Source organism: Dermacoccus sp. CCH2-D9, from assembly GCF_001556795.1.
In the GTDB taxonomy this organism is placed as follows: Bacteria; Actinomycetota; Actinomycetes; order Actinomycetales; family Dermatophilaceae; genus Dermacoccus; species Dermacoccus nishinomiyaensis.
In genome coordinates, this window is the sequence record NZ_LSJT01000049.1 from 1 (window position 1) to 57,671 (window position 57,671).

General features: G+C 68.3%; 53 protein-coding genes and 2 tRNA genes (1 of these 55 running past the window's edge). 27 read left to right on the plus strand and 28 right to left on the minus strand.

All coding sequences use genetic code 11. The features are described 5' to 3' along the window. The 6 genes from AX669_RS13265 to pknB all read left to right on the plus strand — a co-directional run. A partial coding sequence (locus AX669_RS13265) for an FHA domain-containing protein (protein WP_156444925.1) occupies positions 1–532 on the plus strand: 532 nt, incomplete at its 5' end. After that, positions 529–999 carry an FHA domain-containing protein gene (locus AX669_RS04360; protein ID WP_006944783.1) on the plus strand — a complete coding sequence of 157 codons (471 nt, stop codon included), beginning with the start codon at positions 529–531 and terminating at the stop codon, positions 997–999. The genes AX669_RS13265 and AX669_RS04360, both read left to right, overlap by 4 nt. Positions 1,000–1,001: 2 nt before the next feature. Further along, complete coding sequence (locus AX669_RS04365) at positions 1,002–2,276, plus strand: PP2C family serine/threonine-protein phosphatase (protein WP_038566302.1); 1,275 nt, start codon at positions 1,002–1,004, stop codon at positions 2,274–2,276. Next, a complete protein-coding gene (locus AX669_RS04370; RefSeq protein WP_038566299.1) occupies positions 2,273–3,652 on the plus strand; it encodes an FtsW/RodA/SpoVE family cell cycle protein in 1,380 nt (459 codons plus the stop codon). Before AX669_RS04365 ends, AX669_RS04370 begins: the two co-directional genes overlap by 4 nt. After that, complete coding sequence (locus AX669_RS04375; protein WP_062256863.1) at positions 3,649–5,103, plus strand: penicillin-binding protein 2; 1,455 nt, start codon at positions 3,649–3,651, stop codon at positions 5,101–5,103. The genes AX669_RS04370 and AX669_RS04375 overlap by 4 nt, the downstream gene beginning before the upstream one ends. A gap of 100 nt (positions 5,104–5,203) precedes the next feature. Next, a complete protein-coding gene (pknB, locus tag AX669_RS04380; protein WP_006944625.1) occupies positions 5,204–7,102 on the plus strand; it encodes a Stk1 family PASTA domain-containing Ser/Thr kinase in 1,899 nt (632 codons plus the stop codon). A 90-nt stretch (positions 7,103–7,192) separates the two neighbouring features. Here the strand turns inward: pknB and AX669_RS04385 are convergent, their stop codons facing one another. Next, positions 7,193–7,828 (minus strand): aminodeoxychorismate/anthranilate synthase component II, encoded by a 636-nt coding sequence (locus AX669_RS04385; protein ID WP_006944795.1) that lies wholly within the window; start codon positions 7,826–7,828, stop codon positions 7,193–7,195. 149 nt (positions 7,829–7,977) lie between these two features. Next, positions 7,978–8,829 (minus strand): DUF881 domain-containing protein, encoded by an 852-nt coding sequence (locus AX669_RS04390; protein WP_231729405.1) that lies wholly within the window; start codon positions 8,827–8,829, stop codon positions 7,978–7,980. Between the two features lie 92 nt (positions 8,830–8,921). Between AX669_RS04390 and AX669_RS04395 the strand changes: the two genes are divergently transcribed. After that, on the plus strand, positions 8,922–9,158 hold the full coding sequence (locus tag AX669_RS04395; protein ID WP_006944615.1) for a cell division protein CrgA: 237 nt from the start codon (positions 8,922–8,924) through the stop codon (positions 9,156–9,158). 596 nt (positions 9,159–9,754) lie between these two features. Here AX669_RS04395 and AX669_RS04400 read toward each other — a convergent pair. Then, positions 9,755–10,690, minus strand: coding sequence for a rhomboid family intramembrane serine protease (locus AX669_RS04400; protein ID WP_074040023.1), 936 nt, complete (start codon positions 10,688–10,690; stop codon positions 9,755–9,757). A 143-nt stretch (positions 10,691–10,833) separates the two neighbouring features. After that, positions 10,834–11,352, minus strand: coding sequence for a peptidylprolyl isomerase (locus AX669_RS04405; RefSeq protein WP_006944662.1), 519 nt, complete (start codon positions 11,350–11,352; stop codon positions 10,834–10,836). Between the two features lie 171 nt (positions 11,353–11,523). Here AX669_RS04405 and AX669_RS04410 point away from each other — a divergent pair, with 171 nt between their 5' ends. The 3 genes from AX669_RS04410 (at position 11,524) to AX669_RS04420 (ending at position 14,223) form a co-directional block, all read left to right on the plus strand. Beyond that, positions 11,524–12,627 (plus strand): hypothetical protein, encoded by a 1,104-nt coding sequence (locus AX669_RS04410; protein ID WP_062256866.1) that lies wholly within the window; start codon positions 11,524–11,526, stop codon positions 12,625–12,627. 304 nt (positions 12,628–12,931) lie between these two features. Continuing rightward, the gene (locus tag AX669_RS04415; RefSeq protein ID WP_062256868.1) at positions 12,932–13,579 is read left to right on the plus strand and encodes an SDR family oxidoreductase; all 648 of its coding nucleotides are present in this window, start codon (positions 12,932–12,934) and stop codon (positions 13,577–13,579) included. An 83-nt stretch (positions 13,580–13,662) separates the two neighbouring features. After that, a complete protein-coding gene (locus tag AX669_RS04420; protein ID WP_062256869.1) occupies positions 13,663–14,223 on the plus strand; it encodes an NYN domain-containing protein in 561 nt (186 codons plus the stop codon). Between the two features lie 75 nt (positions 14,224–14,298). Here the strand turns inward: AX669_RS04420 and AX669_RS04425 are convergent. The 12 genes from AX669_RS04425 to dnaA form a co-directional block, all read right to left on the minus strand. Next, positions 14,299–14,371 (minus strand) — tRNA-Ala (locus AX669_RS04425). A 9-nt stretch (positions 14,372–14,380) separates the two neighbouring features. Further along, the gene (locus tag AX669_RS13270; protein WP_006944753.1) at positions 14,381–14,527 is read right to left on the minus strand and encodes a hypothetical protein; all 147 of its coding nucleotides are present in this window, start codon (positions 14,525–14,527) and stop codon (positions 14,381–14,383) included. A 31-nt stretch (positions 14,528–14,558) separates the two neighbouring features. Then, a tRNA-Ile gene (locus AX669_RS04430) sits at positions 14,559–14,635 on the minus strand. A gap of 211 nt (positions 14,636–14,846) precedes the next feature. Further along, a complete protein-coding gene (locus AX669_RS04435; protein ID WP_231729406.1) occupies positions 14,847–15,272 on the minus strand; it encodes a DUF3566 domain-containing protein in 426 nt (141 codons plus the stop codon). A 110-nt stretch (positions 15,273–15,382) separates the two neighbouring features. Continuing rightward, positions 15,383–18,178: a DNA gyrase subunit A gene (gyrA, locus tag AX669_RS04440; protein ID WP_144708338.1), complete on the minus strand. Its 2,796-nt coding sequence runs from the start codon at positions 18,176–18,178 to the stop codon at positions 15,383–15,385. 92 nt (positions 18,179–18,270) lie between these two features. Then, entirely contained in the window at positions 18,271–20,412 is a 2,142-nt protein-coding gene (gene gyrB / locus AX669_RS04445; RefSeq protein ID WP_062256871.1) for a DNA topoisomerase (ATP-hydrolyzing) subunit B, read from the minus strand. A gap of 379 nt (positions 20,413–20,791) precedes the next feature. Continuing rightward, on the minus strand, positions 20,792–21,388 hold the full coding sequence (locus AX669_RS04450; RefSeq protein WP_062256953.1) for a DUF721 domain-containing protein: 597 nt from the start codon (positions 21,386–21,388) through the stop codon (positions 20,792–20,794). Then, positions 21,381–22,709: a DNA replication/repair protein RecF gene (gene recF, locus AX669_RS04455; protein ID WP_062256873.1), complete on the minus strand. Its 1,329-nt coding sequence runs from the start codon at positions 22,707–22,709 to the stop codon at positions 21,381–21,383. Before recF ends, AX669_RS04450 begins: the two co-directional genes overlap by 8 nt. A gap of 61 nt (positions 22,710–22,770) precedes the next feature. Then, entirely contained in the window at positions 22,771–23,763 is a 993-nt protein-coding gene (gnd, locus tag AX669_RS04460) for a phosphogluconate dehydrogenase (NAD(+)-dependent, decarboxylating) (RefSeq protein ID WP_062256875.1), read from the minus strand. Positions 23,764–23,884: 121 nt separating this feature from the next. Next, positions 23,885–25,015, minus strand: a complete 1,131-nt coding sequence (gene dnaN / locus AX669_RS04465) for a DNA polymerase III subunit beta (protein ID WP_062256955.1) — start codon at positions 25,013–25,015, stop codon at positions 23,885–23,887. 762 nt (positions 25,016–25,777) lie between these two features. Beyond that, the gene (locus tag AX669_RS04470; protein ID WP_062256877.1) at positions 25,778–27,016 is read right to left on the minus strand and encodes a multidrug effflux MFS transporter; all 1,239 of its coding nucleotides are present in this window, start codon (positions 27,014–27,016) and stop codon (positions 25,778–25,780) included. Positions 27,017–27,078: 62 nt separating this feature from the next. Further along, the gene (gene dnaA, locus AX669_RS04475; protein ID WP_062256879.1) at positions 27,079–28,584 is read right to left on the minus strand and encodes a chromosomal replication initiator protein DnaA; all 1,506 of its coding nucleotides are present in this window, start codon (positions 28,582–28,584) and stop codon (positions 27,079–27,081) included. Between the two features lie 559 nt (positions 28,585–29,143). Here dnaA and rpmH point away from each other — a divergent pair. Genes rpmH through rsmG form a run of 6 tightly spaced genes read left to right on the plus strand, consistent with a single transcriptional unit; the run spans position 29,144 to position 32,611 of the window. After that, a complete protein-coding gene (rpmH, locus tag AX669_RS04480; RefSeq protein WP_006944663.1) occupies positions 29,144–29,281 on the plus strand; it encodes a 50S ribosomal protein L34 in 138 nt (45 codons plus the stop codon). A gap of 19 nt (positions 29,282–29,300) precedes the next feature. Then, positions 29,301–29,750 (plus strand): ribonuclease P protein component, encoded by a 450-nt coding sequence (rnpA, locus tag AX669_RS04485; protein ID WP_062256882.1) that lies wholly within the window; start codon positions 29,301–29,303, stop codon positions 29,748–29,750. Continuing rightward, positions 29,747–30,076: a membrane protein insertion efficiency factor YidD gene (gene yidD, locus AX669_RS12950; RefSeq protein ID WP_081873519.1), complete on the plus strand. Its 330-nt coding sequence runs from the start codon at positions 29,747–29,749 to the stop codon at positions 30,074–30,076. Before rnpA ends, yidD begins: the two co-directional genes overlap by 4 nt. 58 nt (positions 30,077–30,134) lie before the next feature. Further along, positions 30,135–31,295, plus strand: coding sequence for a membrane protein insertase YidC (gene yidC, locus AX669_RS04495; RefSeq protein ID WP_062256884.1), 1,161 nt, complete (start codon positions 30,135–30,137; stop codon positions 31,293–31,295). Between the two features lie 13 nt (positions 31,296–31,308). Beyond that, the gene (locus AX669_RS04500) at positions 31,309–31,806 is read left to right on the plus strand and encodes a R3H domain-containing nucleic acid-binding protein (RefSeq protein WP_006944720.1); all 498 of its coding nucleotides are present in this window, start codon (positions 31,309–31,311) and stop codon (positions 31,804–31,806) included. 37 nt (positions 31,807–31,843) lie between these two features. Then, positions 31,844–32,611 carry a 16S rRNA (guanine(527)-N(7))-methyltransferase RsmG gene (gene rsmG / locus AX669_RS04505; protein ID WP_062256885.1) on the plus strand — a complete coding sequence of 256 codons (768 nt, stop codon included), beginning with the start codon at positions 31,844–31,846 and terminating at the stop codon, positions 32,609–32,611. Between the two features lie 479 nt (positions 32,612–33,090). Here rsmG and AX669_RS14170 read toward each other — a convergent pair whose 3' ends face one another. Further along, a complete protein-coding gene (locus AX669_RS14170) occupies positions 33,091–33,711 on the minus strand; it encodes a hypothetical protein (RefSeq protein ID WP_197418853.1) in 621 nt (206 codons plus the stop codon). On the opposite strand from AX669_RS14170, the gene AX669_RS13585 reads away from it, so the two are divergent. The 3 genes from AX669_RS13585 (at position 33,604) to AX669_RS04520 (ending at position 36,323) form a co-directional block, all read left to right on the plus strand. Then, positions 33,604–34,647: a ParA family protein gene (locus tag AX669_RS13585; RefSeq protein WP_369126493.1), complete on the plus strand. Its 1,044-nt coding sequence runs from the start codon at positions 33,604–33,606 to the stop codon at positions 34,645–34,647. The two genes, AX669_RS14170 and AX669_RS13585, sit on opposite strands and share 108 nt — an antisense overlap. Positions 34,648–34,750: 103 nt before the next feature. Further along, positions 34,751–35,992 carry a ParB/RepB/Spo0J family partition protein gene (locus AX669_RS04515; protein ID WP_062256887.1) on the plus strand — a complete coding sequence of 414 codons (1,242 nt, stop codon included), beginning with the start codon at positions 34,751–34,753 and terminating at the stop codon, positions 35,990–35,992. Beyond that, positions 35,985–36,323 carry a hypothetical protein gene (locus AX669_RS04520; protein WP_062256889.1) on the plus strand — a complete coding sequence of 113 codons (339 nt, stop codon included), beginning with the start codon at positions 35,985–35,987 and terminating at the stop codon, positions 36,321–36,323. The genes AX669_RS04515 and AX669_RS04520 overlap by 8 nt, the downstream gene beginning before the upstream one ends. 166 nt (positions 36,324–36,489) lie before the next feature. Here the strand turns inward: AX669_RS04520 and trxA are convergent, their stop codons facing one another. From trxA to AX669_RS04565, 9 genes are all read right to left on the minus strand, one after another. Further along, the gene (trxA, locus tag AX669_RS04525) at positions 36,490–36,816 is read right to left on the minus strand and encodes a thioredoxin (protein ID WP_006944697.1); all 327 of its coding nucleotides are present in this window, start codon (positions 36,814–36,816) and stop codon (positions 36,490–36,492) included. 71 nt (positions 36,817–36,887) lie between these two features. Further along, positions 36,888–37,892, minus strand: a complete 1,005-nt coding sequence (gene trxB / locus AX669_RS04530; RefSeq protein ID WP_062256891.1) for a thioredoxin-disulfide reductase — start codon at positions 37,890–37,892, stop codon at positions 36,888–36,890. Between the two features lie 184 nt (positions 37,893–38,076). Further along, positions 38,077–38,988, minus strand: coding sequence for a hypothetical protein (locus tag AX669_RS04535; RefSeq protein WP_062256893.1), 912 nt, complete (start codon positions 38,986–38,988; stop codon positions 38,077–38,079). Positions 38,989–39,096: 108 nt separating this feature from the next. Continuing rightward, positions 39,097–39,621, minus strand: coding sequence for an RNA polymerase sigma factor SigM (sigM, locus tag AX669_RS04540; protein ID WP_062256895.1), 525 nt, complete (start codon positions 39,619–39,621; stop codon positions 39,097–39,099). An 8-nt stretch (positions 39,622–39,629) separates the two neighbouring features. After that, a complete protein-coding gene (locus AX669_RS04545; protein ID WP_062256897.1) occupies positions 39,630–41,579 on the minus strand; it encodes a protein kinase family protein in 1,950 nt (649 codons plus the stop codon). Positions 41,580–41,757: 178 nt separating this feature from the next. Beyond that, positions 41,758–43,866: a murein biosynthesis integral membrane protein MurJ gene (gene murJ, locus AX669_RS04550; RefSeq protein ID WP_082740585.1), complete on the minus strand. Its 2,109-nt coding sequence runs from the start codon at positions 43,864–43,866 to the stop codon at positions 41,758–41,760. A gap of 3 nt (positions 43,867–43,869) precedes the next feature. After that, a complete protein-coding gene (locus tag AX669_RS04555) occupies positions 43,870–46,284 on the minus strand; it encodes a DUF6049 family protein (RefSeq protein WP_156444926.1) in 2,415 nt (804 codons plus the stop codon). A gap of 19 nt (positions 46,285–46,303) precedes the next feature. After that, the gene (locus AX669_RS04560) at positions 46,304–46,783 is read right to left on the minus strand and encodes an NUDIX hydrolase (RefSeq protein WP_006944822.1); all 480 of its coding nucleotides are present in this window, start codon (positions 46,781–46,783) and stop codon (positions 46,304–46,306) included. A gap of 134 nt (positions 46,784–46,917) precedes the next feature. Beyond that, entirely contained in the window at positions 46,918–47,406 is a 489-nt protein-coding gene (locus tag AX669_RS04565) for a hypothetical protein (protein WP_062256901.1), read from the minus strand. Between the two features lie 334 nt (positions 47,407–47,740). Here AX669_RS04565 and AX669_RS04570 point away from each other — a divergent pair, with 334 nt between their 5' ends. The 8 genes from AX669_RS04570 (at position 47,741) to AX669_RS04605 (ending at position 56,643) form a co-directional block, all read left to right on the plus strand. Then, positions 47,741–49,192, plus strand: coding sequence for a CCA tRNA nucleotidyltransferase (locus tag AX669_RS04570; protein ID WP_062256903.1), 1,452 nt, complete (start codon positions 47,741–47,743; stop codon positions 49,190–49,192). Between the two features lie 139 nt (positions 49,193–49,331). After that, positions 49,332–50,063, plus strand: coding sequence for a putative glycolipid-binding domain-containing protein (locus tag AX669_RS04575; protein ID WP_082740586.1), 732 nt, complete (start codon positions 49,332–49,334; stop codon positions 50,061–50,063). Beyond that, positions 50,060–51,448, plus strand: coding sequence for a glycosyltransferase 87 family protein (locus AX669_RS04580; RefSeq protein WP_082740587.1), 1,389 nt, complete (start codon positions 50,060–50,062; stop codon positions 51,446–51,448). Before AX669_RS04575 ends, AX669_RS04580 begins: the two co-directional genes overlap by 4 nt. 204 nt (positions 51,449–51,652) lie before the next feature. After that, positions 51,653–52,633: a sugar ABC transporter substrate-binding protein gene (locus tag AX669_RS04585; protein ID WP_197418854.1), complete on the plus strand. Its 981-nt coding sequence runs from the start codon at positions 51,653–51,655 to the stop codon at positions 52,631–52,633. Positions 52,634–52,834: 201 nt separating this feature from the next. Then, positions 52,835–54,142 (plus strand): esterase family protein, encoded by a 1,308-nt coding sequence (locus AX669_RS04590; RefSeq protein WP_197418855.1) that lies wholly within the window; start codon positions 52,835–52,837, stop codon positions 54,140–54,142. Positions 54,143–54,168: 26 nt separating this feature from the next. Beyond that, entirely contained in the window at positions 54,169–54,387 is a 219-nt protein-coding gene (locus AX669_RS04595) for a biotin/lipoyl-binding carrier protein (RefSeq protein WP_006944789.1), read from the plus strand. A gap of 115 nt (positions 54,388–54,502) precedes the next feature. Further along, complete coding sequence (locus tag AX669_RS04600; RefSeq protein WP_038566229.1) at positions 54,503–55,582, plus strand: ABC transporter permease; 1,080 nt, start codon at positions 54,503–54,505, stop codon at positions 55,580–55,582. Further along, the gene (locus AX669_RS04605; RefSeq protein ID WP_082740588.1) at positions 55,579–56,643 is read left to right on the plus strand and encodes an ATP-binding cassette domain-containing protein; all 1,065 of its coding nucleotides are present in this window, start codon (positions 55,579–55,581) and stop codon (positions 56,641–56,643) included. The genes AX669_RS04600 and AX669_RS04605 overlap by 4 nt, the downstream gene beginning before the upstream one ends. A gap of 149 nt (positions 56,644–56,792) precedes the next feature. Here AX669_RS04605 and AX669_RS04610 read toward each other — a convergent pair whose 3' ends face one another. After that, positions 56,793–57,524 (minus strand): hypothetical protein, encoded by a 732-nt coding sequence (locus tag AX669_RS04610; RefSeq protein ID WP_062256910.1) that lies wholly within the window; start codon positions 57,522–57,524, stop codon positions 56,793–56,795. 122 nt (positions 57,525–57,646) lie between these two features. After that, positions 57,647–57,671, minus strand: the final stretch of a protein-coding gene (locus AX669_RS04615; RefSeq protein WP_062256911.1) for a TerD family protein. It continues 518 nt past the right edge of the window; 25 of the gene's 543 nt are visible here — the last part of the coding sequence; the start codon falls outside the window, past its right edge — the gene reads right to left on this strand; it ends in the stop codon at positions 57,647–57,649.

A 57,671-nucleotide genomic window follows, 5' to 3' on the forward strand; every position in this document is an offset into this window, starting at 1 on the left:
CCACCTCGTCGAAGACGAAGCCGGATACGACGACTACGACCACCAGGGTTTCGACGATGCCCACGCCGACGGTCGCGTCTACTCGGGCGATGTCTACGCCGACGCCGAGAATCACGACAACCATGACGCGAACGCTCATCACGCCTGGGACGACGACAGCGACGCCGGCGACCCGACGGGCTACGAGCCTGCGCCGCGCCCGGAATCGGCGCGTCCGCGTCAGATGTCGCCGCGCGAACGCCCGTGGCTGAAGATCGACGGGCAGCGCTACCCCCTGCTCGGAGCCATCACCGTCCTCGGGCGTGACGACGACGCCGACATCGTCGTCGACGACCCGGGCGTCAGCCGTCGTCACAGCGAGATCCGCATCACGCACGACGGCCCCCACCTCGTCATGAGCGTGCGCGATCTCGGGTCGACGAACGGCACCTACGTCAACGGCGAGCACGTCGGTTCGACGCACGTGCACGACGGCGACCGGTTGACCCTCGGGCGCACCCCCATGACCATCCATCTGGGAGACCGCCCATGAACGAACTGACGATGACGGCCATCCGCTACGGCCTGCTCGCGCTGCTGTGGTTCTTCGTGTTCGCCGTCGTCGGCGTGCTCCGCTCCGACCTGTACGGCGCGAAGACGGGTGGTGGCCGTGCCTCGCGCGCTGTTTCACGTGAAACGAAGGCCAAGACACCCCGCGCCGTGCGCAAGGGCCCGACGCATCTCGCCATCATCGAAGGCGCGATGCGCGGCACCACGCTGCCGCTGTCGGAATCCGGCACCCTGCTCGGACGCAACCCCGAATGCTCGCTCGTGCTGAGCGACGACTTCGCCTCGGGTCGCCACGCCCGCATCTACCCCGAATCCGACGGCTGGTACCTCGACGACCTGGGATCGACGAACGGCACGTACATCGGTGCTGAACGCATCGGTGAGCACGTGCGCGTCGAACCGGGCACCCGCATCCGTATCGGCCGCACCGTCCTCGAACTGAGGAAGTGACCATGCCCATCGCACTCAGATACGCCGCACGATCCGACGTCGGTCTCGGCTCGAAGAAGCGCAACGAGGACTCGGCCTACGCGAGCAGCTCGATGCTCGTGCTCGCCGACGGCATGGGCGGCCACGCCGCAGGTGACGTCGCGAGCTCCACCGTCGTCGGCGAACTCGTGCAGCTCGACGGCGACGACATCGGCGCCGACGACGCTCTCGACCAGCTCGCCGACGGCATCGCCGAGGCCAACGAGAAGTTGCGCAGCGAGATGGACGCCGATCCCACCCGCGAGGGCATGGGCACCACCCTGATCGTGCTGCTCAAGACCGGCCGTCAGCTCGCAATGGCGAACATCGGCGACAGCCGCGCCTACCAGCTGCGTGACGGCAAGTTCACGCAGATCACGAAAGACCACTCCTTCGTCCAGAGCCTGCTCGACTCCGGCCGCATCACCCCCGACGAGGCCGTCCACCACCCGCAGCGCAGCCTCGTCACGCGCGTCCTGACGGGCCGCGAGGGCGACGTGCCCGACCTCAGCCTGCGCGAGGCACGCGTCGGCGACCGCTACCTGTTGTGCTCCGACGGCCTCTCCGACTACGTCGGCGCCCGCACGATCGAGGAGATCTTCACCGAGGGCGCGTCGAAGAGCGTCGGCGAGGTCGCCGACTCCCTCATCGAGATCGCCCTCAAGGCCTCGACGCTCGACAACGTCACCGTCGTCGTCGCGGAGGTTGCGAACATCGACGACGTCGACCTCGCCGCGCGCCCCGACGTGGTCGGCGCCGCCGTCGCGCACGGCCTGACTCAGAGCCTGCCGACGCGCGAGCAGACGCCGGCGGAGAAGGCCCGCGCCCTCTCCCGCGAACTCGACGGCGACGACGAACCCGACGAGACCGACAAGGGTGCCCACCTCGCCGAGACGCGCCCGCGTCGCCGCGGACGTCTCTACGCCGCCATCGCCGCGCTCGTCCTGCTGCTCGCCCTCGCCGTCGCCGCCGTGTGGGGCTGGACGTGGTCGCAGAGTCAGTACTTCATCAAGGATTCGGGCGGCCGAGTCACCGTCTATCAAGGAGTCGACTCGAAGCTCGGCCCGATCGACCTGCGCCATCAGCAGGAGAGCACGAACATCCCGACCGCCGACCTGCCTGAGTTCTGGCGCTCCAAGGTGACGAGCGGCATCGACGCCTCCAGTGAGAAGGAGGCCGCCGCCACCGTCGAGCGTCTGCGCGCGGAGATGGTCGCGTGCCTCGCCGCGTCCGCCTCCGGAAACGAGTGCACGAAGTGAGCCCAGACCTCGCGACCATCACGGGCCGAGGCACGAAACGCGGCACCGAGCTCATGCTGCTCGCGTTCGCCGTCGGCATCGTGCTGTTCGCCTACGCGAACGTCGGGCTCGCGGTGGAGGGGTCGCTGCCGACCGACATCCTGACGCTCGGCGTCGGGATGGGCGTCATCGCCCTCGTGTTCCACCTCGTCGTGCGCGTCGTCGCCGCCTACGCCGACCCCGTGCTGCTACCGGCCGCGACGCTGCTCAACGGCCTCGGACTCGTCATGATCCGTCGTATCGACATGGCCCGCGGCAAGGGCGTCATGGAGGGCGCAGCCGTCCGACAGCTCATGTGGTCGGCCATCGCCGTCGCCGCCGCGATCGGGCTGCTCTGCCTCATCCGCGACCACCGGCGGCTGCGGCGCTACACGTTCACGTTCGCCCTCGCCGGCCTCGCGCTGCTCATGATGCCGCTGCTGCCGTTCATCGGCATGAACATCAACGGCAACCGCATCTGGATCCACGTCGGGCCGCTCAGCTTCCAGCCGAGCGAGGTCGCCAAGATCCTGCTCACGATCTTCTTCGCGAGCTACCTCGTGCAGACGCGTGACGCGCTCAGTCTCGTCGGCAAGCGTGTGCTCGGCTTCCCGCTGCCGAGAGCGCGCGACATGGGCCCCATCCTGCTGGCCTGGCTGACGTCCCTCGCCGTCCTCGTCTTCGAGAAGGACCTCGGCACGTCGCTGCTGTTCTTCGGCCTGTTCGTCGCCATGCTCTACGTGGCGACGGAGAGGCGCAGCTGGATCGCCATCGGTCTCGGGCTCTTCTTCAGCGGCTGCTACCTCGCGTACCTGCTCTTCCCCAACTTCCAGAACCGCGTCACCCTCTGGCTCGACCCGTTCGCGCCAGGCCTCTCCGACCAGGTCGCCCGCTCCCTCATGGGCCTCGCGTTCGGCGGACTCACCGGCACCGGCCTCGGACGTGGCTACCCGACGTTCAACTACGCCGAGGCGAACTCGGACTTCATCATGTCGAGCTTCGGCGAAGAACTCGGCCTCGTCGGCCTCACGGCGATGATCGCGCTGTTCGCCATCATCGTCGAACGCGGCCTGCGCATCGCCATTGCCTGCCGCGACGGCTTCGGCAAGCTTCTCGCGACAGGCCTCGCGTTCTCCATCTGCCTGCAGTGCTTCGTCGTCCTCGGCGGCATCACCCGCGTCATCCCCCTCACTGGTCTGACGACGCCGTTCCTGTCAGCCGGCGGTAGCTCGCTGCTCGCGAACTGGGCGATCATCGCGCTGCTGCTGCGCATCAGCGACCAAGCGCGACGCCCCGCCGTCACGGAGGCGAAGCCGACGCTCGGCTCCGACGACACCCAGGTGGTGAAGATCCGATGAACACGCCGATCCGCAAGCTCGGCGTCGTGGCCTCGATGCTGTTCTGTGCCGTTCTCGTTGCCGCGAGCTACATCCAGGTCGTCCAGGCGCCCTCGCTCGACGCCCGCGCCGGCAACAGCCGCGTCATCAACGACGGGTACAAGAAGGAGCGCGGCAGCATCCTCGTGGACGGCAAGGCCATCGCAACGAGCGTGAAGTCGAACGACAAGTACGTCTACCAGCGTCAGTACTCGAACGGCTCGCTCTATGCGCCCGTCACGGGCTACAGCTCGATCGTCTACGGCAACGGCGGCGGCATCGAGGGTGCCTCCGACGGCGTCCTGAGCGGCACGAGCGACTCGTTGTTCTACCGCCGCCTCGCTGACGTCGTCACGGGCAAGAAGCCCGCCGGGGCCAACGTCGAGCTGACGATCAACCCCAAGATCCAGGCGGCCGCGGCGAAGGCGCTCGGCAACCGTCGCGGCGCGGCCGTCGCGCTCGACCCCAAGACGGGCGCCGTCCTCGCCATGGTGAGCTCACCGACGTACGACCCGTCGACCCTCGCCTCGCACGACACGACGTCGGTCGTCAACATGTGGAAGCAGCTCAACGCCGACTCGACGCAGCCGATGGTCAACCGGACCATCTCGGGCAATCTGTACCCCCCGGGTTCCACGTTCAAGCTCGTCACGACGGCCGCCGCGCTCGAATCGGGCAAGTACACGCCCGAGTCGACGCTCAACGGCCCTGCCACCATCAGGCTGCCGCAGACGACGCACTCACTGCCCAACGACAACCACCTGCCCTGCGGCGACAACGACAAGACGTCACTGACGCACGCGCTCGAGATCAGCTGCAACACGGCCTACGCCGAGCTCGGCATGGATCTCGGCCAGGACAAGCTCGCCGCACAGGCCAAGAAGTTCGGCTTCGGCCAGGTCGTGCGCCTGCCGATGCGCGTCACGCCGTCGAGCTTCCCCTCCGACATGAACACGCCGCAGACGGCGATGGCCGCCATCGGCCAGTACGACGTGCGGGTCACGCCGCTGCAGATCGCGATGATCTCCGCGACGATCGCGAACGGCGGCACGCAGATGGAACCGCACCTCGTGAAGAACGTCGTCGACTCCGACCTCGACGTCATCTCCTCGACCGACCCGAAGATCATGTCCAAGCCCATCTCATCGGACACGGCCGGCAGCCTCAAGACGATGATGGAAGCGGTCGTCAACAACGGCACCGGCAAGCTCGCCGCCGTCGACGGCTACCAGATCGCGGGCAAGACGGGCACGGCGCAGGGCGACACGAGCAAGGCCGCCGACCTGTGGTTCACCGGTTTCGCACCGGCGAACGACCCCAAGATCGCGCTCGCGCTCGTGCTCGAGAACGGCGGCGATCAGGGCGTCGAGACCCTCGCCGGCGAGGTCGCCGCACCCGCCGCGCAGCAGATCTTCGAGGCAGCCCTGCGATGACATCTGCGATTCCCGTCCGCATCTGCGATCTTCGTCCACCTCTGCGGCGCTCCACGGCCGCCGCGCACCGCCCCATCCCGACCCTCGCGAAGGACATCTCATGAGCGCGACACCACGCATCCTCGGTGGCCGCTACGAAGTCGGCGAACTCGTCGGCCGCGGTGGCATGGCCGACGTCCACGCCGGCCACGACACGCGCCTCGGACGCCCCGTCGCCATCAAGATCCTGCGATCGGACCTCGCGCGCGACCCCAGCTTCTTGCAACGCTTCCGCCGCGAGGCGCAGGCGTCCGCCGGGCTCAACCACGCCAACATCGTCGCCGTCTACGACTCGGGTGAGGACACCTTCGTCGAAGCGGCGGGCGGCACCGTCGACATCCCCTACATCGTCATGGAGTTCGTCGACGGGCAGACGCTGCGCGAGATCCTCAACGAGGAGAAGAAGGTCAGCGCCGACGAGGCCTGCCGCATCATGATGGGCGTCCTGTCAGCCCTCGAGTACAGCCACTCGAAGGGCATCGTGCACCGCGACATCAAGCCTGGCAACGTCATGGTGACGCGCGGCGGTTCCGTCAAGGTCATGGACTTCGGCATCGCCCGCGCCCTCGCCGACGTCGGCGCGACGATGACGAGCGCCCAGGCCGTCGTCGGCACCGCCCGGTACCTGTCGCCCGAGCAGGCGCAAGGCCAGAGCGTCGACGCTCGCACCGACCTGTACTCCGCCGGCTGCGTCCTGTTCGAGCTGCTGACGGGGCGCGCACCGTTCGTCGGCGAGCCCGTCAGCCTCGTCTATCAGCACATCGGCGAACAGCCGCAACCCCCGTCGCTCTACGAGTCGTCGGTGTCGCCGGCGCTCGACGCGGTCGTGCTGCACTCGCTCGCGAAGGGGCGCGACGATCGCTACCAGAGCGCCGCCGACTTCCGCGCCGACGTCCTCGCCGCCCGCTCCGGCCAGCCGATCTCCGCTGCCGCGCAGGCGAGCACGGTGACGTCCGCCGACCACACGGAGGTCGTCGACTACCCGACGCGCCGCGCCGCGGCGACGGCGGCTGCCGCTGACTCGACGGCCGAACTCGACTCGCGCGAACCCAGCCGATCCCATGCCGGATGGTGGGCCCTCGCGGCCGTCGCAGCCCTCGCGGCCATCCTCGGCATCGGCTACTTGTTCATGCACTCGCCCAGCTCGCCGGAGAAGGTCACCGTCGCGAGCGTGCGCGGCATGACGTACGAGCAGGCCGCGAAGACGCTGTCGCCCGACTTCACCGTCACGAAGCGAGAGGTCGCCGACAACGCCGCGGAGAACACCGTCATCGACCAAGATCCGGCGGGCGGGACGGAGGCATCCCGACGTTCCGACGTGACACTCACCGTCTCCACGGGCCCCGACTCGGTCAAGGTGCCGAACGTCGTCGGTGACGCCGTCAACGAGGCGAAGGCGGCCCTTCTCGCCGCCGGCATCGACGAGAACCACATCAAGATCTCGCCGACGAAGAAGGACGACACCGGCCTCGACGCCGGCATCATCGCCGAGAGCAACCCGAAGGCCGGCGCATCACTCGGCACGTCGAGCGACATCACGCTCTACGAGAGCAGCGGCAAGGCCACCGTGCCCGACCTGGCGGGCAAGACGGCGTCGGAGGCGGCGCAGGCGCTGTACAAGGCGCACCTGTCGATCGACTCCAAGGACCAGGTCACCGACAGGCCCGACGAGGTCGGCAAGGTCGTCTACGTGCCCGACGCCGGCAAGAAGGTCAACAACGGCTCGTCCGTCACCGTCTACATCGGCAAGTCACCCGAGAAGACCGCGACGGCCACCGTGACGCAGCCGCCCTCGTCGTCAGCGGCCCCGTCGTCCAGTTCCGCGCCCGCGACGTCGCAGTCCCCCTCGTCGTCGACACAGTCGCCGTCGCCGTCGACGAGTCCGTCGTCGACGAGTCCGTCGTCGACATCGGACGGTAGCGCGATGACGCCGTCGCCGTCGCAGTCGTCGAGCAAGTGAGCTGACGAAGGAAGCCCCCGGCCCTGTGGATCGGGGGCTTTCCTCGTTCGAGAGCCGCTGGTGGGGCGCGGCGTTCGGGCTATGTGCCGCTCAGGCGGTGCGCACGAGCGGTGCCATGCCGGCGCTGGCGGCGACGGCCGTCGTCGAACCGCACATCGCGAGCCAGTTGGCGAGCATGCGGTGGCCGCCGACCGTCATGACGGATTCGGGGTGGAACTGCACGCCGTGCAGCGGCAGGTCGCGGTGGTGGGCGGCCATGATGATGCCCGATTCGGTGCGGCCGTTGACGACGAGTTCGTCGGTGACGGTGGCCGGGTCGATCGTCAGCGAGTGGTAGCGCGTCGCGGTGAACGGGTCGTCGAGCCCCTCGAGGACGCCCGTGCCGTCGTGGTGCACCTGCGACGTCTTGCCGTGGAGCAGCTCCGGCGCCCGACCGACGGTGCAGCCCGTCACGACGCCGAGCGCCTGGTGGCCGAGGCACACCCCCAGCATCGGCTGGTTGCGCTCACCGCACGCCTCGATCATTGCCATGCTGACGCCGGCGTCCTCGGGCGTGCCGGGACCGGGCGAGACGAGGACGCCGTCGAAGTCGGCGCCGTCCTTAGCGCTGATCGCGTCGTTGCGCACGACGGTCGTCTCGGCGCCGAGCTGCTGGAGGTAGCCGACGATCGTGAAGACGAAGCTGTCGTAGTTGTCGACGACGAGGATGCGCGGCGAATCGGTCATGCGCGCCAGTCTAGGTGGGAGCCCCGACACCGCCGTCAGGATGCCTCAGGATGCCAGGTAACTCACGGGTCGGCGGACAGTTACGCGCCTACCCATGAGTCAGCCGCCATCCTGCCCGGGGTCAGGCTGCAGGCGCAGCAACACGGGCGTCACGGCTGGACGTGCGCGTGCTTCATCGTCACCGAGCCCGTGAAGGCGGGCAGCGTCGTGTTCTGGATGGCCTTGACGTTGTAGCCGAGCCCAACGAGGTCGACGTACTGCTTGTAGATCTTGACGGACTCGTCGGCCTCGAGCGCGGCCTTCAGCTTCACCGGGTCCCCGACGGCGGTGATCGTGAACGGCGGTGAGTACACGCGGCCCTGGAGGATGAGCGTGTTGCCGACGCAGCGCACGGCGCTTGTCGAGACGATGCGCTGATCCATGAGCTGGATGCCGCGAGCGCCGCCCTCCCACAGGGCGTTGACGACGGCCTGGACGTCCTGCTGGTGCACGACGAGCCAGTCCGGCGAACCGTCCTTCGGCAGCTCCTCGACCTTCTTCTTGCTGTCGTCGAGCGTCACGCTGATGGCCTGCCCGCTCAACGGTGCGAGACCCGCCGGATCCTGCGCCTTGTCGGCCTGCTTCGTCAGCGCCAACGCACGCGCCGCACCCGAATCCTTCTTCGCCGCAGCAAGCTGCGCCGCCTCGACGTCGGCGCGCAACGTCGCGACGTCCTCCTGCTTGGTCTTGACGCGCTGATCCGCGCGCCGCACGACATCAGCGAGATTGGTGGTGTCGGAGCGCAGATCCGTGCCGTTCGCCGCACGGGAACTGACCCCGAACATCGCCCCCGCGACGAGCAGCGCGATCGGGACGGCGGCCTTCCACGCCAACGAGCCGCGACGGCGCGCGGGCGGCATCTCGTCGATCGGCAACGCGTCGCGCGCAGCGTCGTCGGTGGCGCGTTCGACGTGTGCGGGCGGCGTCGCAGACGCGTCGCGCTCGGAGTCGCGTTCGCTCATGGGGTCGGCCTCCTTCACTCGACGCATCGCCCGGCCGGATCAACTAGGCTCTCACCCTAGTTGACGCACCGAACTCAGATGGGAGCCATGCCGTGGCCCGCAAGACCACCGACGCCACTCAGCGCGCCGCCGCCGGAGACGGCCTCAACCCCCGCTGGTGGCTGCCGGTCGCCCTCGGCCTCATGCTCGCCGGGCTCGCCTGGGTGATGGTCTACTACATCGCCAGCGGCACGACGAGCTACCCGATCCCCGGCATCGACGCCGGCAACATCGTCATCGGCTTCGCGGCCATCATGGTCGGCTTCGTCATGTTGACGCGCTGGAAGTGACGCCACCTTCTGTCCGCTGCTGACGCCCCGCCGAACCGAACGCCCGTTCCCTCGTGGGAACGGGCGTTCGTCTGTGTCTGCTCACTCGGGTTCGCTGCATCGTGGCCCCACGAGGTCACCGGGCGCCGCGCCGCAAGGCCTGACGGTGCGGGCGTCGCCCTGCGGCCTGCAACCCACGACGTTGTCCCCAGACTTGTCCACAGCCTGTGTGTAGTTACACGCGTGTGGTTTTCCACAACTGGGGACAAACCTGTGGAAAACAGTGGACGGCCGGTGGACGAGTCGCTGTTTCCGGTGGAAAACATGCCGCTGCCGGTGGACGAACCACCCCACGGCTGGGGATGACGCTGCCCATCGCCCCCACCCCTTGGCATAGATCAGCGCCGTTCCGCGGGGTTTTTCCCCAACCCAGCCTGTGGAAACTGTGGACAACCATGTGGGTGACGGCTCGTCCTCACCGTCCCCAGGTGGTGTACCGCGTCATCCACAGCTAACGGCACACCATCCACAGGCAACTCATCCACACGCATCGTGGGGTGCCACCCGACGGCAGCACCCCACGAACGACAAGGGCCTCGCTCAGCCCACGGCGACGATCATCCGACGATGTGCGGCCAGCTGACACCCACGACCGAGAAGTCGACATACGCGGCGGCGATGAGCGCGACCGCCAACGCGCCGAGCGCCGAGGCCTGCATCGCGACCGGGCGGCGCCGCAACGCGTAGAGGATGAGCGCGCCGACGGCGCCGGCCACCGCACCGCCGAGGTGCGCCTGCCACGCCACGTTGGACGCCGTGAAACCGATGACGACGTTGATCGCGATCATCGTCATCATCGGCCCGATCTCCCGGCCGAGTCGGCGGTTGAACACGACGACGGCGAGGAAGAGCCCGAACACACCGCCGGAGGCGCCGACCAGCGGCGTCACCCACCCTGACGTCAGCAGATCGAGCTGTGACGACGGCGCCGTCATGATCTGGTAGACGACGGAGCCACCGAGCACGGAGAGCAGGTACAGCGCCCCGAAGCGCACACGACCGATGAGTGGTTCGAGGTACTGCCCCATGAAGTACAGCGCCATCATGTTGAACAGCAGGTGCATCGGGGTGCCCGTATCGTGGGCGAACCCGCTCGTCAGGTAGCGCCACGGCTCGTCCTTCGCGAACACCGCGACGAACGACACGTCGCGGTACAGCGCGTCACTCGCCAGCTGCCCCAGCCACACGAGACAGCAGATCGCGATGATCCCGATCGTGACGACGGGTCGACCCTGCGCCGCAGCGCCCGTCGTCATGCCAAGGGACGAGCGGGCCGGCAACGTTGGGTTCGTCTTGCGTTCGGCCGCGACGCAGTCGACGCACTGGAACCCCACCGAAGCGGGGATCTGGCAGCGCGGGCACGCCGGGCGACCGCAGCGTTGACAGCGCGTGTAGGCAGCGGTGTTGGGGTGGCGCGGGCAGACGGGCACGGCGTCCGGCGCCTCGGAGGCGCCGAAGGCACCCGAGCCGGATCCGGCGGGCGGCTGCGTCATGTCGTCTCGTTTCGTCGGAGGCGTGCGGGAAGAAGGCGTGAGACCAAGGATGGCCCCGTCATGCTCGACGGGGCCATCTCGGCTGCGCTGGCTGACGAGGAGTCGTCAGCGGTACCTCCCGACTTGCGGCGGGAGGCGAGGTGTCACTCGGAGATCGTCACGCTCTCGATGACGACGGGCTCGAGCGGCTTGTCCTGAGCGCCGGTGGAGACGGCGGCGATCTCGTCGACGACCTTCTTCGACGCGTCGTCGGCGACCTCACCGAAGATCGTGTGCTTGCCCTGCAGCCAGGACGTGTCGGCGACGGTGATGAAGAACTGCGAGCCGTTCGTGCCCTTGCCCATGCGGGTACCCGCGTTGGCCATGGCCAGCATGTACGGCGAGTTGAAGTTGAGCTCCGGCGAGATCTCGTCGTCGAAGTTGTACCCCGGGCCGCCCATGCCGACGCCGAGCGGGCAGCCACCCTGGATCATGAAGCCGGGGATGATGCGGTGGAACGTCAGACCGTCGTAGTACGGCTGCGGGTTGGTGCGGCCCGCGTCGTCCTTGTACTCCTTGGTGCCCTTCGCCAGGCCGACGAAGTTGTCGACCGTCTTCGGCGCCTGGTTGGGGAACAGGTTGATGTTGATGTCACCGTGGTTGGTGTGCAGAGTCGCGATCATGCCTCCAGTGTTTCACGTGGAACACGACAGGTCATGATGAGGTCTCGGGCGTTCGCGCTCAGCGAAACGACCTCCCACAGCGTCCAATACCTCACAACCGGTTGGTAAGCCCCGCCCGAACAAGGCAGGATGAAGTGAAGAACTGCTGCCGACTGGAGAGGAAGACCAGCCATGCTGTGCAAGTCCGAACCCACCAAGTCCGAGAAGGCCAAGGGCGCCGCCCTCGCCGTCGCCGGTCTCGCTGCCGAGAAGGCCGTCGAGGCCAAGGTCAAGACGGAGAAGGACGTCGTGCCGACCCTTGTCGAGAAGGCCGAGGAAGCCCGCGACGTGATCGTCGAGAAGCTCGAAGAGGCCCGCGACGCTGCTGCGCCGCACGTCGAGGCAGCGACGGAGAAGGTCGCCGACAAGACCGCCGACCAGCGCGAAGCCGTCGCCGAGAAGGCCGGCGCTGCGAAGGCCGCCACCGTCGCCTCGCTCGCCGCCGTCGCCGACTCCGCCAAGGACGCTCGTGACGACGCACAGAAGAAGGGGAAGAAGGCTGCCAAGAAGGCAGACAAGAACTCCTCGCGCTTCATGAAGAAGGCTGACAAGAAGACGTCCAAGGCGTCGAAGAAGGCCGACAAGAAGGCCGTCAGCGCCTTCGGCCCGGGCGCCCGCGAGGACGTCGCGTACAAGGCCGCCGCCCTGCGGGGCCGCGCCGAGGCCGTCGCCGAGGACAAGGGCATCTCAGCCGACAACGCGCGCGACTTCTACAAGGACGAGCTGCTGCCGCACCTCAAGGAGATCCTCGCGACCGCTGCTGCCGCCGGCACCGCCGCGTCGCACAACGTCGTCGGCCAGCTGCCCGAGGGCGCGCAGAAGCAGGTCGCGCAGTACGCGCCGGCCCTCGCGCCCAAGAAGAAGAAGGGCGGCTTCCTCATCACGCTCGGTGTCGCCGCTCTCGCGGGAGCCGGCTACCTCGTGTACGCCGACCAGCAGAAGAAGCGTGCGGCGGACGCTCGCCTCTCGGAGGCCGCCATCGCCGACTCCAAGACGGCTCGCGGTGACGAGATGACGATCAACAACCCCGTGACGAACTTTGCGAAGGCCGACGACACGACGATGGTGCGCCCGGCCGGTGTCGACACGCCGACTGCCGAGCCCGCCGGCGCCCCCGGCACGGCTGCGTCGTGGACCGACGCCGAGGCTTCGGGCCACATGACGACGGAAGGTCTCGAGGACCCGAGCGCGGGCGAGACGCGCAGCTCGCGTCGCGCAGCTCGCGACGACCACTGAGTTCGACGCTCCACCCCGACGCCAGGCCCCGCCTCGCGACCGGGCACGACGAGGCGGCCATCCCGTGTGGATGGCCGCCTCGTTGTCTGCATGGCTGTCGCGCGTGTCGATCATTCCCCACACCGACAGGCTCCCGTCCGGGGCCTCTCGTGCCGGCCGGGGGCCGTACGCGTCTCTATCCGTGCCGACGTCACGAGCACCATGTCAGCGCTTGCTACCTCGCTGTACTCGATCTACTAGATACGCGTAGATGAAACAATCGAGCCGGATCGACGTTTGAGGCCCACAGGAGTAATGTCGAGGCATGCGTATTGCGATTGCAGGAGGACATGGCCAGATCGCCCGGTTGCTCGGGCAGCGGTTGAGCGGCGAGGGCCACGACGTCGTCGGCCTCATCCGTACACCGGAGCAGGCGGACGACCTGCGCGCCGCGGGCATGGAGCCCACCGTCATCTCACTCGAGGACGCCTCGGTGGACGACGTCGCCGAGGCCATCAACGGCTGCGACGCCGTCGTCTTCGCCGCGGGTGGCGGCCCGGAGTCGGGTCGGGCGCGCAAGTGGAGCGTCGACCTCATGGGAGCGGTGCTGCTCGCCGACGCCGCGGAGAAGGCGGGCGTGCGACGCTACGTCATGGTGTCGTCGATCGGCTCCGACGCGCCGGAGAGCGTCGACGCCGGCGCCTTCCAGGTCTACCTCTACGCCAAGGGTGGCGCGGATGCCGACCTGCGTACCCGCGACCTCGACTGGACCATCGTCCGCCCCGGAATGCTCACCGATGACGCGCCCACGGGCCAGGTGACGATCAACCCCGACCAGCAGCGTCAGCCCATCACGCGCGGCGACGTCGCCCACACGCTCGCGCAGGTGCTGACGAGCGGGCATGCCATCCGAGAGACGTTCGTCGTCGTCAACGGCGCGACGCCCGTCGACGAGGCGGTCGCGTCCCTCTGATTCTTCCCCGACGACGATGGGCCGGTGTTTCACGTGAAACACTGGCCCATCGTCGTCAGCCCGGCATGGACTAGGTTGGAGCCATGGCTCAGCGCACCACCTACCTCCTCATCGACGGCGAGAACATCGATGCCACGCTCGGCACCTCGATCCTCGGTCGCCGCCCCCACCCTGACGAGCGCCCGCGCTGGGACAGGCTACTCAAGTTCGCCCAGCGCCAGTGGCACCAGGACGCCAAGGGGCTGTTCTTCCTCGCGGCCAACGGCCCCGAGCTGCCGATGGCGTTCATCCAGGCCCTGACGGCGCTCGGCTACCAGCCGATCCCCCTCTCCGGCGCGGAGGGCGAGAAGGTGGTCGACATGGCCATCCAGAAGACGCTCGACGCCCTCCTGACGCTGCAGGCCGACGTCATGCTCGTCAGCCACGACGGCGACTTCCTCCCGCAGCTCGAACCGCTGCTCGGCGGCTCCCGCAAGGTCGGGCTGATCGGCTTCAAGGAGTTCCGCAACGCCGGCTTCTCGCCCCTGGGGGCACAGGGCCTCGAGTTCTTCGACCTCGAGCACGACGTCAAGGCGTTCAACGCGACGCTGCCGCGCCTGCGCGTCATCCCGATCGACGAGTTCGACCCGCTGGCCTTCCTCTGAGCACTGCCCGCGCCGTCGCGGGCACCGGGCGGCGAAGAGCCCCTCACGAATCCGTGAGGGGCTCTTCGTTCTCGGTGGAGGTAAGGGGACTCGAACCCCTAACCCCCTGCTTGCAAAGCAGGTGCGCTACCAATTGCGCCATACCCCCGAGGGTTTTTCAGCCAGGTTGTTCGGTGGCCGCCTGCGTGGCGGGCTCCTGCGTGGCCTTCGCCCACAGCTCCTTGCCCAGCTTCTGCTTCTGGTATTCGCTGTTCGCATACAGGGCGGCAGCGGCCGCAGCAGATGCGAGAAGTGCCTTAAACATGCGACTCCTTGGCGAAATCAAGGGGCAGTGGTGGTGGGCCTAACTGGACTTGAACCAGTGACCTCTGTCTTATCAGGACAGCGCTCTAACCGACTGAGCTATAGGCCCCTGCACCGCGTGCGTGCCGTTCACCTGCGTGATCAGCACGAGACGTAAGATTACCCACCACAGGCGTGGCCCGCAAATCGCGGGCGGGGCCTTATGCCACCGCGTCGCCACGGGCCAGCTGCGACCCGCACCCACCAGCCTGGGCAGACGAAGACGGGCCCGCCCCACCGTCGTGGAGGGCAGGCCCGTCGCGCGCTTGCTCAGGCTGCGATCACTCGTCGCTCAACGTCAGCTGCACGCCGCCGACGAGGGAGGCGCAGATGTTGTAGAGGAACGCGCTCAGGGTCGCGATCGCCGTCATGAGGATGATGTTGAGCACGCCGATGACGATGCTGAACGAGATCGAGCGGCCGAACCCGAGGTAGTCGAGGATGTCGAACTTCGAGCCCTGACGATCCAGCGTCCGCAGCAGGTCGTTGATCGCGCTGAAGGTGCCCATGCCCGCGAGCACCGTCCACAACGTCGCCACGAGGACGACGGACGCGATGGCGACGGCCACCGACAACAGGAAGGCGATCTTGAGCACCGACCACGTGTCGACGCGCGACAGCGTCAGGCGCACTCGGCGCGGCGTGGAGCGACGTGGGGCGCCGCCGCGGCCCGACGAGGCCGGCGCGCGGCCGGCCTGCGTGCTCACGCGCTGCTGCTGGGGTCGTGTGGCTGGCGCCGCTGCACTACTGCCCTTGACCGCTCGGGGGGCGCCCCCGGCAGATTTCGGCAGCTTCGCGCGCGCGTCTCGCGAGTCACTCACTCACTGTCTCCCGACTCGTTGTTCTCCGTGGAGGCCGACTCGTCGTCCGGAGCGTGCGTTGCGTCCTGAGCTGACTCCGCGGCCTCGTTCGTCTCCGAAACTACCGCGTCATCGTCGATTTCCTCAGAATCCTTCTCGGCGTTGCGCGCGACGGCGACGATCGAGTCGCCCTTGCCGGGCGTCGCGAACTGCACGCCCTGCGTGTTGCGGCCCGTCTCACGCACCTCGGCGACGGCCGAGCGGACGATCTTGCCCTTCTCCATGACGACCATCACTTCGTCACGGTTCTCGACGACGAGCGCGCCGACGAGGTCACCGCCTCGCTCTGAGATCGTCGCGACCTTGACGCCAAGCGTCGCGCGCCCCTTCGTCGGGTACTCCTCCACGGGCGTGCGCTTGGCGAGCCCGTTCTCGAAGACGACGAAGACGCACAGCTTCTCGTCGGCCCCGCGCTCGACCTCGTTCGCGCCCTTCGGCACGACGTTCATCGAGAGCAGTTCGTCGCCTTCGCGGAACTTCATGCCGGTGACACCCGACGTCGATCGGCCCATCGGACGCAGTGAGTCGTCCGTCGCAGCGAAACGCACGGCCTGGCCCTTGCGGCTGACGAGCAGGACGTCGTCGTCGTGCGTCGCGAGGCCGGCACCGACGAGCTCGTCGCCGTCACGCAGGTTGACGGCGATGAGGCCGCCCGAACGCGGCGAGTCATACTCCGACAGGCGCGTCTTCTTGACGAGGCCGTTGCGGGTCGCGAGCAGAAGGTACTCCGAGTCGGTATAGGTGCGAAGCGCCATGACCTGAGCGATCTGCTCGCCCGGCTGGAACGCGAGCAGGTTCGCGACGTGCTGGCCTTTGCTGTCGCGCGAGCCCTCCGGCAGCTCGTAGCCCTTCGTCCGGTAGACGCGGCCGGCGTTCGTGAAGAACAACAGCCAGTCGTGCGTCGAGGTCGTGAAGAAGTGCCCGACGACGTCGTCACCGCGCAGCGTCGCGCCGCGCACACCCTTGCCACCGCGACGCTGGCTGCGGTACTCGCTCACCTTCGTGCGCTTGACGTAGCCGCCGCGCGTGATGGTGACGACCACGTCCTCTTCGGGGATGAGGTCTTCCATGTTCATGTCACCGTCGAACGGCACGATCTGGCTGCGACGGTCGTCGCCGTACTTCTCGACGATCTCGGCGAGCTCGTCGCTGACGATCTGACGCTGACGCTCCGGCTTGGCCAGGATGTCCTTGTAGTCATCGATCTTCGCCTGCAGCTCGTCGTGCTGCTCGATGATGCGCTGACGCTCGAGCGCCGCGAGGCGACGCAGCTGCATCTCGAGGATGGCGTTGGCCTGGATCTCGTCGATGTCGAGCAGCTCGATGAGGCCCGTGCGGGCATCGTCGACCGTCGGGCTGCGACGGATGAGGGCGATGACCTCGTCGAGCATGTCGAGGGCCTTCAGCAGACCGCGCAGGATGTGGATGCGCTTCTCGGCCTCGTCGAGACGGAACTGCGTGCGGCGCACGATGACGTCGATCTGGTGCTCGACCCAGTAGCGGATGAACGCGCTGATCGGCAGCGTGCGCGGCACACCGTCGACGAGGGCGAGCATGTTCGCGCCGAAGTTCTGCTGCAGCTGCGTGTGCTTGTAGAGGTTGTTGAGCACGACCTTGGCGATCGCGTCACGCTTGAGCACGACGACGAGGCGCTGGCCGGTGCGGCCCGACGTCTCGTCGCGGATGTCGGCGATGCCGGCCATCTTGCCGTCCTTGACGAGCATCGCGATCTTCTCGGCGAGCGCGTCCGGGTTGACCTGGTACGGCAGCTCCGTGACGACGAGGCACTGACGGCCCTGGATCTCCTCGACGTTGACGACGGCGCGCATCGTGATGCTGCCGCGGCCGGTGCGGTAGGCGTCCTCGACGCCGCGCTTGCCCATGATGAGCGCGCCGGTCGGGAAGTCGGGGCCGGGGATGCGACGCAGGCACTCTTCGAGCAGTGCCTCACGCGAGGCCTCGGGGTTCGCGAGCAGCCACTGCGCGGCGTCGGCGACCTCGCGCAGGTTGTGCGGCGGGATCTGCGTCGCCATGCCGACAGCGATGCCGGCGCTGCCGTTGACGAGCAGGTTCGGGAAACGGCTCGGCAGGACGCTGGGCTGCAGCGTCTTGCCGTCGTAGTTGGGCTCGAAGTCGACGGTGTTCTCGTGGATGTCGCGCACGAGTTCCATCGCGAGGGGCGCCATGCGGCACTCGGTGTATCGCGGGGCGGCTGCGCCGTCGTTGCCGGGCGAACCGAAGTTGCCCTGGCCGTCGACGAGCGGGTAGCGCATCGACCACGGCTGCACGAGACGCACGAGGGCGTCGTAGATCGCCGAGTCACCGTGCGGGTGGTACTGACCCATGACGTCACCGACCACGCGGCTGCACTTGTTGTACCCGCGGTCGGGGCGGTAACCGCCGTCGTACATGGCGTAGACGATGCGACGGTGCACGGGCTTGAGGCCGTCACGCACGTCTGGCAGAGCACGCGAGACGATGACGCTCATCGCGTACTCGATGTAGCTGCGCTGCATCTCGGCGTTGAGGTCGATCGGGTCGACGCGGTGCGCAACCGGAGCGGCGACGGCGGCCTGCGCCTCCGGCGTGTTCGGCACCTTCATCGTCGGCGGCTCGGGGCGCGTGGGGTCGATGCCGGCCGCGGCTGCTGCGGCGTCGCTGGCGGGAGCGTCGGCGTCGCCCTGGGGGACCTCGGGGAGATCGTCCGGCAGGTCGGACGCTTCGTCGCCCGGCAGGTTCGTGTCGTCAGACATGTGTCATTCCTTCGATGAAGGGTTGTCGAGTTGTCGCGATGTTTCACGTGAAACGGAGCCGCTCGTGGCTCACGTTTCACGTGAAACGCAGATCAGATGTCGAGGAACCTGACGTCCTTCGCGTTGCGCTGGATGAAGCTGCGTCGCGATTCGACGTCCTCACCCATGAGCACGGCGAAGATCTCGTCGGCGGCCGCGGCGTCCTCGAGCGTGACCTGGAGCAACGTGCGCGACTCCGGGTCCATCGTGGTCTCCCACAGCTCCTGGTAGTTCATCTCGCCGAGACCCTTGTAGCGCTGGACGCCGTTCTCCTTCGGCAGGCGCCAGCCCTTCGACTGGCCTGCGACGATCATCGCGTCGCGCTCGCGGTCGGTGAAGGCGAACTCGTGCTCGTGGTTGCTCCACTTGATGCGGTACAGCGGCGGCTGGGCGAGGTAGACGTATCCGGCCTCGATGAGCGGGCGCATGAAGCGGAACAGCAGGGTGAGCAGCAGCGTGCGGATGTGCATGCCGTCGACGTCGGCGTCGGCCATGAGGACGATCTTGTGGTAGCGCGCCTTCTCGATCGTGAAGTCCTCGCCGATGCCCGTGCCGAAGCCCGAGATCAGGCCCTGCACCTCGTTGTTCGCGAGCACCTTGTCGAGGCGTGCCTTCTCGACGTTGAGGATCTTGCCACGGATCGGCAGGATCGCCTGGTTGAAGGGGTTGCGCCCCTGCACCGCCGAGCCGCCGGCCGAGTCACCCTCGACGATGAACACCTCGGAGATCGACGGATCCTTGCTCTGGCAGTCGCGCAGCTTGCCCGGCAGTCCACCCGATTCGAGCAGGCCCTTGCGTCGCGCGGTCTCGCGCGCCTTGCGGGCCGCCATCCGCGCCGACGCGGCGGAGATGGCCTTGCTGACGATCGCCTTGCCCTCGCGCGGGTGCATCTGCAGCCAGTGGTCGAACTCGTCGCGCACCGCGGTCTGGACGAAGCCCTTGACCTCGGAGTTGCCGAGCTTCGTCTTCGTCTGGCCCTCGAACTGTGGTTCGGCAAGCTTGACGCTGATGACGGCCGTCAGCCCCTCGCGGATGTCGTCACCGGTGAGGTTGTCGTCCTTCTCCTTGAGCAGCTTCTCGCGGCGCGCGAAGTCGTTGACGAGCTTCGTCATCGCCGCGCGGAAACCTTCTTCGTGCGTGCCACCCTCGTGCGTGTTGATCGTGTTGGCGTACGTGTGGACGGACTCGCTGTACGCCGTCGTCCACTGCATCGCGACCTCGACCGAGAGGTAGCGCTCGGCGTCCTCGTGCTCGAACGCGATGATGTCCTCGTTGACGACCTCGGCGCGCTTGGAGGAGTTGAGGTGCTTGACGTAGTCGAGCAGACCGTCCGCGTAGCAGTACGTGACGCTCTTGCCCTTCTTCGCCTGCGCGGCGGCCTCGTCGGCCTGTGCGGCGTCGGCACCCTCGGCTGCAGCGTCGGCCGCAGCTTCCTCTGCAGCACCCTCGTCGACGGCGTCGGGACGCTCGTCGGTGAGGGAGATCGTCAGGCCCTTGTTGAGGAAGGCCATCTGCTGGAAGCGCGCACGGATCGTCTCGAAGTCGTAGACGGTCGTCTCGAAGATCTCCGGGCTCGCCCAGAACGTGATCGTCGTGCCGGTCTCGTCGCTCTCCTCTTCCTCACGCAGCTCGCCGAGCGGCACGCCGCCCGCGAACTCCATGCGGTAGACGTGGCCCTTCTGCCGCACCTCGGCCTCGAGGCGCGTCGACAGGGCGTTGACGACCGAGCTGCCGACGCCGTGCAGACCACCGGAGACCTTGTAGCCGCCGCCACCGAACTTGCCTCCGGCGTGCAGCTGGGTGAGGACGAGCTCGACGGTCGACATGTCGTACGCCTCGTTGCGGCCCGTCGGGATGCCACGGCCGTTGTCGGAGACGCGGATGCCGTTGTCGGGCAGGATCGTCACGTCGACGCGCGTCGCGTGACCGGCGAGGGCCTCGTCGACCGAGTTGTCGACGATCTCCCACACGAGGTGATGCAGACCGCGCTCACCCGTGGAGCCGATGTACATGCCGGGCCGCTTGCGGACGGCCTCGAGGCCCTCGAGGACCTGGATGGTGTCGGCGTCGTACTCCGTGTCGATCTGCGACCGGACGTGCTGCTCGACCTGCTCTGACGCGCCGTCGGCTGCGTCTGCGAGCGAGGGATCCTGCGTCGTCGGGTCGATCGAGTCGTCGCTGGGCTTGTCGGCCACTGTGCTCCTTCACCGTGCGTGGCACCGTTGCAGAGCGCCGGCTCTCGGAGCGGGAAACCCGAGGCGTGACTCCCGCAACGACGTGCGTGCGGGCTCGTGACGCGATACAACGTGCAAATCATGTCCATCTTACCGGTAGCACGGCTCAGAACATAGCCACGAAACGCTCCAGAGGGCCTCGTGCACGCAGGAACGAGGCCTCGACGTGCCGGGGATCGTCGACCGGGGCCTAAAGGGCACCCATCGGCCTCTGGCTCGGCCGGCCTCCCTCGGGCTCCTCTCTCAGCGTCGACGGGGTGACGTGGACATGCTGCGGGGTTTCGCTGGAGGCGCTCTGCACACGAAACCGGGAAGGTTTCACGTGAAACAAGCGCGGCCGTCAGCCGTAGGTGTCGCGCGGTCCGCGTCCTGCGACACGACGCGGGCCGCGCACCCAGCTCGGGGCGCTCGGGCCAACGACCCGCAGTTCGTTGACGACGCCCTCACCGACACCGTCAGCGATGGAGGCCAGCAGGGATGCGGTGAGCAGCTGCAGCTGCGTGGCCCAGGCCGTCGATTCGGCGCGGACGGTGAGCACGCCGTCCTCGAACGTGAGAGGCCGAGCGTGCTCGGCCACGCCCGCACCGACGAGATCGGCCCACCGCGACATGACGGCGCCGGCTGCCACGTCGACGTTCCACCCCCGCTCGAGCAGGAGGCGTTTCATCGTCGAGTCGATGAGTTGGGGGTCGCGTCCATCGCGATTCGACGACGGCGTGAAGCTCTGCGTCGAGCGGGAACGCCGGGGCGCAGGACGCGAACCCGGACGAAAACCCCGCTCGGCGGCATTGCGCTGAGCCCGAGCGAGCGCCAACCGCGCGGCGACGGCGCGCTCGTCCTCAGCGTTCGACTCGACCGGCGCCGCCGCACCATCGGTGCCAGTGCCCGGGGCATGGTCGTCCGGTGCCCCCGCATCGATGCCGCCGGTCTCACTCATCTGCCGCGTCACCGTCATCACGGCCGTCCGCATCACGGGCGGGCCCAGCCGGGGCGTCCTCGGCCTCGGGCACACCGGGGTGAGCCGCGGGCTGGACGCCGCCAGGCGCCTCCTCGAGGGAGCCATCGCCTCGAGACGCGACGTGGCCCTTCGTCACGTGGAAGACCTGGCCGGCAAGCCGCGCGGGAACGTCCTCCTCGACGGCGGCGGTGATGAGCACCTGCTCGGCGTCGCTCACCATGTCGGCCAGCCGTTCGCGGCGCCTCGCGTCGAGTTCGGCGAAGACGTCGTCGAGGACGAGGACGGGGTCGGTGCCGAGGTCATGACGCAGCAGGTGGAAGGCCGCGAGGCGCAGGGCGAGCGCGAACGACCACGACTCGCCGTGACTCGCGTAGCCCTTGGCGGGCAGGTCTCCGAGCGTCAGGGTGACGTCGTCCCGGTGCGGCCCGACGAGGGTGACACCACGTTCGATCTCGCGGGTCCGCTGGAGCTCGAACGCCTCATGAAAGGCCTTCTCGAGCTCGTCGCGCTCCGGAACCTCGCCCGAGGCGATGCGCGCCGCGGTCGACTCCGCCTCCGGCAGTGACGACACATACGCGACGCGCGCATCAGAACGCCCGGCACTGACCTCGTCGTACGCCTGGGCCACGTAGGGGGCCAGATCTTTCAGCAACCGTAGACGGGCGTAGACGAGGGCAGAACCGACTGACGCGAGGTGCGTGTTCCACTCGACCAGCGTGTCGAGCGCTGTTTCACGTGAAACCTCTTCATCCGCCGAGAGGCGAAGGCCTCGCGCGCCCTTCTTGAGCGCCGGTTGGGCGGAGCGCAACAGGGCGTTGCGCTGCTTGAGAATCTTGTCGTAGTCCGAACGAGCACCGGCCCAGCGCGGTTGACGGGCGACGAGGAGGTCGTCGAGAAATCGGCGACGTTCCCCGGGGTCGCCCTTGACGAGCGCGAGATCCTCCGGCGCGAAGAGCACGGTTCGCAGCGTCCCGAGGATGTCACGGGGACGCCCCGCAGCCGCGCGTCCGATGCGTGCCCGGTTGGCCCTGCCAGGAATGATCTCGAGCTCGAGCACTGTTTCACGTGAATCACGGACGACGGCCGCGCGCACGAAGGCCCGCTCGGCTCCGAAGCGGACGAGGGGAGCGTCCGTCGAGACACGATGCGACCCCAGGGTCGCGAGGTAACCGGCGGCTTCGACCAGGTTGGTCTTGCCCTGGCCGTTGAGGCCCACGAATGTGGTCACTCCGTCAGCGAGCTCGACTTCCGCCTCCGTGTAGGAGCGGAAGTCACGCAGCGACAGATGGCGGAGTCTCACAGCGCTTTCGGTCGGTGGCTCGGATGCCCTGGGGTCGAATCGTCAGATCAACGAACGCCGATCAGTGCTCGTTGGGGGCAGCGCCCGGGCGCGCGGCGCCCGCGTCCTTCTTCGGCTCGGCGGCGCCGGAGACCTCGGCCTGGCCCTCCTTCGCGGCGCGCCACGGCTCGTGACCAAACTGCATCACCTCGTGCCCGCCGAACTGACCGCGCAGTGCGGCGACTGCCTGCATCTGCGGGCTGTTCTCCTGGCGCGAGGCGAAACGGCCGAACAGCGCGGCGGCGAGCACCGGCATCGGGACGGCGTTCGCGATGGCCTCCTCGAGCGTCCAGCGACCCTCACCGGAGTCGGTCGAGTACTCGGAGACGCCCTCGAGGTGCGGCGTCTCCTCGAGCGCCTTCACCATGAGGTCGAGCAGCCAGGAACGCACGACGGTGCCGCGCGTCCAGGCCTTGAAGCAGCCGTGGACGTCGGTGACGATGTCCTTCGCCTCGAGCAGCTCCCAGCCCTCGGCGTAGGCGTGCATGAGGCCGTACTCGATGCCGTTGTGGACCATCTTGGCGTAGTGACCGGCGCCGACCTCACCGGCGTGGACGAAGCCCTCCTCGCGGGGGCCCTCCGGGCGCAGCGCGTCGAAGACCGGCATCATGCGCTCGACGTCGGCGTCGTCACCGCCGCACATGAGGCCGTAGCCGTTCTCCTTGCCCCAGATGCCGCCGGAGACACCGCAGTCCATGAAGTGCACGCCCGTCTTGGCGAACTGCTCGGCGTGGCCCTGGTCGTCGGACCACTTGCTGTTGCCACCGTCGATGACGAGGTCGCCCTCGGCCAGCAGGCCCTGCAGCTCGGACATGACGGAGTCGGTGATCTTGCCGGCCGGCACCATGACCCAGATGTTGCGCGGTGCGTCGAGCTTCTCGACGAGCTCGGCGAGGTCCGCGACGTCGCTGATCTCGCGATTCGTGTCGTAGCCGATGACCTCGATGCCCGCAGCCTTCATGCGATCGCGCATGTTGCCGCCCATCTTGCCGAGACCGATCAAACCAAGCTGCATGGGTCTGCTCCTTCGTGACGTTGCATGTCCGACACGCACGTCTGGAACGCGCGCATCACGAAAACTCAGGGTTCACGCTACGCCCGTCCGGGCAGGGGCGCGAACGCTGTCCGAACGGCCGTCAGTTCGCGAAACGCACCGGCATGATGAGGTAGCGGTAGCTGTCGTCGGCGTCACCGTCGATCTCGTCCTGACCGGACAGGACAGCCGGACGCGTCGGCTGGGTGAAGCCGAGGCGGACGTACTTCGTGCCGACGACGCCGAGCCCGTCGAGCAGGAACTGGGGGCTGAACGCGATCTCGAGCTCGGGGCCGTCGATCTTCGCCTCGAACGTCTCCGAGGCCTGCGCGTCCTCGCCCGTGCCGGCCTCGATGCGCACCGAATCCTCGGCGAACCGCAGACGGACGGGCATGTTGCGCTCAGCGACGAGGGAGACGCGCTTGCACGCCTCGGCGAGCTGCGCCGTCTCGACGATCGCCGTCGTGTCGACGCTCGTCGGGAACAGGCTCGTCACCTTGGGGTAGTCGCCGTCGAGCAGACGCGTCGTCATGCGACGCTGGCCGGCCTCGAAACCGGCGAGACCGGAGCCCGTCGACGCGCCGCTCAGGGAGAGCGAGACGTTGCCGGCGGCGCCGAGGGACTTGGCGAGCGAGTCGAGGGTGCGCGCGGGCACGAGCGCCGCGTACTCGGCGCCCTCGTCTCCGGCGTTCCACATGACCTCGCGCATCGCGAGGCGGTAGCGGTCCGTCGCGAGCAGCGTCAGCTTGTTGCCGGAGACCTCGACGCGCACGCCGGTGAGGATCGGCAGGGTGTCACCGCGGTCGGCCGCGACGCTGACCTGCGCGACGGCCTGCGTGAAGACGTCCCCGGCAATGACGCCCGTCGGATCGGGGTTGGCGGGCAGCGTCGGGTACTCGCCCGTCGGCATGCTCTGGAGGCTGAACTTCGCGCTGCCGCACGTGACCTGCACCTTCGAGCCCTCGCTGATCAGTTCGATCGGCTTGTGCGGAAGGCTCTTCGTGATGTCGGCAAGCAGGCGGCCGAGGACGAGGACGGTGCCCGCCTCCTCGACGTCGGCGTCGACCGTCACCTTCGCGGAGACCTCGTAGTCGAACGCGGACAGCGTCAGGCCATCGGGGCTCGCCTCGAGCAGGACACCCGCGAGCACGGGGACGGGCGGGCGCTGCGACAGACCGCGCACTGCCCAGGCCACCGCTTCGGCCAACACATCGCGTTCAACCCGGAGCTTCACGTCCACCGTCCCTCATCGTTCGTCGTCGCAGGCGAGCTGTGACCCTCGTGCGATGTCTCGTCACGTGCGGGGTGGCTTCTGCTGCGAACGAACTCCGCGTCGATGCCACAGGCACAGCTGTGCGTTCGTGAGCCTAGCTCAGGTCGTCGGCCTGGCCCAAGAGACGACGAGGGGTGCTGACGGGGGACGTTGCCGGCTCGTCGGCAGTGGGGTGCGGTGTGGATACGTGGGGCGCTTTCTCGCCATGGTGAAGATGTTGGTCGTCGTCATAGGGGGTGTGGATGGTGGGGAAAACCTCTGTTCGTCCTCGTCAGCACTGGGATCTCGGGTGTGGGTGACGTGGGGATCGGTGCTGTGGACGGTGACAGCCGGTTGTGGAGAGAAAATCTTCATCCACAACCGGCTGTCGTTGCGGGGTGGGTTTTCCCCTGATCGGACGGGTTTTCCACTGCTTCATCCCCAGAAACTGTGGATAACCCCGTGGATGAGGGATGGATCACTCGATGACGGCTGGGTGGTTGCCGTGAACCAGGAGGGAATCACATCGGTGTCGTCCACATTTCCACAGTGTTGTCCCCAGGTGTGGATGAGCGCCATTCCGGGGTTCTGGGACCTTCGGATGTTCGCGGGCCGTCAGCGACCCACACCTTGCCCACATGGTTGTCCCCAGATTCTGTGGACAACCATGTGGGTGGCCACCTGCGAGCCGCCGAGCGGCAGTTTGGCAGCCGTCGGGCGTTGGCCCGCCGTTCACTCACGCACTCATCGACGCGCCGCCACGTGGGCGGCCCAGAGCAACGCGCCCGATGCGACGAAGCAGAAGGCGGCGAGCGCCATCGTCACGAGGTCCGTGGCCACCAACGGTCCGATCACCCCGGCGAGAGCAGCGGCGAAGACGAGGTTGACGAAGGTGCCGGCGGAAGCCGCCGTGCCACGCGCCTGGGGAAACTCGTCGAGCTGCGCGAGCTGGAGCACCGGCAGAGCGACCGCAACCCCGAAGGCCGTCAGGGAAGGCGCGACGAGCGCCCACGGGACGTCGCTGCCCCACGGCTGCAGTGTGATGACGACGCCGACCGTGGCTGAGGCGAGGGCGAACAGCAGGCCGTACGACGCCTGACTGGCGGCGCTGAGGTGCCCGGCGGCCCGCGCGCTCAGCCAGGAGCCCACGATCATGCACACCACCATCGGCACGAAGAACATCCAGTACTCGTTCTCGCCGAGCCCGAGCAGCCCGCCGAGGAAGAGAGGCGCGTTCGAGATGAACAAGAATTGTCCTGCGAACGCGAGCGACGCGGCCAGCGCGATGCGTAGGAACCGACCGCTGCGCAGTGCCGCCAGGAGAGCGCTCACGATGGGCCCGAGTGCGAGGGACGAGCGTTGTTCCACGGGAAGTGTCTCGGGCAGGAACCTGTTCACGCAGATGGTCATGACCACACCGAACGCGGTGAGGAACCAGAAGATCGAGCGCCAGTCGCCCACCGTCAGCAAGGCACCGCCCAGGATCGGCGCGAAGGCCGGCGCGAGTCCGAAGATCATCGACACCTGGCTCATCAGGCGTTGTGCCTCGGGGCCGGAGAAGAGGTCGCGGATCACCGCACGCGCGATGATCTGACCCGCCCCGGCCGCGAACCCCTGGAACGCGCGGAAGACGAGCAGCAGTGGCAGAGACGGCGCCAGAGCGCAGCCGACGGAGGCGAGGACATAGACACCGATCCCCACCGTCATGACGGGTTTGTGACCCACGGCGTCCGACACCGGCCCGTGGAACAGGCTCATGACGGCGAACGACAACAGGTAGACGCTGACCACCTGCTGCATCGCGGCCGGTTCCACGTGAAACTCGACGCCCATGCGGGCGAACGCGGGCAGGGGCGCGTCGACGTTGAAGGGGCCGAACATCGACAGCCCGGCCAGCACGAGCGTGAGGACGGCGCCTGCACGACGCGTCCCTGATGTGGCTGCGTCAAGGGGAGCAGCATGCGGGGCGCGGTGCGTCGTCATCCGCGCATTGTCTCAGCGTCAGGCGCTCGCAGTGACGCCGATCACGGCGACGTGCCGTGGAGTCAGTGACTGCGACGGCGGATCTGCGTCGTCAGCTCCGTGATCTGGTCGTACACGGGGCGACGCTCACCGATGAGCTGGCGGATCTTCTTCTCCGCGTGCATGACGGTCGTGTGGTCGCGCCCACCGAAGTGCTGTCCGAGCTGTGGGAATGAGTGCTCCGTCAGCTCACGCGACAGGTACATGGCGATCTGACGCGCCATCGTCAGGTTGCGTGAGCGCGACGGGCCCTTGATGTCGTCGACCGTCACCCCGAAGTAGACGGCCGTCTCGGCGATGATGTGGCCGACGGTGATCTGCCCCGTCTCGCTCGGCACGACGTCCTTGAGGACGAACGCGGCCTTCGCCCGGTCGACCGGTTCCTTCTGCAGCGACGCATAAGCGGCGACACGGATGAGCGCGCCCTCGAGCTCACGGATGTTCGTCGAGATCTTCGAGGCGATGAGCTCGAGCACGTCATCGCCGATGTCCATGCGCTCGGCGTTGGCCTTCTTGCGCAGGATCGCGATGCGCGTCTCCAGCTCGGGCGGGTGGACGTCCGTCGTCAGGCCCGACTTGAAGCGGCTGCGCATGCGGTCGGCGAACGTCGTCAGCTTCTCCGGCGGCTGATCCGAGGTCAGCACGATCTGCTTGCCGGTGGAGTGCAGCGCATTGAAGGTGTGGAAGAACTCCTCCTGCGTCTGCTCCTTGCCCTGCAGGAACTGGATGTCGTCGATGAGCAGGACGTCGACGTCGTCGCGGTAGCGGCGCTGGAACGTCGCGGCGCGGTCGTCACGGATCGAGTTGACGAAGTCGTTCGTGAACTCCTCGGAGCTGACGTATCGCACCCGCAGCTTCGGGTGGTAGTCGTGCACGTAGTGACCGATCGCGTGCAGCAGGTGGGTCTTGCCGAGCCCCGAGTCGCCGTGGATGAACAGGGGGTTGTAGGCCTGGCCCGGCTCCTCGGCGATGGCGATGGCGGCGGCGTGCGCGAACCGGTTGCTCTCACCGATGACGAACGTGTCGAACGTGTACTTGGGGTTGAGGCGCGGGGCCTCGGTGTCGCTCGGAGCGGCAGCGGCATCGCGCTGATAGCCCGTCGAACGAGGCGGCAGGACGACGCCCGGGTCGGCCTTCGTCGGCCGGGGTGCGCCCTGGCCGGGTACGGTGAACCCGAGCGTTCCATCACCGGATTCGGTTGCTGCAGAGGTGTTCTCGTCGGACGCGTCACCCTCGTCGTCGAGGTCGCGCACCGCTGCCTGGAGACTCTCGTCCACGCTGATGGCGACGCGCACCTGCTGGCCGAGCTGATCCGAGAGCGCCTTCGCCACCGGTTCGCGCAGCGGCCCCTCGAGCATCCGCTTCGTCTGGTCGAAGGGCACGGACAGCAGCACGTTGTCACCGAGCAGCCCGACGAAGCGCGTCAGGTTGAGGTAGGCGCGATCACGCGAGCCGATGCCGTGCTTGTCCATGTCCTCCAACGCGGCGTGCCAGGTGCGCTCGTAGTCGACGGGTTCGTCGGTGGTCACGTGGCTCCTCCTGGCGCTGCGGGGGTCGCAGCCGGTCGGTCGTTGGTGCTCGAGGCCGTGATGGCGACGAGGCGGGCTTGGCGTCTCCCCATAGTAGGCCCCATATCCACAGAGTTATCCACAGCCTGTGCACGGTGTGTCGTGGGGCTCGTCGGGCGGTGTGGCGCCAGATGAGGGGAATGTCGTTTTCTCGCCAGGCTAACGGCGTGTCGACTGGATTTGTGCAGCGACGTGTGAATCACAGATGTGTTATTCGCGTGCGCGCGCTGTTGGGTATGGAGTGGAGGTTCGGACGTTTTGACCCTGTTGGCCCCGCATGCGTAAGCTGGATGACGATTGTCTGCGCCCCGATGACGGTGATCCACCGCCTCGATGCGTGCCGTTCCAAGGTATCTTCGCCGATGGGCAGGCCCTGTGGGCCGCCATTGCCGGTGCTGCAGGAGTGGGATGCCGAAGGTTCGAAGAGCCTGGAGCCCGTCACGTGCGGGTGGCGCGACAACCCTGACCATCAGCACGACGGCGGCGCGCGAGCGTTCGCCCTTCCCCAATGGAGTTCGACGTGAGCAAGCGCACCTTCCAGCCCAACAACCGTCGCCGCGCCAAGACGCACGGCTTCCGTCTGCGCATGCGCACCCGCGCCGGCCGCGCCATCCTGGCGAACCGCCGCGCCAAGGGTCGCAAGCAGCTTTCCGCCTGAGTTCGGCCCACGACCGGCCGTGCTCCCTGCTCAGCATCGCATTCGTGACGCAGGGCAGTACCGCGCCGTCCTGCGGGATCGACGTGCGGGGCGCGCGGGTGGCTCGCTGCTCGCCGTTCATGTGATCGACGCCGACGCGTTCGGCCTTTCACCCGAGGATCGGGTGGGGCCGCGCGTCGGTTTCGTCGTTTCAAAGGCCGTGGGCAACGCCGTCGTGCGTTCGCGGGCCAAACGCGTGCTGCGGCACGTCGCCCGGGACGCGTTGAGCGAGATCGAGCCCGGGCTCGACATCGTCGTGCGCGCGAACCCGGCGATCGCCGGTGCCTCGAGCCACGACGTCGCGAGGGAGTTCGATCGGATGCTCGCCAAGGCGACGCGACGTCAGCGACCACAGGATGTTTCACGTGAAACGGATTCACGCGAACCATCGGGCCGGGCGCATCAGGACGCGTCCAGGGTTCGACGATGAGTGCCGGGGTGCCTCGAGCGCCGGCCGGCGATGATGTGCCCGGCGACCACGCCGCGTCAGCCACACCGGTGCCGGACGAACAGCACGGCTGGCGCCGCGTCGTCGTATGGCCGCTGCTCGTGGTCGTCCGTTTCTACCGTCGGTGGATCTCCCCGGCGTTGCCTGCCACGTGCCGGTTCTACCCGTCGTGCTCGACGTACGGCCTCACGGCCCTGCAGCGATTCGGCCCGATCAAGGGCACCTGGCTCACGCTCAAGCGGCTCGGCCGTTGCCATCCGTGGAACCCCGGCGGGGTCGACCACGTTCCTCAGAAGAAGACCTCCTGACGCCTGCTCGTCCGCGAGCGGCGTCGACTCACGCCCACATCATTGCGAAGGATGATTGATGGACACCCTGCTCTATCCACTCGAGTGGTTCGTCGCCGCCATCATGGTCGGCTGGCACAAGCTCTTCTCGCTCGTCGGCCTGCCCGAGGCGTCCGGCTGGACGTGGGCGCTGTCCATCGCCGGCCTCGTCATCGTGCTGCGCATCCTGCTGATCCCACTGTTCGTCAAGCAGATCCACGCGTCGCGTCGCATGCAGCTCGTGCAGCCAGAGATGCAGAAGATCCAGGCCAAGTACAAGGGCAAGAAGGATCCTGAGTCCCGCGCCAAGCAGCAGGAAGAGATGATGGAGCTGTACCGGACCACCGGTACCAACCCGCTCGGCTCGTGCCTGCCGATCCTGCTCCAGGCGCCGTTCTTCTTCGCGCTGTTCCGGGTGCTCAACAACCTGAGCAAGATCGCCGACGGGCGTCACGATGAGATCGGCTTCCTCACGAAGTCGCTCGCCGGCCAGGCAGAGAGCTCGAAGCTGTTCGGTGCGAAGCTGTCCGACACCTTCATGGGCACAGACGGTTGGGGATCGGCCAAGTGGGTCGCCATCCTGCTCATCGTCCTCATGTCGGCGACGTCGTTCATCACCCAGCACCAGCTGATGCGACGCAACATGCCGAAGGCCGCACTCGAGGGGCCGATGGCGAAGCAGCAGCAGATCATCATCTACCTGATGCCGATCTTCTTCGCGATCTCCGGTGTGAACTTCCCGATCGGTGTCCTCATCTACTGGTTCGTCACGAACGTGTGGACGATGGGCCAGCAGTGGTACGTCATCCACCGCATGCCGACGCCCGGATCGGCAGCCGAGAAGAAGCTCGAGGAGCGCAACCGTGCCAAGGGGCGCGAGCACAAGACCGTCACGATGGACGATCTGCGCAAGGCCAACGAGGGCAAGCCGAAGGGCCGCTTCGCCCAGGCCATGGAGAAGGCGCAAGAACAGGCCCGCGAACAGCAGGGCGTCAAGACGGGTGCACGCCCCGCCGGCGCATCGAAGGTCTCCATGTCGAAGAAGAAGGCGGCTGCGAGTGACGTCGTCGAGTCGAGCGTCGTCGAGACACCCGCGGCGACGAACCCGGTGCGCGAGAACGGCCGGGCCACCAAGGCGCCGCAGACCGGGCCGCGCAACCAGCCGAAGAAGAACACGCCGCGCTCGAAGCGCAAGAAGTGAGAGGGACGTCATCATGACCGAACAGGCACCGGGACGCTCTGGCGTCACCAACCTCGAGCGCGAAGGTGAGATCGCGGCGGATTTCCTCGAGAAGCTACTCGACATCGCCGACCTCGACGGCGACATCGACGTCGAGGTCGAGGGAGGCCGCGCGGCCGTCTCCATCGTCGACTCCGAGGAAGGCCAGGTGCCGCGCTCCCTCGTCGGCTCCGGCGGCAAGACGCTCGACGCCCTGCAGGAACTCATGCGTCTCGCCGTCCAGGCTGAGACGGGCGAGCGCAGCCGCGCGATGCTCGACATCGCCGGCCATCGTGCCGAGCGACGAAGCGCTCTCGAGTCGAAGGCTGCTGACGCCGTCGCGGAAGCGAAGAAGACTGGCGCCAAGGTCGAGATGGAGCCGATGACCGCGTTCGAACGGAAGGTCGTGCACGATGTGGTGCTCGCCGCAGGGCTGACGTCGGAATCCGAGGGCGCCGAGCCGAACCGCTACGTCGTGGTGCTGCCCGAATGATCGTGTTTCACGTGAAACTCGAGCGTGAGACGGCAGCATGACGCAGCCCGCTCACGAGCACGACGCGAAGACGCCTGCGGCCCCGCAGGCGTCTTCGCCGCCTCCGGCACCCGACACGGCAGCGGCCTTCCTGGCTGACCAGCTGCCGCTCATGACGCGCTACGTCGACGCCCTGTGCGACACCGGCGTCAGCCACGGGCTCATGGGCCCGCGTGAGGTGCCGCGCATGTGGGAACGGCACGTCCTCAACTGCGCCGTCGTCCACCCCGGAATCGCCCGGGGGTCTCACGTCGCCGACATCGGTGCCGGCGCCGGGCTGCCCGGCCTCGTCCTCGCCATCGCCCGCCCCGACCTCACGATGACGCTCGTCGAACCTCTGCTTCGACGGACGACGTGGCTGGCCGACGTCGTCGACGAACTCGACTTGCCGAACGTCGAGGTGGTGCGCGCCCGTGCGGACGAGTTGTGGGGGCAGCGCACGTTCGACGTCGTGACGTCACGTGCCGTCGCGCGCATCGGGGAACTGGCGCGCTGGTCGTTGCCGCTCGTGAGCCGGGGCGGCGAGATGTTCGTCCTCAAGGGCTCGAGTGCCGCCGAAGAGCGTGACGAGGACGAGGCCGTACTGCGCCGGTTGCGTGTTCGCACGGCTGAGGTGGAGACGTGGGGCGAGGGCACCGTCGAGCCACCGACGGTGACCGTCCGGCTCACCGTCGACGGCGTCGCGCCGCAACTCACGCGCAAGCAGGCCGGCACCCTCGACAAGACCAAGCAGAAGCCGTCCCGCCGTCCAGATCGGCGCGCCTGAGGTTCCCTCCGGTGCCGGTGCGCCACCCCACGTGATTCCCTGTCCCCAGGTGTGACGGCAACGTCAGGCCTGGGGACAGCCGCGTTCGCCCCCTGCGCCACAGGTGACACAATGGGGTCTTGCCGTCAACGCGAATCCGAGGAGAACCGGTGACATCCACTGCCCCAGTCGGCTGGCCCACCCACAGGCCTGGCGTCGCGCACACGGGCCCGAGCCCAGAGCCCGTCGGATGGCAGGGTATCTCCACCGCAGCGGCCGAGAGCCTCGGCGGTGATGCGGTCGTCACGGTGGTGAATCCGGTCGTCACGGAGCAGGCTGAGGGCCCGATAGGTGCTGACGTTTCACGTGAAACACCTCAGCCGATGATGGATCCGCAGGTCTCGGAGGTCACCGGCCAGCGCACGACGGATACCGCTGACGAGGTCGCTGAGCCGTCGGCCGCTGACCAGGAGGCCGCACCCACGGGGGAATCGGAACCCTCACCTCGCGAGATGCAGGATGGCGAGGATGCCGCCCCAGCAGGCGATGCCGTCTCTGACGTGCGAGCTGCGCTCGGTTACGACATCCTGCTCGGCGGGGCGATTGTTCCCCGTGAAACAACGACCCCGACGGCTCCCGCGCCGCGTGACGCGGATGGAACCGAGTCGGTCGATGGCGTCGAGGCCGCCACCCCAACCGACGCCCGGGGCGATGACGACCGTGCTGACTCTGGTGCCGCTGACACGAAGGCCGAGGTCGCCGTCTCCGATGGCGAAGGTGTGGGGGATGCCGCCACGACGGTGACGTTGACCGGTCCCGTCGTCGACGAGGCATCGACAGATCAGGGCACGGCCGAGGTGCCCGAGGGCACTGCGGCACAAGACGATGTGTCGCACCGCAATTCTGCACAGAGCGCGGGGTACGCGCCGCGTCATCATGCCGAGTCCGAGGCCACCGACGCTCCGCAGTCGCAGAGCGTCGAGGCTGATCCCGCCCTGGCTGCGCGCTCGCCCCTGCCGTCGCGGCGCGCTCGCCGCCATGCCCGCCCCCGCGTCCCCAGCTTCGAACGCGCGACGGACACCGACTGGCAAGGCATGACAGATCACGACGACCCACAGCACCCCATGGACGACGAAGGACGACGCGATGTGCTCCACGCCGAACCCGAGGCACCGTCAGCCGAGCCCAGGCCGGCCCGCGTGAGCTTCACGAGCGTCGAACAACTGCCGCGCCCGACGCACCCGCGGGTGCTCACGGTCGCAAATCAGAAGGGCGGCGTCGGGAAGACGACGACGACCGTGAACGTCGCGGCGGCGCTCGCTCAGGCGGGGCTCAAGGTTCTCGTCATCGACATCGACCCGCAGGGCAACGCTTCCACTGCTCTCGGCATCGAGCACCACTCCGACGTGCCGAGCGTCTACGACGTCATCGTCGAAGGAACGCCCATCGACGAGGTCATGACCCAGTGCCCCGACATCCCCGGCCTGTGGTGTGCGCCGGCGACGATCGACCTCGCCGGCGCGGAGATCGAGCTCGTCTCCTTGGTCGCTCGCGAATCCCGTCTGCACCGTGCGATCAACGCGCAGTTGGCTGACTCGACCCCGGACGAGCGCTTCGACTACGTCTTCATCGACTGCCCGCCGAGCCTCGGGTTGCTCACCGTCAACGCGTTCGTCGCGGCTGACGAGGTGTTCATCCCCATCCAGTGCGAGTACTACGCGCTCGAGGGGCTGAGCCAGCTGCTCAAGAACATCGAGATGATCAAGATGCACCTCAACCCCGGGCTGCACGTCTCGACCATCCTTCTCACCATGTACGACGGGCGCACCAACCTCTCCGCGCAGGTCGCGGACGAGGTGCGCGCGCACTTCCCCGAGCAGGTGCTCGGCGCGCTCGTGCCGCGCTCGGTGCGCATCTCGGAGGCGCCGAGCCATGGCGAGACCGTCATGACGTACGACCCGACGAGCACCGGTGCGACGAGCTACCGCGATGCGGCCCGGGAGATGGCCCTGCGCGGTGCGAGCGTGCCCGAGCCGTCGGGGCGAATCGGACGATGACCGACGCCGCGACGCCCGACGGCGATCGCCGTCATGCTGCAACGTCGTACGCAGCCTTCTCATACTCATCCCGCCTGACCCACCGTGTAGGAAGTGGACCTCGATGAACGACAAGCGACGTGGACTCGGCCGTGGCCTGGGTGCGCTCATCCCCAACACCACCGAACCGACGCGGGTGACGCGCCCGACGGACGTCTTCTTCACCGACTCCAAGGCCTCGCGCACGCAGGACGGCGACGAACCCGCCGCCCCGGAGGCCCGTGCGAGCCGCTTCAGCGAGGCCCTCACGCCGCGCCCGTCGCACCAGGCGCCGCGGGGTACCGAACCCCGGACCGAATCGCGCGCCTCGACGCATCGCCGCCACGACGACCTCGCCGCCGCCGCGGCCGCCGTCACGCAGCCCGCGGGGCAGGCGCCGAGCGTTTCACGTGAAACAGAGGTGGCGAAGCTCGAAGCGCAGCCGGAACAGCGTGATGACGCGGCCGGCATTGATGACGAGAGGGACGTGACGTCGAACCTCGCGCCCGTGCCTGGTGCGTCGTTCGCCGAGATCCCGCAGTCGCTGATCCGCCCGAACCCGAAGCAGCCGCGCTCGGTGTTCGACGAGGAGCACATGGCCGAACTCGTCCACTCGATCGGCGAGATCGGGGTTCTGCAGCCCATCGTCGTGCGGCCCGTGCCAGAAGGCGACCCGGATCAGGCGCAGACGCCGTACGAACTCATCATGGGTGAGCGGCGTTGGCGGGCCTCGCAGGAGGCCGGTCTCGCCACCGTGCCGGCCATCATCCGTTCGACGACGGACGAGGATCTGCTGCGTGACGCCCTGCTCGAGAACCTGCACCGCAGCCAGCTCAACCCCCTCGAAGAAGCGGCGGCCTACGCACAGTTGCTCGAGGACTTCGGCTGCACGCACGACGAGCTCGCCACGAAGATCGGCCGCAGCCGCCCGCAGATCTCCAACACGATCCGCCTGCTCAAACTGCCGCCGGTGGTGCAGCGTCGCGTCGCCGCGGGTGTCCTGAGTGCCGGCCACGCCCGTGCCCTGCTCGGCATGAGTGACCCCGCCGCGATGGAGCGGCTCGCCCAGCGCATCGTGGCCGAGGGCCTCTCCGTGCGCGCCACGGAGGAGATCATCTCGCTCGGCGACGACACGAAGCCGCGCAAGAGCTCTGTTCCACGTGAAACCAACCCGGATCTCGATCACTGGGCCAGCAATCTCGCCGACAAGCTCGACACCCGCGTCGGCATCACGATGGGCAAGAACAAGGGAAAGCTCACCGTCGAGTTCGCCTCCGTCGACGACCTCAACCGCATCATGGACGCTCTCGGGATCGAACGTGGCTGAGCGTCTCGACCCGGATGAGGCTCCTGAGGTCGATCATTCTGACGGCAGCTCGGCCACGGCGCAGACGCAGGACGGGCATCTGACGCGTTCCGACATCACCGACGCTCCGCTGATCGACGGCACGGATCCGCTGAGCGACAACGCCATCGACCGCCGTCGGGGCCGCACAGCGACGCCGCAGCTCGTCATCTTCTGCCTCTTCGCGCTGATCTTCGCCTACTTCGTCATCGGCGACGTCATGCACGGCGACTGGGGCATGGCGGTGCTGGGCCTCGTCGTCCTCGGCATCTGCGGAGCGGCCATCAAGCGAGAGTTCGACAAGAACCGCTGAACCGCTGACGGCGCTCCCCTTGCCTCCAAGTGCACCCGGGTGCATCTGGGCGCAAGGGGAGGGCAGCACGGGGGTAGAGACGAAAAGCCCCGGCCCACCATGTCTGGTGGGCCGGGGCTTCGTCGTCGGACGCTGCGCGCCCGACAGTGTCGTGATGCGGCTCGGTTCAGCCGAGGAACGGCTCGAGCTCGCGCAGCAGCTTCGGCTTCGGCATGGCGCCGACGATCGTCTTGACGACCTCACCGTTCTGGTAGACGTTCATGGTCGGGATGCCCGTGATGCCGTACTTCGCGGAGATGGCCGGGTTCTCGTCCGTGTTGAGCTTGTAGACGTCGATCTTGTCGGCGTTCGCCGCTGCGATCTCCTCGAGGATCGGCGCGACGGCGCGGCAGGGGCCGCACCACTCGGCCCAGAAGTCGACGAGGACGGGCTTGCTGTTCTTCAGGACGTCGGCGTCGAACGTGGCGTCCGTGGTGGGCTTGGTAGCTCCCATGATGTTCTCCTCTGTGCCGGCACCGGCGAAGCGGCACCCGTGGTCGATGGTTCTTGGTCGGTCGAAGATGATCAGCGCGCCGCGTCGGCGCCCTGCGGCTCCGCGGTGAGGGACGCGTCGGGAGCGGGCTCGCCGGCCGCGTCGAGGTGGGCGAGGAAGCGCTCGGCGTCGAGGGCTGCCGAGCAGCCCGAACCGGCGGCCGTGATGGCCTGACGGTAGGTGTGGTCGACGAGGTCGCCGCACGCGAAGACGCCGTCGACGTTCGTGTGCGTCGAACGCTCCTGCGCGACGACGTAACCCTCGTCGTCGAGCTCGATCTGCCCGGTGACGAGCTCGTTGCGCGGCAGGTGGCCGATCGCGATGAACAGGCCGGTCGCGGCGAGCTCGCGTTCGTCACCGGTGACGGTGTCGCGCAGCGTCACGCCGGTCAGCTTGTCCTCGCCGTGGATGGCGACGACCTCGCTGTTCCAGGCGAATTCGATCTTGGGGTCGTTCTCGGCGCGCTCGGCCATGATCTTGGAGGCGCGAAGCTCGTCGCGCCGGTGCACCATCGTCACCTTCGCGGCGAAGCGCGTGAGGAAGGTGGCTTCCTCGACGGCCGAGTCGCCGCCGCCGACGACGATGATCTCCTGGTTCCGGAAGAACGCGCCGTCGCACGTCGCGCACCACGAGACGCCGTGGCCGGAGAGGCGCTTCTCGTCGGGAAGGCCCAGTTCGCGGTACGCCGAGCCCATCGCGAGTATGACGGCCTTCGCGCGGTGGGTGGCGCCCTCGCCGTCGACGACCGTCTTGACGGCACCGGTGAGATCGACGGAGGTGACGTCGTCACGCACGAGCTCGGCGCCGAAGCGCTCGGCCTGCGCACGCATGTTCTCCATGAGGTCGGGGCCCATGATGCCGTCCGAGAAACCGGGGAAGTTCTCCACCTGGGTGGTGTTCATCAGGGCGCCACCAGCGGTGACGGAGCCCTCGAACACGAGCGGTTCGAGATTGGCTCGCGCCGCGTAGACGGCGGCGGTGTACCCGGCGGGGCCGGAGCCGATGATGATGAGGTTGCGCACGGCCTGGTCGCTCACGGAAGCTTCCTTCGTTGTCTTGTCACGGGCTGCCCGGGGAAGGTCTCGGCGCTGTCGCGCGCCCGCTGTCACCCTGCACAACGCACTCTAGTCGTGGGACATTCCGAGCGCATGCCGAGGCGTACCCCGGCGTCGAGCCCCCGGGCTGGCGAGCAAGTCGATGCGAAACCGTCGACCCCGACCCTCACATCGTGACGGGCGTCGGCCCCGCCTCGAGGTCGGTGGCCGTGCTGCAGGTGCGCGAGACGACCCAGGCCGTCGACGTGCGGCCCTTCACGGCGACGACGATGACGGCGGGGGTGCCGTCGTAGGTGGCGAAGTCGGCGTAGACGGCGTCGGGCTTCTCGATGACGCCCTTCGCGACGGCCTGCAGGCAGGCCTGCACGCCCTCGCCGGTGGCCAGGGGGCCCAGGGATTGCGCGTTGGCCTGCGCGGGTTCGATCGCAGGCGACTTCGACGTCCGCAGCGCCGCAGCCTGCGTCGCGAGATCCGTCGACGTGTACTTCGTCTGCGTCTGCGTGACACGCACGCGTGAGGCGTAGTTCTCCTCGGCCGGTTCCATCGACGCCCTTGCCGTGGGCTGGGCACTCGGATGGGGCTCGTCCCGGTTCGTCACGAGGGTCACCGCACCGATGGCGACGGCCGCCGCAGCGCCGAGCGCCAGCGCCGCGCGCCCGAGGGTGCGTCGGCGACGGTGGCCGTCCAGGGAGGTGACGGTGGCCCCTGACGGGCTCTGCGACGCCGCCGGAGGATTCATCTGTCCTTCGGAAGCCGGGGCCGCAGGGCGCCGCTGCGCTCCAGGACGCTGCGGCAGCGGCACCGCTGGGGGCACCCTGGGGTGCTCATCGCGCTGGAGATCTTCGGGCGGACGTCGCACGTCCGACAGCCTCTCGTCCGAGGGCACCCCCGCCTCACGGGACGCGCTCGTCAGCGCGTCGCGCACGCGCGTGGCGACGTCGTCGGGCATGCGGGAAGCGTCACGGGAGGCCTCCGTCCGCAGCATGGCAGCGATCTGTTGCTGCACCTCGGCCGACGCGACCGGTTGGTCGTCGGCGTGTGCGGACGCCTCCCACTCGTCGCGGAAGTTGCGGGTCATGTCATGCCTCCTCTCATGAGCGTGGACGGGCGCTTCATTGTGTCTGACGCGCAGGCGGGCACGGTGGTTCCGTGACGTGAGCCACGTCTTCGGGATGACGCCTCGGCGTCATCGATCCGCGAGCAAGCCCGCGAGGGCAGTGCGCCCCCGCGCACACCGCGACTTCACGGTGCCCTCGGCGATGCCGAGGTGCGTCGCGGCCTCGGCGACGCTGAGACCCTCCATGTCGACGAGGACGAGGCACAGGCGCTGCCCCTCGGGCAGCTGCGCAAGGGCCTGACGGACGTCGAGGCGGACGTCGGTCTGCGCATGCGCGTCCCGCGTGTCGGCGATGTCGTACTCGGGCCACTCCTGCGTCGGCTTCAGTCGGCGCAGCCGGTCGAGTGCGGAGTTGACGACGACGCGGTGCAGCCATGTCGAGAACTTCGCATCACCGCGGAACGACTCGAGGCGTCTGAACGCGGCGAGGAAACCCTCCTGCACGGCGTCCGCGGCGAGCTCCGGGTCGCGGGTCGTGCGCAGGGCGACCGCCCACATCCTGTCCTTGTAGCGCTCGAACAGCACGCCGAACGCGTCCGGGTCACCCTCACGATGAGCCTGGACAAGTTCTTCGTCGGTACTGTCCCGAAGCACTGATCCGTTCACTTCGAGACCGTGACCTCGGCGATCGACGACTCGTAGTACGACTGGCCGGCGGGCTTCGTCTGAGTCGGGATGAAGACAGTGACATAGCGGCCCGACGCGTTCGTCGAGAGCGTCTGCTCACTCGTCGCGCTCGACATCGAGCCGACCTTCGTGCCCGTCTTGCCGGGGGTGTCGCTGACGTAGACGTCGGCGGTCAGCGGAGTGCGCTTGCCGGGCGTCACCTTGATGGTCTTGACGGCTGTCTGCGAACCCAGGTCGATGCTGACGCCACCCATGTCGGGGTCGCCGCCCCAGGAGGCGCGACGGTAGCGCAGGCTCATCCACACCGTGTCGGGGTTGCCGTCGATGGCGTTGGCCGCGGCCAGCGAGCCGGATTGACGCGCTCCTTGCGCGTTCACGAGCGTGGCTCCGGCGGCTTGGACGGGGGTTCCTGCCGGGGCAGCGCTCGAGGCAGAGGACGGCGCACTCGAACCCTTCGGCGACGAGGCGGTCGTGCTGGGCTTCGCGGCGGCGTCCGGCTTGTCAGAGCTGCCGGCGATGCCCTGGAGCCCGAAGATGGCGAGCACGAGCGCACCGAGCACGATGAGGCCGACGAGGACGAGGGCGAGCTTGCTGCTCGCCGGGTCAGGGTCGTCGGTGCCGCCGTTGAACCCCGGTACCGGGGGCTCGAGCTCCTCGAACGACGGGTCGTAGGAGGTGCGGGCGTACGCGGCGTCCTCGTCGTCGATGTTGAACTGCGTGGTTTCGTCCGCGTCGAATGCGACGGGGCGGCCCACCATCGTCGCGTCGGCGGGGTCAGGTTCGTTGACACGACGCGGGGCGGGCTTGCGCGGAAGAGCCACCGCGGGCTTCGCGCCGGGGTCGGTGGCGTCGTCGCCGCGCACGTCGTCGGTGGAGGACGAACCGTTCTTGGTGCCGCTCTTCTTGGCGGTGCTCACGCCGCTGCTCGTCGCACCGGCCTTGCCGGAGGCGCTCTTGTCCGAGCCACCCTTGCTCGAACCTGCCGCTGCGAGGGCCGCAGCACCGACGGCTCCGACGGCCGAGCGCTTGCCTGCACCGTCGCCGGAACCCGCGCGCTCGTCGGCCCGGCGGACGACGAACGTCGACTCGGGCTCGTCAGCGGTGTCGTCGTCGGTTTCGACGCTGCGTCGCCCACGGCCCGGAGCCGTGATGATCTGCGCCGACCACGGCGCGAGCTGACGCGCGACCTCGCCCGGCGTGCGCGGGCCGTCACCGGTGTTGAGGACCTGGCGGCACATCGCGTCGAGATCACTCGGCACGCCGTCGACGATCTCGGCGGGTGTCGCGATCTGCCCGTCGGCGCGACGCTGCGCGAGTTCGATGCCCTTGAGGCCCTCGATGTCCTTCGGGTCGCCCGGCCACGTGCCCGTCAAGGCCGTGTAGAGCAGATCCACGAGCGCACGCGTGTCGATGGCGGTCGCCTCGGAGCTGGAGACGTCGTCACGCCCGGCGAGAGAGCCACCGACGGCGACCTGGGTGACGGCGATGGAACCGTCGGCGAGGCGTAGGACGTGACGCGGCGTCAGGATGAGGTGGTGCAGGCCGCGCTGACGCGCGGCCTCGAGGGCGCTCGCCGTCTCACCGACGATGCGACGCGCCTCCTCGGGATGCATCGGCTCGAAGCGTGCGAGGTCGGCGAGGCTGTAGGCGCCCGTGTGCGGCTCCTCGACGATGTACGCGAACTCGTCGTCACGCCCCGCGTCGAGCACGCGCACGAGGCGCGGGTCCTCGACGCCCGCGGCGCGGCGGGCACTGTCGAGCGCCGCGTCGGCGTGCGCCGAACGCGACCCGACGACGGTGATGGCGACGTCACGCCCGAGTTTCTCGTCACGCGCGATCCAGCGTGCGAGACCGGGGGCGTCCGAGATCTCGGACGTCAGCTCGTACCGGTTGCCCAGCACCGTGCCCTTCGTGATGCCCTGCACTCGCACTCCTCGTCGCGTCGATGAACCACGGCCCGCGCGTCGCTGAGACGCCTGGCTCGGTTCATCCTAAGCAGCCCGCCGGGCAACCACGCGGTACGGCGTCCCTTCGGCGCGGCGAGGTCTGGGGGCGTCGCCGCGAACGGCCGTGACGATGACGCGTCACGGCCGCGAGGGGGCGTCAGCCTCGACGCAGACGACGGGTGATCGGGCCGAGCAGGCTGTTGATCTCCTGCACGCGCAGGCGGCTCGCGACGAGGAAGTACACGGCGAGGAACAGGGGGCCGATGATGAGCAGTTCGACGAGGCTCTCGACACGCGTGACGGGCGCGACCTGGTGGATGAGGAAACTGACGAGCAACGTGACGCCGGTGGCGATGATCGCGGCGATCGCCAGACGGACGTAGGTGCGCACCGTCTCCGACAGGTCGACGGCGCCGAAGCGTCGCCTCAGCAGGACGAAACCCACCGCGGCCTGGACGACGTTGGAGATCGTCTGCGCGAGACCGACGCCGACGCCGACCCAGTGGGCGCCGGGGTGACCGAGGATGGTCGTGTCCTGCAGGAAGAACCAGGGCACGGTCAGTCCGACGGCGATCCCCGTGCAGATGATCTGCATCCAGAACGGGGTCTTCGCGTCGTTGTAGGCGTAGAAGACGCGCTGGATGACGAGGCACAGCGAGTAGGGCACGAGGCCGACGAGCATGGCGATGGCCATCGAGCCGATGGCCCACCGGGTGTCCGGATCCGCGCCGAACATGGCCGACACGAGCGGGAAGACGAGCGCGAAGCAGCCGAACGTCAGCATGACCGACGCAAGGCCCGACAGGCGGATGCCTGTCGTCATGTCGTCCTTCACCTTGTCTGTCTCGTTGCGGCCGGCGGCGATGGACATCCGCGTGAACAGCGCGGTGACCAGGCTGACGGTGATGAGGGAGTGCGGGAGGGTGAACAGCAGGAACGCCTGATCCTGCGCTCCCTTTCCGGGTTCACCGTCAGGCTGGGAGTTGAGCAGCCGGGACGTGACGATGAGGCCCAGCTGCTGGACGATGACGGCCGCGAACGCCCAGCCGGCCATCGTCGAAGCGCTGCGCAGACCCACGCCGCGGAACTTGAAGTTCGGGGTGAACGAGTACCCCCCACGCTTGAGCACCGGGACGAGCACCAGGGCCTGAGCGACGATCGCGAGCGTCGCGGGCAACGCGAGGACGAGGATCATCTCCGTGGTCCACCCCGAGTACGGCGGAACCCCGTTCTGACCGTGCGGGTACGCCGCGATGAACCACACGAGCCCCAGGATGATGACGACGTTCGCCAGCGCAGGGCTCCACATGAACGCCCCGAAGCGTCCGCGCGCGTTGAGCACCTGACCGAGGATCGTGTAGACGCCGTAGAAGAAGATCTGCGGAAGGCAGATGAGCGTGAACGCCGTGGCGACGTGGAGCTTGTCGCCCGTGACGTTCTTGTGGTCGTAGATCTGGTAGACCCACGGGGCGAGGGCCATGCCGATGACGGTGACGCCGAGCAGGATCGTCAGCGTGAGCGTGACGATGCGGTCCGTGTAGGCCTTGCCGCCGTCGGAGTGCTCGAGCGCGCGCGTGATCTGCGGGACGAGAACGGCGTTGATGACACCGCCGGCCAGGAGCAGGTAGATGATGTTGGGCAGGCTGTTGGCCGTCGCCCACGTGTTGGCGATGCCCGTCGTCGAGCCGAGGGCCCAGACCGTCAGCACGGAACGGAGCAGGCCCAGCATGCGTGAGACGAGCGTGCCGGCCGCCATGATGGCGCTGTTGCGCAGAACCCCGCCTGTTCCCGAGGACTTCGCCGCTGCGGTCTGGGGGCCGTCGGCGGGCGTCTCGACGGCGTCGGTCGCCGGGCCCGCAGCCCCCGTCGTCGGGATGGCGGCCGTCTGCGCGCCTCGTGTTTCACGTGAAACACGAGAGGCGCCCGAGCCTCGCTGGGCGCCGGGTCTGCCGGAGACGGCCAGGGCGTCGTCAGCCTCGAGGTTCCAGGCGTCCTCGGCCTCGCGGCGCTCGCGGTAGGCGTCGACCGCGCCGAGGTCGATGACCTGCGTGTGGTCGCTGCTCGCGTGGCTGCGCGTGGACTCGAGGTTGCGCAACCACTGCGCCTCCTGGTCGGCCTCGAACCACGACTCGTAGGCCGAACCGATGCTCGTACCCGCGACGTTCGGCATCGCGATGGTGTGCCGTACCGCCGTCTCGTACATCGCGCCGAGCGATCCGGACGCCGCGCCGTTCGGGCGCGACGGATCAGGTTCGGCGTTCGACATCGGCTACTCCTCCAGCTGGATGTCCCGCGCGAGCTCATCGCGTCGGCGGGTTCCCGCCTTCCTGCCGCGTACGAGGCCGTAGCAGAAGACGAGCAACGCCACGATACCGAGCACCCAGAAGATCCAGGTACCCGTCGGACGCGCGTTGATACGCAACGGGGACGTGTCAGAGGTGTCCGGGCCGAGCGCGACGCCGTTCGCGGCCGTCAGGCGCGCGTCGACGTCGACGAGGCTCGCAGCCTGCGCGGCGAGGGGAACGCGCACCGTCGTCTGGCCCTTCGCCTTGATCGTCACGGGCTCCGGTTGCGAGCGGAACTGCACCGCGTACGTGCGTGGCGTCAGCGTCAGACTGACGTCCTTGACGTCGCGCGCCAGGTCGTTCTTCACCGTCACGCTGATCGTGCCCGAGTCGGAGAAGAAGTTGATGCGCGCCGGGACGACGCTGACGTGCTCGGGGATCGTCGACACGGCGGCGGAGGCGTGCTGGACGAGCTCGTCGACGTCCGGCGAGGTGCCGCGCCAGCGGGTGCTCGTCAGCTGATCGAGATTGCGGCTCCACGCCGGCACGATGTCGTCACCGTCGACGACCGCGCCCGCCACCTGCGTCAGCGACGCGAGGGTGCGCGATGCGCGTTGCAGGTCGCGCGCATCGAAGGCCTGGGTGCTGGGTCGGGGCCAGACGCCGTCCGAGGCAGGTGCCTCGGTCGACAGCTTGGCCACGGTGCCCGCCGAGCGGCTGCTCGAGACGTCGAGGGCGCTCGTCGTCATCCACGGCGCCGTGTCGATGGCCGACAGCACCTGCGCCAGGCGCGACGGCGACGTCGTGCCGAGCCGATCGCCCATGACCATGAGGCTGCGGTCGGCCGACGGAAACTGTTGGTATAGAGCGAGACCCGCGGCCTGTTCGCGCAACCCGGCCTCGACGTCGCTGTCGGCGCCGTCCGAGCTCAGCGGCGCGCTGAGGGCGCTCGTGTACCCGATCATCGGGATGCCGGACGTGCTGCGCCGCGCCGCCGATGAGGCCGAGACGAAGTCGGAGCCGTCGAGCGTGACGTTGGGCGTGATGATGAGGGGCTTGCCGCCGAGCACCGACGACCACACCTGCGACAACCGGTTCGTCGCCGACACGCTGAGCGGCGCAGCCGGCGCGGCGACCACCGTCGTCGACAGTTCCTTCAACGCCGGCGACAGTGGACGGGCGAGTGCGCGCCGCAGCACGGCGTCGCTGCCCGGGGGTCGATCGTCCGCCGTCAGGGACGACAGGTCGGGGTCGCCGTAGGGCGTGAATACGACCTGCTGACCGCTCGGACGGTCCTTCAACGTCGCGACGAGGTCGGCCGCGAGTGCCTCGACGGTCGTCGCCGGAGCAGGATCCTGCGAGGACGAGCTGCTCGACGAGGAACTGCTTGGCGACGAGGACGCGTCCCTCGACGAGGTCGACGAGGTCGATGCCCCGCTCGGTGCGGTGTTGCTGGGCGAGGCGCTGCCGGTGCTCGCCGTCGACGACGCGGAGGACGAGGACGGCGTGCTGCCGGCGGAACCCGTGTCACCGGGCGAGACCGACGCGGAGCTCGACGAACTGGGCGTCGACGTCGTTGCCCGGTCCTCGGCAGCCTCCGTCGGGAGCGAACCGTCCTGTGCCGCAGCGGGATCGAGCACCGCCGGGTCGATCATCCACGTGACGGGGGCACCCGGGTTCGAGGCGAGGAGACGCTGGATGTCCGAGTCCGGCCCGATGGCCTTGTTCCACGCGTCGAAGCGCTCGCGACCGCTCGCGGTGAACAGCTTCGGGTCGGCCGGAAGCGTGATGGGAATGACGACGGACGTCGACATCGGCGTGAACGTCGTCGAATCGGCCTGCGTCGTCACGAAGCTGCGGATCGTCGCGGTGGCACCGCCTCTGGTGACATCGACCTGCAGCGGCATCGTCGCCATCGAGAAGCTGACGTCGAGCTGGTTCGCCGGGATCGTCACGGTGACGTTCGTGCTCGCGCCCGGTGCGAGCGTCGTGACCTTGGTCGTCGCCGTGACGGGGTTGGTCATCGCGACGTCGCCAGCAATCCAGCGTGACTGCACCTCCAACGTGTCGAGCGCACGCTTGGCGACGCTGATGCGGGCCGTCGCGTTCGTCAGCGGCGTCGAGCCCGTGTTGCGCACCTGCACGCTGAGCGAGAGCGAGTCGCCGCTCTTCAGGGTGGGGGGTGTCGAGCCCGTCAGCGACACAGCGATCGGACCGCTCTGCGCCGAACTCTTGGTCGCGACGCGCGAGGCGCTCGCGGCATGGGCCGACATGCCGGCCACGGACGACATGTTCGCCACCGTCGACGCTGCGGCAGTGTTCGTCAGGCATGGCGGGCCGCTTGCCAGGCAGGTGGCGAGCAGGCCCGAGAACGCGGCGAGGTGGGCTCGTCTCGTCATCGACTCAATGATCATCGACTCAATGACCGGTCAGGCGGGCCCACGCCGTCGCGGCGATGCGGCGTTCGTTGGGGAACGTCAGGTGTTCGTGGGCGCGGTCGAGGCGGAACCACTGCGCGTCGATGGCTTCGTGGTCCGGGTCCTTCTCGATGCTGATCTCGCCTCCGACGGCTTCGAGCAGGTAGTGGTGCACCATCTTGTGGATGCGGTAGCCGGGCACGGAGAACCAATAGTCGATGACGCCGAGCGTCACGAGGGCGCGGCCCTTGATGCCGGTCTCCTCCTCCACCTCGCGTTCCGCGGTCTGGACGAGCGTCTCACCGGCTTCGATGTGGCCCTTCGGTAGGCACCACTCGACGCGTCCGGCGCGATTGTGGCGCGCGATGAGAGCGAGATAGGCCTGGTGGTCGCGAACGTCGACGACGACCCCGCCCGCAGAGATCTCCTCGAGCGTCGCAAGGCGCGCAGCCCGGTGCACGCGGTGCGAGGAGACGGTCATTCTCATACCTTAACGAGAGGGTTCGGCGTTTGCGCCCGCGCTCGCCCGCAGGCCCCGGCATGATGCGGAAAACTCGTCGGCGCTCGGTCTTGACGTCCGTCGCGGCCGTTCGTGGGTGCCCTGCGGGTGCCCCGTCAGTGTTGCTCGCGCTCCGGCAACAGACAAGCGATGACGGCGCCGACGAGCGTCGCGACGTCGTGTTGCTCCTGCATCGAGGTGATGCGGCGCGCGAGGATCGTCGACAGTTCGGTGACGACGGCGATGAGCCCAGCCTCCGGGCCGACGGCGCCGCCGAAACCGACGGCCACGACACCGAGGGCGCACAGGTGGAGCGTGCGCCGCCAGTGCACGGCGACGGGATCCTCGGCTTCGGCGATGAGGGAGTCGAGGGCGTCGAGGTGGTGATCCTTGCGCCGCAGCAGCACGATGATGACACCGCCGAGCAGGATGGTGGCGGCAGATCGTAGGGGGCTGTGGGCCCCGTGCCAGATGAGGTGCTGCGCACCGTTCATCAGGGTCAGTGCGAGGCCGGCCACCGCCCCCGCGACCGCACCGTAGGTGGTAGCGACCGCGAGGATGCGCCGAGCGGGTGGGAACGGCGGCACGTCTGCTGAGATGCTCATGTGGGGACCGTCGATTCGATGCTGGCGTGGATGTGACCGACGTCGAGCGAGGACGAAGCGATGTTTCACGTGGAACATGGCGACGGGGGGGCGACGATCGCCCGCATCGTTCATCGCAACGACTCCATTTGAGGAAGCCCGTTGCGAAGAGGCGCTGGACGCGAGGCGACGGCCACCACTCAGGCGTGGCGGCAGCCATCACGCGGCAGCGCAACGGGGGTGCGGCCCGAGGTGGGCGACTGGATACCCTTGACCAGTGACGCACACCTCCACCTCCACCCAGCAGGACGCCCGGACGGGCACGACCGCGGCGCCTCCGGCGTCGGGGGCGAGGATGCTCGGGACAGCGATCGCGCATCTCGAACCGGTCATGCCGCTGCTGCGGCAGCTCGGTGAGCTGTTCGCCGGGGCCGGGCACGAGATCGCTCTCGTCGGTGGGCCGGTGCGCGACGCCTTCCTCGCCCGCACCTCGCCGGATCTGGACTTCACGACGTCCGCCCGCCCCGATGACACCGAGCGCATCGTCGCCGGATGGGCCGACGCGACGTGGGATCTGGGCCGCGCGTTCGGCACGATCGGGGTGCGCAAGGGTGGCTTCCAGGTCGAGATCACGACCTACCGCGCCGACGCCTACGACCGTGAGACGCGCAAGCCGGTGGTCGAGTTCGGTGACTCGCTCGACGACGATCTCGTCCGCCGCGACTTCACCGTCAACGCGATGGCGCTGCGCCTGCCCGACCTGACGTTCGTCGACCCGTACGGCGGTCTGGCCGACCTGGCTGCAGGTATGCTGCGCACCCCGACCGACCCGGAGGTCTCGTTCGGTGACGACCCACTGCGCATGATGCGCGCGGCACGTTTCTCGTCGCAGCTCGGGTTCGACGTCGCGCCCGAAGCGTTCAGGGCGATGCGCGAAATGGCCGCGTCGATCGAGATGATCTCGGCCGAGCGCGTGCGGGACGAACTGGTCAAGCTCCTCATGTCACCGACGCCGCGCCGAGGGCTCGAACTGCTCGTCGAGTCGGGCATCGCCGAACACGTGCTGCCCGAACTGCCGGCGCTCGCGCTCGAGATCGACGAGCACCACCGTCACAAGGACGTGTACGAGCACTCACTCATCGTGCTCGAGCAGGCGATGGCGCTCGAGGGACCGCGCGAGGTGCCGGGGGTCGAGGCGCCGACCGAGGTCGAGGGGCCGGATCTCGTGCTGCGCCTCGCGGCTCTGCTGCACGACATCGGCAAGCCCGACACGCGACGTTTCGAGCCGGGTGGCGGCGTGAGCTTCCACCATCACGAACTCGTCGGCGCGAAGATGACGCGCAAGCGGTTGCGCGCGCTGCGTTTCGACAAGGAGACGATCAAGCAGGTCTCCCGTCTCGTAGAGCTGCACCTGCGTTTCCACGGCTACGGCAACGGTGAGTGGACCGACTCGGCCGTGCGCCGCTACGTCACGGACGCAGGGCCGTTGCTGTCGCGCCTGCACCTGCTGACGCGAGCGGATTCGACGACGCGCAACAAGCGCAAAGCAGCCCGGCTGCAAGCGACCTATGACGACCTCGAGGCGCGCATCGAGCGCCTTCAGGCCGAAGAGGAGCTGGCCGCCGTGCGGCCCGAGCTCGACGGCAACGAGATCCAGGCCGTCCTCGGCATCAAGCCTGGGCCGGTACTCGGGCGTGCCTACAAGCACCTGCTCGCGGTGCGTCTCGATGAGGGCGTCATCGGCAAGGACGTCGCGAGCGAGCGGCTGCGTGAATGGTGGGCGCAGCAGCCGGAGTCGCAGGGCTGACGGGGGCATTGCGCTGTTCGTGTTGTCATTGCGTCATTCGTGTTCTCGCGGGTGCGCGTCGCGCGCCGATGGCGGGTGACGTGGACTGCGACGGGCGTGTTGCCGCCGTCACGGCTGGCGTGCCTGACAAGCTGGTGCCATGACTGCAGTGGACGTGGCGTGGCAGGGCCTCGACGACGAGACGCGTCTTGACGTGGCGTCGATCGACTTCGCCGAGGAAGGCGGGTTCGTCGCGACCGGACGTCAGTCCACGGAGACGTGGCGCGTGCAGTGGGATCTCGTCGTGGATTCACGCTGGCGCACGAAGTTCGTGACGCTCGACGCGGAGGGCTACGTGCCTGTTTCACCTGAAACCGACGACGTTTCACGTGAAACAGCGGACGAGGGCGGCTGGCGGGAGCGGGTGTGGCAACGCCACCTCAACCTCTGGCGCCGTGACGACGGAGCTCGCTCGCTGTGGCGCTGGGAGGGTGACGGGTCGGGCGACGCGCCCGGTTGGCTGGCCCCGCTCGGCATGGAGGACGGCATGGAACTGCTCCTCAGCGACGCCGTCGACGTCGACCTCGGCGGCTGCCCGGTGACGAACACGATGCCGATCCGTCGTCTCGGGGTCGACGCTGCCGGCGTCGGGGAACGGCCGATCACGACGGCGTGGGTGCGCCTTCCGGATCTCGCTGTCATGCCGTCGCCGCAGGTGTACTCGTCGGGTCCGCAGGCGCTGACGGAGGCGATGACGGTGCTCGACCCGCGTGTGTTCTCGGTCGTGCACTACCGCTCGGCGACGCGCGACGTCAGCGTCGATCTCACCGTCGACGATCACGGCCTCGTGCTCACCTACCCCGATCTCGCCGCGCGCGTCGACGTCCCATGACGAGAACCATGGTCGAACCCCCGGCTCGCGATCCGGTGCATTCCGAGCCGCCGACCGAGGCCAGCTCCTCTGACCGTCGCACCCGGATGCGCTCCGGGGCCGCGCTTGTCGCCGGGGCGCTGCTCGCCATCGCAGCCGTCACCGCGTTCATCCTGCACAAGCTGGCCGCGCAAGATCCGGACACGTGGCTCATCGATCTGCGCGTCTATCTCCTGGGGGCTCGGCACGCGTTCTCGCCCGACCTCTACGACCAGCAGTACCCCGTCGCGTCGTTGCCGTTCACCTACCCGCCCTTCGGCGCGATGGTGATGGCGCCTCTCGGGCACCTGGCGTTCCCCGTGGCAGCCACGCTCGTGACGGCGATGTCGTGCGCCGCGCTCATGCTCGTCACGCGGCGCGCGCTGTCCGCCGCGTCCCGCCTCGGGCGTCGTGGCCGAGGGATGCGGTGGTGGTTCATCCCGGTCGGCGTGCTGGCGATCGCATTCGAGCCGGTGTGGGCGACGTTCTCGTTCGGGCAGGTCAACCTCATCGTGCTGGCGTTGTGTCTGCTCGATCTGACGGGCCGTCATCGTGCGCGCGGTGTCATGGTCGGTCTGGCTGCGGGGTTGAAGCTGACGCCGCTGTTCTTCGTCGCCTATCTGGTGTTCACGCGGCAGTTCCGGGCTGCGGCGACGGTGTGCGCGACGTTCGCCGCCACCGTCGCGGTGGGGTTCTTGTTCAATCCGCATGGCGCGGCGGTCTTCTGGACGGATGCGGTGCGCGATCCGTCGCGCGTGGGTTCGGCCTTCTTCGCCGGTAACCAGGCCCTCACCGGGGTGCTGCCGCGGTGGGCCGGTGAGCCTCTGCCGCACGCCGTCGTCCTCGTGGCGCAGGCGCTCGCGGGTCTGGCGGCGCTCGTCGCGGCTGCCTACCTCCACCGTCGCGGTCGTGAACTCGAGTCGGTGATCGCCGCGTCGTTCGGGATGCTCGCGATGTCGCCGATCTCGTGGAGCCATCACTGGGTCTGGGCGTGGCCGGCCGCTCTGGTGCTCGTGGCGGCGCTCCTCCGTCAGCTCCGGGGTGCGCGCGGGGGAGATGGCGAGCATGTGGCCGATGACGTAGACCATGGCGACGCGCGGGGCATCGGTGCCGCCGAGCGTGCGCCCGGCTGGGCCGTCGCCACGGGTGCGCTCCTCATGCTGTGGCTGTTCGTCTTCGTCTCGCGCTCGACGTGGTGGCCACCTCACTACGAGGACGCCGAGTTGTCGTGGAGCCTCGTCCAGAAGGTCTTGGGCAACACGTACGTCGTCGCCGGCGCGCTGTGGATCGCCTGGGCACTCCTCGACGCCCGTGCGGGCCGACGCGGGCGCAACGTCGCTTCACCCGCACCACGAGGTGGCGAGTAACTCACAGGTAGGCGCGCAGTTGCCTGCCGACGCGTGAGTTAACCGCCATCCTGACAGCGCCCTGGCCCACCGGGCACCCATGCCTCACCGCCGACACAGGCACCCCGCCGACCCGCGATGTATCGAACCGAGACATCAGGTGGGGCACAATGGACGCTGATAGTCACGTCCGCGCCGTCGGCGCCCCGGAGAAGGATCATCCACATGCGCAAGTCCCTGACGATGGCGAGTGTCGCCGTGCTCGCCACCTCGCTCGCCGCGTGCAGTTCCACGGGTGGGCGCAAGGCGGTCGAGGAGGCGTCGAACAACGCCGGTCACGCGAACACTCCGACGATGACGGTCGCTCTCGTCACGCATTCGGGCCCGGGTGACACGTTCTGGGACATCGTGCGCAAGGGCGCCGAGGATGCGGCGGCGAAGGACAACGTCAAGCTCGAGTACACCTCCGACCCGGACGGCTCGAAGCAGTCGAACCTCGTGCAGCAGGCCGTCGACAAGAAGGTCGACGGCATCGCCCTGACGCTCGCGAAGCCGGACGCCATGAAGGGTTCCGTGGAGGCGGCGAAGAAGGCGGGCATCCCCGTCGTCGCGCTCAACGGCGGCCTGGACGACTGGAAGAAGATGGGCGTCGAGAGCTATTTCGGCCAGGACGAGAAGATCGCCGGCGAGGCGGCAGGCGACAAGCTCAAGAGCGGCGGCGCCAAGAAGGTGCTGTGCGTCATCCACGAGCAGGGCAACGTCGGCCACATGGATCGCTGTGCGGGCGTCAAGAGCAAGTTCGCCGCGACGGAGAACATCTACGTCAACGGCACGGACATGCCGAGCGTGCAGAGTGCGATCACGAGCAAGCTGCAGCAGGACAAGACGATCGATGCCGTCCTCGGCCTCGGCGGCCCGTACGCGATGGCGGCGACGAAGTCGGTCAAGGACGCGAGCTCGGACGCCAAGGTCTACACGTTCGACACGAGCAACGAAGTGCTCGGCGCGATCAAGGCGGGCACGATCCAGTGGGCCGTCGACCAGCAGCCGTACCTGCAGGGATACCTCGCGGTCGACTCGCTGTGGCTGCGCAAGAACAACGGCAACATCGTCGGCGGTGGCGAACCCGTGCTCACCGGCCCGGCGTTCATTGACAAGTCGAACGTCGCCGACGTCGAGAAGTACGCCAAGTCCGGCCGCCGCTGAGCCCCGCCCGGCCCCGGCTCTTCGTTCCCAGCACATCGCGCGTCCACCTCTGGTTCGGCGGTGGCACAGCTGGCACCCACCTGAGTGTGATGCGCTGAGCGCTGGGCCTGGGGAGGGTCCGTCGATGGTGCCTCGAACCGCGAGGTGCCCCACGGGAAGGGCGGGGAGATGATCGAGCCGGACAGCATGACGTTCGCGGTCGTGATCTGGATTCTGGGCTTGCTCATCACGCTGTTCGTGGCGCTGCGCGGCCATGCGTTCGGCACGAAGTCGCCCAAGCACATCGCGATGCGGCTCGGTGGCATGCTGACGAGCACGTTCGTCCTCGTGCTCGCCGCCGTCGTGACGCTCAACGCGAAATACGGGTGGTACTCGTCCTGGCAAGACGTGCAGGCCGCCGTCACCGGGACGCCGCTCACGATCGAGCAGCACACGCACGGCCAGGCCCGCACGCAGGAGCAGAAGAGCGAGGCGGCGCAGCAGGCGCAGGAGAGCGACGCCGCCGCCGACTCGAAGTACGCCGCCCAGCGCGCTCGCTACGAGGCAGGCCTTCACCTCAAGCCGTCCGCGACGGGGCAGTGGATCAGGATCAACGTGCCCGGTATTCGCATGCAGGGCAACGACATCGGCCGTGTCATGGTGTGGTTGCCGCCGTCGTACACGAGCGACACGAAGCGGACGTACCCCGTCATCGAGGCCTTCCACGGCATCCCGGGCGGCACCCTCGACTACCAGCGCGTGTTCCACCTCGACGCTTCGCTGCGTGAGGCGGTGAGCCGCGGCGCGATGCGCGACGCCATCATCATCGTGCCGCAGGAGATGCCGGGTGGCATCGACACCGAGTGCGTTGACGGCGGCGGCCTCAACATGGAGACGTGGTTGACGTCGATCGTGCCCGACCACATCACGAAGAATTTCCGCGCCCAGGCCAGCCGTGAGGCGTGGACGACGATCGGCGTCTCGGCCGGAGGCTGGTGCTCGTCGATGGCGACGATCCTGCACCCCGACCGGTACGCGGGAGGCGCGAGCCTCGGTGGGTACTACTCGCCGCAGTTCGACACGTGGCACCCGTTCAAGGGCAAGGTTCCCGAGCGCTACGACCTCATCGCGCAGGTCAAGAAGAACCCGCACCCGCAGTCGCTGTGGGTGCTCGTCTCGGGCGCGGACAAGCTGTCCGGCGCCTCCAGCGAGGCGTTCATCAAGGCGGCGACGGCGTACGACGTCACCCAGGTCGATCTGCCTCACGCAGGCCACCGCGTCGGCGTGTGGCAGAGCACGTTCCCCGACGTCTTCACGTGGATGGGCAAGACGTTCCCCATGTTCGCAGCCTCGGCGGGTTCGACGTCACAGCAGTCGGCGTCGCCGTCGCCGTCTAGTTCGCCGTCAGCGCCCTCGTCGCAAATGCAACCGTCGGCAAGTCCACTGACGGGCCGTCACCGTGCGCTCACCCATCCCGTCACGGGTTCGACGAACGGCCTCGTCGGCTGGACGCCGCGAACGCGCGGGTAACAGCGCGCCTCTGCCACGATGCTGGCATGGGCACACAACACATCGCATCCGACCTCGTCGCGAACGTACACTCCATCGCGGTGAGCGTCGGCCAGCGCGTCGAGGCAGGTGATGAACTCGTCCTGCTCGAGTCGATGAAGATGGAGATCCCCGTCGTCCCCGAGGAGCCGGGCACCGTCGTCGAGATCCGCGTCCAGCCCGGTGACGTCGTGCAGGAGGGCGACGTCCTCGTCGTCCTTCAGTGAGTGAGCGCCGCGCGGCGCGGTCGGGAAATGTATCGGTTCGATACACCTGTCCTCTACGATGAAGGACGGTGAAGGTACCCCTTCGCCTGCCCGCACACTCGAAAGGGAGCCTCGCGTGTCGACTCCTGCCACGTCGAGCGAGCCGAGTTCGTCACCGGCGACGCCCGCGCCCGCCAGCTCAGCGGACGACCGCGTCCGCAACCGCAACGTCCTCGCGCGCTACCTGTCACGCCCCGAGATCGGTGCCCTGTTCGGGGTTCTCGCGATCGCCGTGTTCTTCCTCCTCGTCGCCGAGCCGTTCCGTCACATGGCGAACACCGGCACGATCCTCTACCAGTCCGCGACGATCGGCATCATGGCCGTGCCCGTCGCGCTGCTCATGGTGGCGGGCGAGTTCGACCTGTCGGCCGGTGTCGCGGTGACGACGGCGGGGCTGTCGGCGTCGCTGCTCGCCTGGTACTTCAATTTCCACGTGTGGGCCGCAGTCGGGTTGAGCCTGCTCATCGCGCTCGCGATCGGTGCGCTCAACGGGTTCATGCTCAACCGCAGCGGATTGCCGAGCTTCCTCATCACGCTCGCGACGTTCTTCGTCCTGCAGGGCGTCAACCTCGGCGTGACGCGCTCCGTCACGGGTGGCGTCGCGAGCAACGACATCTCCGACATGGCCGGTTTCGACTCCGCGCACGCATTCTTCGCGGCCTCGATGAAGATCGGGCCGGTCAACCTCAAGATCCCGGTGCTGTTCTGGATCATCCTGACGATCATCGCCGCCTTCGTGCTGCTGCGCACCAAGGTCGGCAACTGGATCTTCGCCATCGGCGACGACGAGAAAGCGGCCCGCGCCGTCGGTGTGCCCGTGTGGAAGGTGCGCGTCGGGCTCTACATGTTCGTCGGGTTCTGCGCCTGGCTGTCGGGCATGCACCTGCTGTTCGCGTTCAACCAGGTGCAGTCCGGTGAGGGCATCGGCAACGAGTTCATCTACATCATCGCGGCCGTGGTCGGTGGCTGCCTGCTGACGGGCGGCTACGGCTCTGCGGTCGGTGCGAGCTTCGGTGCGCTCATGTTCGGCATGACGCAGCTCGGCATCAACTACGCCGGCTGGAACCCCGACTGGTTCAAGGCGTTCCTCGGCGTCATGCTGCTCGCCGCCGTGCTCCTCAACACCTACGTCAAGCGAAAGGCGGACGCCCGATGATCCGCATCAAGACCGGTGACGACGGCCGCCGCCCGGGCGCGACGGGAACGCCGGGCGCGGGCGAAACTGCTGGCGCGACGCAGTCGGTGACGCCGGATGACGCTGCCTTCCGGCGCGAGGCGGCCGAAGAGGCCCGAACAGCGTCGGCTGAGCGCACTGCGTCCCCCGCGGTTGATGTTTCACGTGAAACGGCCTCCTCGGGCGCGGACAGCGCGGGCGAGACGAGGGGCGCCACCGGCGTGAACGCCCACGATGACACCGCCATCGTCCAGCTCGTCGACGTCGGCAAGGCCTACGGCAACGTCGACGCCCTGCGCGGCGTCGACCTCACCGTCCGGCCCGGCCAGGTGACGTGCGTGCTCGGTGACAACGGTGCCGGCAAGTCGACGCTCATCAAGATCATGTCGGGCCTGCACGACTACACGAGCGGCGAGATGGTCGTCGACGGCGAGGTGCGCCACTTCTCGTCACCGCGCCAGTCGCTCTCGTCCGGTATCGCGACGGTGTACCAGGATCTCGCGCTCGCGCCGCTGCAGTCGGTGTGGCGCAACTTCTTCCTCGGCAACGAGTTGACGAAGGGCCCGTTCGGAGCGCTCGACATCAAGCGCATGAAGGCCGTCTGCGACGAGGAACTGACGAAGATGGGCATCGCCGTGCCCGACCTCGACCGGCCCGTCGGTGGCCTCTCGGGCGGGCAGAAGCAGTGTCTCGCCATCGCCCGAGCCATCTACTTCGGCGCCAAGGTCATCATCCTCGACGAGCCGACGGCCGCGCTCGGCGTCAAGCAATCCGGCGTCGTTCTGAAATACATCATGGCGGCGCGTGACGCCGGCCTCGGCGTCGTGCTCATCACGCACAACCCGCACCACGCCTACCTGGTCGGCGACCACTTTGTCGTCCTGAAGCTCGGCCGCGTGACGCTCGATGCGTCGAAGCGCGAGATCGGCCTCGACGAGCTGACGGCGCAGATGGCCGGCGTCAGCGAACTCGAGGCGCTCGAGCACGAACTGCGCCACGACGACGCGCCGAAGGTGGCCGCGTCACCGATCGACGTCGACTGATTCCTTCGGAGCCGAGACCGCGCGCTGCGGGATCGCAGCTCTCACGAGACGAGTTGAGGGCCGAAACTCTGCATTGCAGGGTTTCGGCCCTCAGCCGTGGAAGGTGCGCGTGGGCCGGCGACGCGGCCTCCAGGCGAGCGCGACGGACGTCAGCCCAACAGGTGCGTGTGCGTTATGGCGAACGAGCGCTCGTCGTAGCCGTACGCCGACGCGACGGCCCCGAGCACACCGGACAGCGGGTCGTGCTCGTGGCGGATGACGACGAACTCGTCGACGCGCGTCAGTGTCAGGCGCGGCCAGACGCCGAGGCTCGTGCCCCCATCGATCGGGACGATGACCTGCGTCGCACCATTGCTCACCCGCATCTCCGACGGCGGCAGCGGCATCGTGCCTTGCGTCCCCGTGGCGATGAGCACGCGGTTCATCGGCTGTGTCATGTCGATCGTCAGCGTGTTGCCGCGTGGGGTGACGCTCGAGCCGTCCTGCAGCGCGAGCAGGTCAAGACCACGCCGACGCACGAGCCATTCGACCGTCAGGTAGCCGACGCCCGAGGCAAGCCGGTCGAGGGCGGCGACGCGGTGCAGCTTCACCGCGCGCCCACCGACGACGCTGACGCCCAGCGGCGGCGGAGACGGGCGTCGACGTGCCGGCACGACCTCGACCCGCCCACTCGGAGCGGGCGCTTCGCCGCCTTGTCCCACCGCGACGCCCTGCTCGCCCGGGGACGGGGCCATGTCCGTCACCGACGGGCTCGTCTGCCGCGCGAGAACGCGCAGCCAGGCACCATCGGGGTTGCCGAGCTGCGAATCCGGCACGCGGCGCTCGGACGGCGCGTCCTCCGGTGCGTCCGCAGGTAGCGGCGCCGGCGTCGGGGGCTGCACCTGGTCTAACTGATCCTGCGCGTAGCCCTCGGTGCCTCCGGGAAGTGAGAAAGCGCCCCCCGACGATGGAGTGGGCGACGAATCCCCCTGCCCTGAGCCGTAACCGGGCGGTGGCTGCAGCGTCACAGCCGGCTCCCGGCCTGCTGC

Bases quoted from the DNA above. Each gene is read 5' to 3' on its own strand.
- AX669_RS04360 (WP_006944783.1), top strand. From the start codon at position 529: ATGAACGAACTGACGATGACGGCCATCCGCTACGGCCTGCTCGCGCTG.
- AX669_RS04365 (WP_038566302.1), top strand. From the start codon at position 1,002: ATGCCCATCGCACTCAGATACGCCGCACGATCCGACGTCGGTCTCGGC.
- AX669_RS04375 (WP_062256863.1), top strand. From the start codon at position 3,649: ATGAACACGCCGATCCGCAAGCTCGGCGTCGTGGCCTCGATGCTGTTC.
- pknB (WP_006944625.1), top strand. From the start codon at position 5,204: ATGAGCGCGACACCACGCATCCTCGGTGGCCGCTACGAAGTCGGCGAA.
- AX669_RS04385 (WP_006944795.1), bottom strand. From the start codon at position 7,828: ATGACCGATTCGCCGCGCATCCTCGTCGTCGACAACTACGACAGCTTC.
- AX669_RS04390 (WP_231729405.1), bottom strand. From the start codon at position 8,829: ATGAGCGAACGCGACTCCGAGCGCGACGCGTCTGCGACGCCGCCCGCA.
- AX669_RS04400 (WP_074040023.1), bottom strand. From the start codon at position 10,690: ATGACGCAGCCGCCCGCCGGATCCGGCTCGGGTGCCTTCGGCGCCTCC.
- AX669_RS04405 (WP_006944662.1), bottom strand. From the start codon at position 11,352: ATGATCGCGACTCTGCACACCAACCACGGTGACATCAACATCAACCTG.
- AX669_RS04410 (WP_062256866.1), top strand. From the start codon at position 11,524: ATGCTGTGCAAGTCCGAACCCACCAAGTCCGAGAAGGCCAAGGGCGCC.
- AX669_RS04415 (WP_062256868.1), top strand. From the start codon at position 12,932: ATGCGTATTGCGATTGCAGGAGGACATGGCCAGATCGCCCGGTTGCTC.
- AX669_RS04420 (WP_062256869.1), top strand. From the start codon at position 13,663: ATGGCTCAGCGCACCACCTACCTCCTCATCGACGGCGAGAACATCGAT.
- AX669_RS13270 (WP_006944753.1), bottom strand. From the start codon at position 14,527: ATGTTTAAGGCACTTCTCGCATCTGCTGCGGCCGCTGCCGCCCTGTAT.
- gyrA (WP_144708338.1), bottom strand. From the start codon at position 18,178: ATGTCTGACGACACGAACCTGCCGGGCGACGAAGCGTCCGACCTGCCG.
- AX669_RS04450 (WP_062256953.1), bottom strand. From the start codon at position 21,388: ATGAGTGAGACCGGCGGCATCGATGCGGGGGCACCGGACGACCATGCC.
- gnd (WP_062256875.1), bottom strand. From the start codon at position 23,763: ATGCAGCTTGGTTTGATCGGTCTCGGCAAGATGGGCGGCAACATGCGC.
- AX669_RS04470 (WP_062256877.1), bottom strand. From the start codon at position 27,016: ATGACGACGCACCGCGCCCCGCATGCTGCTCCCCTTGACGCAGCCACA.
- yidD (WP_081873519.1), top strand. From the start codon at position 29,747: ATGAGTGCCGGGGTGCCTCGAGCGCCGGCCGGCGATGATGTGCCCGGC.
- yidC (WP_062256884.1), top strand. From the start codon at position 30,135: ATGGACACCCTGCTCTATCCACTCGAGTGGTTCGTCGCCGCCATCATG.
- AX669_RS04500 (WP_006944720.1), top strand. From the start codon at position 31,309: ATGACCGAACAGGCACCGGGACGCTCTGGCGTCACCAACCTCGAGCGC.
- rsmG (WP_062256885.1), top strand. From the start codon at position 31,844: ATGACGCAGCCCGCTCACGAGCACGACGCGAAGACGCCTGCGGCCCCG.
- AX669_RS04515 (WP_062256887.1), top strand. From the start codon at position 34,751: ATGAACGACAAGCGACGTGGACTCGGCCGTGGCCTGGGTGCGCTCATC.
- trxA (WP_006944697.1), bottom strand. From the start codon at position 36,816: ATGGGAGCTACCAAGCCCACCACGGACGCCACGTTCGACGCCGACGTC.
- AX669_RS04535 (WP_062256893.1), bottom strand. From the start codon at position 38,988: ATGACCCGCAACTTCCGCGACGAGTGGGAGGCGTCCGCACACGCCGAC.
- murJ (WP_082740585.1), bottom strand. From the start codon at position 43,866: ATGTCGAACGCCGAACCTGATCCGTCGCGCCCGAACGGCGCGGCGTCC.
- AX669_RS04555 (WP_156444926.1), bottom strand. From the start codon at position 46,284: ATGACGAGACGAGCCCACCTCGCCGCGTTCTCGGGCCTGCTCGCCACC.
- AX669_RS04560 (WP_006944822.1), bottom strand. From the start codon at position 46,783: ATGACCGTCTCCTCGCACCGCGTGCACCGGGCTGCGCGCCTTGCGACG.
- AX669_RS04565 (WP_062256901.1), bottom strand. From the start codon at position 47,406: ATGAGCATCTCAGCAGACGTGCCGCCGTTCCCACCCGCTCGGCGCATC.
- AX669_RS04570 (WP_062256903.1), top strand. From the start codon at position 47,741: ATGCTCGGGACAGCGATCGCGCATCTCGAACCGGTCATGCCGCTGCTG.
- AX669_RS04575 (WP_082740586.1), top strand. From the start codon at position 49,332: ATGACTGCAGTGGACGTGGCGTGGCAGGGCCTCGACGACGAGACGCGT.
- AX669_RS04580 (WP_082740587.1), top strand. From the start codon at position 50,060: ATGACGAGAACCATGGTCGAACCCCCGGCTCGCGATCCGGTGCATTCC.
- AX669_RS04585 (WP_197418854.1), top strand. From the start codon at position 51,653: ATGCGCAAGTCCCTGACGATGGCGAGTGTCGCCGTGCTCGCCACCTCG.
- AX669_RS04595 (WP_006944789.1), top strand. From the start codon at position 54,169: ATGGGCACACAACACATCGCATCCGACCTCGTCGCGAACGTACACTCC.
- AX669_RS04605 (WP_082740588.1), top strand. From the start codon at position 55,579: ATGATCCGCATCAAGACCGGTGACGACGGCCGCCGCCCGGGCGCGACG.